At 42.6% G+C, this 57,671-nt stretch carries 59 protein-coding genes (2 of these 59 cut by a window edge); 8 read left to right on the top strand and 51 right to left on the bottom strand.

The features are described 5' to 3' along the window. The 25 genes from BN1067_RS12365 to rpsU form a co-directional block, all read right to left on the bottom strand. Positions 1–905 carry the 5' portion of a Nif3-like dinuclear metal center hexameric protein gene (locus BN1067_RS12365; RefSeq protein WP_053219149.1) on the bottom strand. 217 nt of this gene lie to the left of the window's left edge, so 905 of the gene's 1,122 nt are visible here — the first part of the coding sequence; its start codon is at positions 903–905; its stop codon lies off the left edge, out of view. Then, positions 902–1,594, bottom strand: a complete 693-nt coding sequence (locus BN1067_RS12360) for a tRNA (adenine(22)-N(1))-methyltransferase (protein WP_053219147.1) — start codon at positions 1,592–1,594, stop codon at positions 902–904. Before BN1067_RS12360 ends, BN1067_RS12365 begins: the two co-directional genes overlap by 4 nt. Before the next feature lie 177 nt (positions 1,595–1,771). Further along, complete coding sequence (gene cccA / locus BN1067_RS12355) at positions 1,772–2,161, bottom strand: cytochrome c550 (protein WP_053219146.1); 390 nt, start codon at positions 2,159–2,161, stop codon at positions 1,772–1,774. Positions 2,162–2,265: 104 nt separating this feature from the next. Continuing rightward, complete coding sequence (locus BN1067_RS12350) at positions 2,266–2,793, bottom strand: hypothetical protein (RefSeq protein WP_053219144.1); 528 nt, start codon at positions 2,791–2,793, stop codon at positions 2,266–2,268. 167 nt (positions 2,794–2,960) lie between these two features. After that, complete coding sequence (gene rpoD, locus BN1067_RS12345) at positions 2,961–4,082, bottom strand: RNA polymerase sigma factor RpoD (RefSeq protein ID WP_053219143.1); 1,122 nt, start codon at positions 4,080–4,082, stop codon at positions 2,961–2,963. A 31-nt stretch (positions 4,083–4,113) separates the two neighbouring features. After that, on the bottom strand, positions 4,114–5,937 hold the full coding sequence (gene dnaG / locus BN1067_RS12340) for a DNA primase (protein ID WP_053219141.1): 1,824 nt from the start codon (positions 5,935–5,937) through the stop codon (positions 4,114–4,116). A 654-nt stretch (positions 5,938–6,591) separates the two neighbouring features. After that, on the bottom strand, positions 6,592–7,416 hold the full coding sequence (locus BN1067_RS12335) for a pyruvate, water dikinase regulatory protein (RefSeq protein WP_053219140.1): 825 nt from the start codon (positions 7,414–7,416) through the stop codon (positions 6,592–6,594). Between the two features lie 3 nt (positions 7,417–7,419). After that, on the bottom strand, positions 7,420–8,058 hold the full coding sequence (locus BN1067_RS12330; protein WP_053219139.1) for a helix-turn-helix transcriptional regulator: 639 nt from the start codon (positions 8,056–8,058) through the stop codon (positions 7,420–7,422). Positions 8,059–8,134: 76 nt separating this feature from the next. Beyond that, positions 8,135–10,222 (bottom strand): glycine--tRNA ligase subunit beta, encoded by a 2,088-nt coding sequence (glyS, locus tag BN1067_RS12325; protein ID WP_053219138.1) that lies wholly within the window; start codon positions 10,220–10,222, stop codon positions 8,135–8,137. Next, a complete protein-coding gene (gene glyQ, locus BN1067_RS12320; protein WP_053219137.1) occupies positions 10,209–11,099 on the bottom strand; it encodes a glycine--tRNA ligase subunit alpha in 891 nt (296 codons plus the stop codon). Before glyQ ends, glyS begins: the two co-directional genes overlap by 14 nt. Positions 11,100–11,412: 313 nt before the next feature. Beyond that, positions 11,413–12,156: a DNA repair protein RecO gene (gene recO / locus BN1067_RS12315; protein ID WP_053219136.1), complete on the bottom strand. Its 744-nt coding sequence runs from the start codon at positions 12,154–12,156 to the stop codon at positions 11,413–11,415. A gap of 79 nt (positions 12,157–12,235) precedes the next feature. Further along, the gene (locus BN1067_RS12310) at positions 12,236–12,385 is read right to left on the bottom strand and encodes a YqzL family protein (RefSeq protein WP_110943476.1); all 150 of its coding nucleotides are present in this window, start codon (positions 12,383–12,385) and stop codon (positions 12,236–12,238) included. A gap of 177 nt (positions 12,386–12,562) precedes the next feature. Next, entirely contained in the window at positions 12,563–12,832 is a 270-nt protein-coding gene (locus BN1067_RS12305) for a hypothetical protein (protein ID WP_053219135.1), read from the bottom strand. Positions 12,833–13,005: 173 nt separating this feature from the next. Further along, complete coding sequence (gene era / locus BN1067_RS12300) at positions 13,006–13,911, bottom strand: GTPase Era (protein ID WP_053219134.1); 906 nt, start codon at positions 13,909–13,911, stop codon at positions 13,006–13,008. Positions 13,912–14,280: 369 nt separating this feature from the next. Next, complete coding sequence (locus BN1067_RS12295) at positions 14,281–14,658, bottom strand: diacylglycerol kinase family protein (RefSeq protein ID WP_053219133.1); 378 nt, start codon at positions 14,656–14,658, stop codon at positions 14,281–14,283. Further along, complete coding sequence (gene ybeY / locus BN1067_RS12290; RefSeq protein ID WP_053219132.1) at positions 14,633–15,100, bottom strand: rRNA maturation RNase YbeY; 468 nt, start codon at positions 15,098–15,100, stop codon at positions 14,633–14,635. The genes BN1067_RS12295 and ybeY overlap by 26 nt, the downstream gene beginning before the upstream one ends. Beyond that, positions 15,100–17,244 (bottom strand): HD family phosphohydrolase, encoded by a 2,145-nt coding sequence (locus BN1067_RS12285; protein ID WP_053219131.1) that lies wholly within the window; start codon positions 17,242–17,244, stop codon positions 15,100–15,102. The genes ybeY and BN1067_RS12285 overlap by 1 nt, the downstream gene beginning before the upstream one ends. A gap of 83 nt (positions 17,245–17,327) precedes the next feature. Next, positions 17,328–18,284, bottom strand: a complete 957-nt coding sequence (locus BN1067_RS12280; protein WP_053219130.1) for a PhoH family protein — start codon at positions 18,282–18,284, stop codon at positions 17,328–17,330. A gap of 2 nt (positions 18,285–18,286) precedes the next feature. After that, positions 18,287–19,513, bottom strand: coding sequence for a sporulation protein YqfD (gene yqfD, locus BN1067_RS12275; protein ID WP_053219129.1), 1,227 nt, complete (start codon positions 19,511–19,513; stop codon positions 18,287–18,289). 26 nt (positions 19,514–19,539) lie between these two features. Beyond that, positions 19,540–19,791 (bottom strand): sporulation protein YqfC, encoded by a 252-nt coding sequence (gene yqfC, locus BN1067_RS12270; protein WP_053219180.1) that lies wholly within the window; start codon positions 19,789–19,791, stop codon positions 19,540–19,542. 249 nt (positions 19,792–20,040) lie between these two features. Next, a complete protein-coding gene (locus tag BN1067_RS12265; RefSeq protein ID WP_053219128.1) occupies positions 20,041–20,556 on the bottom strand; it encodes a hypothetical protein in 516 nt (171 codons plus the stop codon). 31 nt (positions 20,557–20,587) lie between these two features. Beyond that, positions 20,588–21,577, bottom strand: coding sequence for a flotillin-like protein FloA (floA, locus tag BN1067_RS12260; RefSeq protein WP_053219127.1), 990 nt, complete (start codon positions 21,575–21,577; stop codon positions 20,588–20,590). After that, a complete protein-coding gene (locus BN1067_RS12255; RefSeq protein ID WP_053219178.1) occupies positions 21,577–22,884 on the bottom strand; it encodes an NfeD family protein in 1,308 nt (435 codons plus the stop codon). The genes floA and BN1067_RS12255 overlap by 1 nt, the downstream gene beginning before the upstream one ends. 495 nt (positions 22,885–23,379) lie before the next feature. Beyond that, entirely contained in the window at positions 23,380–23,826 is a 447-nt protein-coding gene (locus BN1067_RS12250; RefSeq protein WP_053219126.1) for a GatB/YqeY domain-containing protein, read from the bottom strand. Positions 23,827–23,847: 21 nt separating this feature from the next. Then, positions 23,848–24,021, bottom strand: a complete 174-nt coding sequence (gene rpsU / locus BN1067_RS12245; RefSeq protein WP_067837072.1) for a 30S ribosomal protein S21 — start codon at positions 24,019–24,021, stop codon at positions 23,848–23,850. Positions 24,022–24,361: 340 nt separating this feature from the next. On the opposite strand from rpsU, the gene BN1067_RS12240 reads away from it, so the two are divergent. After that, positions 24,362–25,291 carry a Na/Pi symporter gene (locus BN1067_RS12240; RefSeq protein WP_053219124.1) on the top strand — a complete coding sequence of 310 codons (930 nt, stop codon included), beginning with the start codon at positions 24,362–24,364 and terminating at the stop codon, positions 25,289–25,291. 175 nt (positions 25,292–25,466) lie between these two features. Here the strand turns inward: BN1067_RS12240 and deoC are convergent, their stop codons facing one another. The 13 genes from deoC to gpr form a co-directional block, all read right to left on the bottom strand. Next, positions 25,467–26,138: a deoxyribose-phosphate aldolase gene (gene deoC / locus BN1067_RS12235; protein WP_053219123.1), complete on the bottom strand. Its 672-nt coding sequence runs from the start codon at positions 26,136–26,138 to the stop codon at positions 25,467–25,469. Between the two features lie 192 nt (positions 26,139–26,330). Then, a complete protein-coding gene (gene mtaB, locus BN1067_RS12230) occupies positions 26,331–27,686 on the bottom strand; it encodes a tRNA (N(6)-L-threonylcarbamoyladenosine(37)-C(2))-methylthiotransferase MtaB (RefSeq protein WP_053219122.1) in 1,356 nt (451 codons plus the stop codon). 2 nt (positions 27,687–27,688) lie between these two features. Beyond that, complete coding sequence (locus tag BN1067_RS12225) at positions 27,689–28,444, bottom strand: 16S rRNA (uracil(1498)-N(3))-methyltransferase (RefSeq protein ID WP_053219121.1); 756 nt, start codon at positions 28,442–28,444, stop codon at positions 27,689–27,691. Further along, a complete protein-coding gene (prmA, locus tag BN1067_RS12220) occupies positions 28,445–29,401 on the bottom strand; it encodes a 50S ribosomal protein L11 methyltransferase (RefSeq protein WP_053219120.1) in 957 nt (318 codons plus the stop codon). 145 nt (positions 29,402–29,546) lie between these two features. Then, complete coding sequence (gene dnaJ / locus BN1067_RS12215; protein ID WP_053219119.1) at positions 29,547–30,671, bottom strand: molecular chaperone DnaJ; 1,125 nt, start codon at positions 30,669–30,671, stop codon at positions 29,547–29,549. A gap of 208 nt (positions 30,672–30,879) precedes the next feature. Beyond that, complete coding sequence (gene dnaK, locus BN1067_RS12210) at positions 30,880–32,709, bottom strand: molecular chaperone DnaK (protein WP_053219118.1); 1,830 nt, start codon at positions 32,707–32,709, stop codon at positions 30,880–30,882. 30 nt (positions 32,710–32,739) lie between these two features. Further along, positions 32,740–33,300: a nucleotide exchange factor GrpE gene (gene grpE / locus BN1067_RS12205; RefSeq protein ID WP_053219117.1), complete on the bottom strand. Its 561-nt coding sequence runs from the start codon at positions 33,298–33,300 to the stop codon at positions 32,740–32,742. A gap of 164 nt (positions 33,301–33,464) precedes the next feature. Beyond that, positions 33,465–34,496 (bottom strand): heat-inducible transcriptional repressor HrcA, encoded by a 1,032-nt coding sequence (hrcA, locus tag BN1067_RS12200; protein ID WP_053219116.1) that lies wholly within the window; start codon positions 34,494–34,496, stop codon positions 33,465–33,467. A 77-nt stretch (positions 34,497–34,573) separates the two neighbouring features. Beyond that, positions 34,574–35,731, bottom strand: a complete 1,158-nt coding sequence (gene hemW, locus BN1067_RS12195) for a radical SAM family heme chaperone HemW (protein ID WP_053219115.1) — start codon at positions 35,729–35,731, stop codon at positions 34,574–34,576. A 174-nt stretch (positions 35,732–35,905) separates the two neighbouring features. After that, positions 35,906–37,720 (bottom strand): translation elongation factor 4, encoded by a 1,815-nt coding sequence (gene lepA / locus BN1067_RS12190; RefSeq protein WP_053219114.1) that lies wholly within the window; start codon positions 37,718–37,720, stop codon positions 35,906–35,908. Positions 37,721–37,909: 189 nt separating this feature from the next. Further along, a complete protein-coding gene (locus tag BN1067_RS12185) occupies positions 37,910–38,239 on the bottom strand; it encodes a hypothetical protein (RefSeq protein WP_053219113.1) in 330 nt (109 codons plus the stop codon). Between the two features lie 11 nt (positions 38,240–38,250). Beyond that, on the bottom strand, positions 38,251–39,450 hold the full coding sequence (spoIIP, locus tag BN1067_RS12180; protein WP_324777893.1) for a stage II sporulation protein P: 1,200 nt from the start codon (positions 39,448–39,450) through the stop codon (positions 38,251–38,253). 99 nt (positions 39,451–39,549) lie between these two features. Beyond that, positions 39,550–40,650, bottom strand: coding sequence for a GPR endopeptidase (gpr, locus tag BN1067_RS12175; protein WP_053219112.1), 1,101 nt, complete (start codon positions 40,648–40,650; stop codon positions 39,550–39,552). A 170-nt stretch (positions 40,651–40,820) separates the two neighbouring features. Between gpr and rpsT the strand changes: the two genes are divergently transcribed. After that, complete coding sequence (gene rpsT / locus BN1067_RS12170; protein ID WP_053219111.1) at positions 40,821–41,087, top strand: 30S ribosomal protein S20; 267 nt, start codon at positions 40,821–40,823, stop codon at positions 41,085–41,087. A gap of 301 nt (positions 41,088–41,388) precedes the next feature. Here rpsT and holA read toward each other — a convergent pair whose 3' ends face one another. After that, a complete protein-coding gene (gene holA, locus BN1067_RS12165) occupies positions 41,389–42,441 on the bottom strand; it encodes a DNA polymerase III subunit delta (RefSeq protein WP_053219110.1) in 1,053 nt (350 codons plus the stop codon). A 323-nt stretch (positions 42,442–42,764) separates the two neighbouring features. Here holA and BN1067_RS12160 point away from each other — a divergent pair, with 323 nt between their 5' ends. Beyond that, positions 42,765–42,899 carry a YqzM family protein gene (locus tag BN1067_RS12160; RefSeq protein WP_026569888.1) on the top strand — a complete coding sequence of 45 codons (135 nt, stop codon included), beginning with the start codon at positions 42,765–42,767 and terminating at the stop codon, positions 42,897–42,899. A gap of 108 nt (positions 42,900–43,007) precedes the next feature. Here the strand turns inward: BN1067_RS12160 and BN1067_RS12155 are convergent, their stop codons facing one another. The 4 genes from BN1067_RS12155 to BN1067_RS12140 form a co-directional block, all read right to left on the bottom strand. Next, positions 43,008–44,717 (bottom strand): DNA internalization-related competence protein ComEC/Rec2, encoded by a 1,710-nt coding sequence (locus BN1067_RS12155; protein ID WP_267893618.1) that lies wholly within the window; start codon positions 44,715–44,717, stop codon positions 43,008–43,010. A gap of 20 nt (positions 44,718–44,737) precedes the next feature. Then, positions 44,738–46,669: a DNA internalization-related competence protein ComEC/Rec2 gene (locus BN1067_RS12150; protein WP_456119741.1), complete on the bottom strand. Its 1,932-nt coding sequence runs from the start codon at positions 46,667–46,669 to the stop codon at positions 44,738–44,740. Between the two features lie 63 nt (positions 46,670–46,732). Continuing rightward, positions 46,733–47,296 carry a ComE operon protein 2 gene (locus tag BN1067_RS12145; RefSeq protein ID WP_053219107.1) on the bottom strand — a complete coding sequence of 188 codons (564 nt, stop codon included), beginning with the start codon at positions 47,294–47,296 and terminating at the stop codon, positions 46,733–46,735. Between the two features lie 64 nt (positions 47,297–47,360). After that, a complete protein-coding gene (locus BN1067_RS12140) occupies positions 47,361–47,966 on the bottom strand; it encodes a helix-hairpin-helix domain-containing protein (protein WP_053219106.1) in 606 nt (201 codons plus the stop codon). An 88-nt stretch (positions 47,967–48,054) separates the two neighbouring features. Here BN1067_RS12140 and comER point away from each other — a divergent pair, with 88 nt between their 5' ends. Further along, positions 48,055–48,879, top strand: coding sequence for a late competence protein ComER (comER, locus tag BN1067_RS12135; protein WP_053219105.1), 825 nt, complete (start codon positions 48,055–48,057; stop codon positions 48,877–48,879). A 130-nt stretch (positions 48,880–49,009) separates the two neighbouring features. Here comER and BN1067_RS12130 read toward each other — a convergent pair whose 3' ends face one another. Genes BN1067_RS12130 through BN1067_RS12095 form a run of 8 tightly spaced genes read right to left on the bottom strand, consistent with a single transcriptional unit; the run spans position 49,010 to position 54,032 of the window. After that, entirely contained in the window at positions 49,010–49,765 is a 756-nt protein-coding gene (locus BN1067_RS12130) for a class I SAM-dependent DNA methyltransferase (RefSeq protein ID WP_053219104.1), read from the bottom strand. Next, entirely contained in the window at positions 49,765–50,112 is a 348-nt protein-coding gene (rsfS, locus tag BN1067_RS12125; RefSeq protein WP_053219103.1) for a ribosome silencing factor, read from the bottom strand. The genes BN1067_RS12130 and rsfS overlap by 1 nt, the downstream gene beginning before the upstream one ends. Continuing rightward, entirely contained in the window at positions 50,105–50,701 is a 597-nt protein-coding gene (gene yqeK / locus BN1067_RS12120; protein WP_053219102.1) for a bis(5'-nucleosyl)-tetraphosphatase (symmetrical) YqeK, read from the bottom strand. The genes rsfS and yqeK overlap by 8 nt, the downstream gene beginning before the upstream one ends. Beyond that, on the bottom strand, positions 50,688–51,257 hold the full coding sequence (locus BN1067_RS12115) for a nicotinate-nucleotide adenylyltransferase (protein ID WP_053219101.1): 570 nt from the start codon (positions 51,255–51,257) through the stop codon (positions 50,688–50,690). The genes yqeK and BN1067_RS12115 overlap by 14 nt, the downstream gene beginning before the upstream one ends. 11 nt (positions 51,258–51,268) lie before the next feature. Next, on the bottom strand, positions 51,269–51,559 hold the full coding sequence (yhbY, locus tag BN1067_RS12110; protein ID WP_053219100.1) for a ribosome assembly RNA-binding protein YhbY: 291 nt from the start codon (positions 51,557–51,559) through the stop codon (positions 51,269–51,271). 1 nt (position 51,560) lies between these two features. Then, positions 51,561–52,400: a shikimate dehydrogenase gene (gene aroE, locus BN1067_RS12105; RefSeq protein WP_053219099.1), complete on the bottom strand. Its 840-nt coding sequence runs from the start codon at positions 52,398–52,400 to the stop codon at positions 51,561–51,563. An 11-nt stretch (positions 52,401–52,411) separates the two neighbouring features. Next, entirely contained in the window at positions 52,412–53,512 is a 1,101-nt protein-coding gene (gene yqeH / locus BN1067_RS12100; protein WP_053219098.1) for a ribosome biogenesis GTPase YqeH, read from the bottom strand. Position 53,513: 1 nt separating this feature from the next. Further along, entirely contained in the window at positions 53,514–54,032 is a 519-nt protein-coding gene (locus tag BN1067_RS12095; protein WP_053219174.1) for a YqeG family HAD IIIA-type phosphatase, read from the bottom strand. 396 nt (positions 54,033–54,428) lie between these two features. Here BN1067_RS12095 and sda point away from each other — a divergent pair, with 396 nt between their 5' ends. The 4 genes from sda to BN1067_RS12075 all read left to right on the top strand — a co-directional run. Then, a complete protein-coding gene (gene sda / locus BN1067_RS12090) occupies positions 54,429–54,569 on the top strand; it encodes a sporulation histidine kinase inhibitor Sda (protein ID WP_026569877.1) in 141 nt (46 codons plus the stop codon). 280 nt (positions 54,570–54,849) lie between these two features. Then, a complete protein-coding gene (locus tag BN1067_RS12085; protein ID WP_053219097.1) occupies positions 54,850–57,180 on the top strand; it encodes a Na+/H+ antiporter subunit A in 2,331 nt (776 codons plus the stop codon). Between the two features lies 1 nt (position 57,181). Continuing rightward, complete coding sequence (locus BN1067_RS12080; protein WP_053219096.1) at positions 57,182–57,520, top strand: Na(+)/H(+) antiporter subunit C; 339 nt, start codon at positions 57,182–57,184, stop codon at positions 57,518–57,520. After that, a protein-coding gene (locus BN1067_RS12075; RefSeq protein WP_053219095.1) for a Na+/H+ antiporter subunit D crosses the window boundary here: on the top strand, positions 57,513–57,671 show its 5' portion. The gene runs 1,323 nt beyond the window's last position; 159 of the gene's 1,482 nt are visible here — the first part of the coding sequence; it begins with the start codon at positions 57,513–57,515; its stop codon lies beyond the right edge, outside the window. Before BN1067_RS12080 ends, BN1067_RS12075 begins: the two co-directional genes overlap by 8 nt.

Raw genomic sequence — 57,671 nt, 5'->3', positions numbered from 1 at the left:
TATGCCTCCTTGATAAAGTCTTCCCCGCTTCCCCCTAAAATGGCAACTCGCTTTACTTTTTCTTCCAAATCCCCTACCACTCTAAGTGCAGGTATCTGATATCGCTCTTTCACACGTTCACCCAGATCACGAAGCGTCATATTCTCTGGTAAATCGCCGATACGGCCAGCGCCGACTATCTTTCCTTGATTTTTCACTGGATAGAGATCGTATGCCGGCTCCTCATATGGATGAGCCCTTTTGATTGCTTCAATAACACCTGCCAATTTGCTTTCCGGAAGGATAGTCTCCAGTCTCTCTTCGTCTACCCGGCTAAGTTCACCTTGTGAACCAATAAATGGATCTGTTCCATCAAGTGGTTTAAAGGTACCCTCTCCTTTAACCCGGAAACTGCAATGACTGTAATTACCAATATGACCTGCTCCCAAGTTTCCGATTGCTTTCCTAACCTTATCGGTATATGCTTCAGGTACATATACCGCTAGTTTAATTAGCTGATCCTGTTTCGATGGCACAAGCACAGTTGTCTTCTCTATGTCCAGTAGGGCAGCAAGAACATCACTGACCCCTCCTTCTGTTATGTCCAAGTTAGTATGGGCCGCATAGACACTGATTTCATGTTTCATCAGCTTGGCAATAGTCCGCCCTTTCGCAGTTGTAGTATCCAACTGTTTTAAAGATTTGAACAATATGGGATGATGAGCGATAATCAAGTCGACACCTGCTTCAGCTGCTTCATCGGCTACAGACTCAAGAACGTCAAGCGTAATCATTACTTTTTTTACGGGTTTGTCCAGCGTCCCTAATTGCAATCCAACATTATCCCAATTGTAGGCAAGTTCTTTAGGTGCCCACGCTTCAAGGACTTCGATGATTTGCCTTCCTGTAAAATACTTTTCAGTCATGTTAAACCCTCCTGAATAAGTTCTATTTCATGACGGAACTTTTCCATTTTTGCCAAATCCGGAGAAGCAGCCTGTTTCATCTGTTTAATTACGCGCTCTCGTTTAGCTATTTCTGCTTTCCACTTTGTTTGAAAAACATCGGACCCTTCTTTCATTAAATAAGGACCAAGCAGCAATTCCTTTTCCGTCATTTTTGCTGTGTGCTTATCCCTAACAGCGGAAAGGACTTCATAAATATGTCCGGCCTCTTCCAGGATTGACTCCCCATTCAATCGGAAACCATTGTTCTGCAGCCAAACCCGAACCGCCCTCGCTTCCACATTAGGCTGTGCGACAATTTGTTCTACTCCTGCCAATTTTTGTTTTCCATCCTCCAATATCCCGGAAATCAAGCTTCCTCCCATACCGGCAATGACCACTTGGTTGACTTCGTTGGCAGAGAGAATAGCAAGACCATTTCCTTTGCGCACCTCTATTCTGTTTGTTAGACCTTCTGCAGTAACTGTTTTTTTGGCGCTTTGGTACGGTCCTTCATTTAATTCCCCTGCTATAGCTGCTGCCTGTTTGTCACGTTTACAAACGTAGACAGGCAGATAAGCATGGTCGGAACCAATATCCGCGAACCAAGCTCCTTTTGGCAAGAAGGAGGCTACGCATTTTAGCCGATCTGACACCAGTCTCTCATTCATTCAAATTAACTCCTTTTAAAATTGAAAATCATTATCGCAAAGAAAACTCGCCATTTGGCGAGCCCATAGGCGGTAATTCTATCACACGATGTTTTCCCCTCCGTAATAACTGTCGGGGGGTCCCCTCCTGTGTAAAAAAGAAAAGCTTTCTGCTGACAGAAAGCTTTTCTTAAAGTATTACTGATGTTCAGATAACCATTGAGCGAGCATTTCTGCTTCACTGTCACCTACCAGACCACCTGGCATCCCGCCATCTGTACCGTTGATAACAATTTCCTGGATTTCGTCTTTAGAATATCTGCTTCCAACTTCTTGAAGATTAGGACCTGCCCCTCCGGACAAATCGCCACCATGACAACTAGCACAGTTGTTTTGGAAGATGGCTTCGGGATCGTCGGCTGCTGCTTCGTCTCCACCGCCTTCTCCGGATTCTTCCTGCTGGCTTCCTTCTTCACCAGCTTGCTGAATGTCTTCATATTGGTTGATACCGACTACAGATAAAACAATCATGGTAAGTATTCCCAACACTGCGATAATTGCAAAAGGGATAACTGGGTTTCTTTTCATGTCTTTGTCCTCCTTATGTAATCCCCAATCTTGTCTCATTACACCAAACTACATATATTTTACTTGAAAATGGGACAAGAGAAAAGGGAAATGGCAAGAAATTTTTATATAAACACATAGTATAATACCATAATCGTACCAATCATTCCTGCTCCAAACAAGTATTTATCTTTCTGCTTCATGCCTATTGCCAGCCAAGTTATCAGCTGAATCGTGACTACTATTGCAACTGCCCCTTGATGTTTTGTCCACCATTCCACCAATTCAACGGTCACGAGCAATAGATTGGCGAGTAAAATCAGCTTAGATACTGGTATCTTCAATACTTGATTAGAAGAAAACAACCGATAACAAGCAAAGGAAATTGCTAGAAAAATAAATGCCAGGAATATTTGCAATCTGTCAGGTAATTCAGTAAAATTAATAACAAGAAATGTTAGCGGTAACATCAAAATATTGGAAAAGAGCAGAAACACCAGCTTCAGGTTCATGTGATATTCTGTTGTCTCCTCTCTCTCTTCCCCTTGGGAATAAAGAGCCAGCAAGAAGTCACAATATTTACCTGGCAACAGCCTGCTCTGCTTCCATTGTTGAATCTCACGAATGATGATTTCTTTTTTCTCAACAGCCATCCTATTCCCCCGTCCCCTGTATCACTATAAGGCAGATGGTTCCTGCTGTTTCAGGACTAATATCGGTAATCATTAGCTTTGTTTTCCGTATGTACCATTTGAAGCAAAATCAAAGTCATTGTACAAACGCACAATGACTAAGTTCAGCTTCAAACAACACCATCTCTCTATTCGAGGAAATCTTTTAGCCGTTTGCTTCGGCTTGGATGGCGCAACTTGCGTAATGCCTTTGCTTCGATCTGTCTAATTCGTTCTCTGGTAACACCAAACACTTTTCCAACTTCTTCAAGTGTCCTGGTTCGCCCGTCATCCAGACCGAAACGAAGCCGCAATACATTTTCTTCCCGATCGGTTAACGTATCGAGTACATCTTCCAGCTGCTCTTTCAACAGCTCATATGCTGCATGATCGGAAGGAGAAGTTGCTTCCTGATCCTCGATAAAGTCACCTAAATGCGAATCGTCCTCTTCTCCGATCGGCGTTTCAAGTGATACTGGTTCTTGTGCTATTTTCAAAATTTCCCGTACTTTGTCCGGTGTCAGTTCCATTTCTTTTGCAATTTCTTCCGGAATCGGTTCTCTGCCAAGATCCTGCAAAAGTTGACGCTGTACACGTATCAGTTTGTTAATGGTTTCGACCATATGCACCGGTATCCGGATTGTCCGGGCCTGGTCAGCTATCGCCCTGGTTATCGCCTGACGAATCCACCAAGTAGCGTAGGTACTGAATTTATACCCTTTACGGTAATCAAATTTTTCTACTGCCTTAATCAACCCCATATTACCTTCCTGGATTAAGTCAAGAAACAGCATTCCTCGTCCGACATAACGCTTCGCAATACTTACAACAAGTCGAAGGTTAGCTTCAGCCAGTCTTCTTTTGGCTTCTTCCTCCCCTTCTTCGATTCGCTTTGCCAGATTGATTTCTTCCGTTGCCGATAGTAAATCAACTCTTCCGATTTCTTTCAAATACATCCTTACCGGGTCATTGATTTTTATGCCCAGCGGCACACTGAGGTCATTTAAATCGAATTCCTCTTCTTTTGAAAGCTGCTGCATACTTGGGTCCTCTTCGGAATCCCCGATTACTTCTACACCCTGTTCATTCAGGTACTCATAAAACTCGTCCATCTGCTCTGATTCCAACTCAAAGTTGGACAGACGTTCTGCTACTTCTTCATATGCTAGCACCCCGCGCTTTTTTCCCAGCTCAAGCAACTGGTCCTTCGCTTGCTCCAGGGTCAGCTCATTTTCATTTTCTTTAGAACGTGATGGCTTGTTATCTGCCATGAGTCCCCCTCCTTCCAGACTTACTTCTATATCAATGAATTGAATTCTTCATTTGCTTTCTAATCTCAAGAATCTGCATAGCTATCTGAGCGGCCTTTACAGGATCATTTTGTTTTTCTGCCAACTTTTGCTCCGCTTTCAGCGTTTTAATGGTTGCTTCATCACTGTGTTCCACCCGGATGAGGCGGATATAATCATTAATCTCCCTATCGCTGATATCCTGGTGGATCGGCATCATTGCAATTTGGACAACTGAACTTTGGATAGACGGGTCTGGAAGTCTTTCCAAAAACTGACTGACATCCGCACCGTTTCCTTCTTCATAATAAGCATATAAATACGTAACAATTACTTGGTGCTGCTCCACATTAAATGATCCGCCGAGTTCATCTTTTACTTTTTCGGCAATCGATGGATTGTTGAGCATATAAGCAATCAATTGCTTCTCGGCATTATGATAAGCCGGCAGCAATTTCTTTTGACTGTATGTGGCTGTCGCCATACTAGTATTGCTCTTTTGCACCATCTTATCCTGCTTGTGCCCTATCTTTTGCCTTCTAGCAGCTATCTCTTGAGATAAAGTATCCATAGATAATTCAAATTCATTTGCTAATTCCTTCAAATAATGCTCTCTTTCCACAGGTCTCTCTATCAAGGCAACTTCATCGAGTACACTTTCAACATATTGTATGCGATCTCCTTCCAAATTTAGATTATAATCTTTTTTCAGGTATCGCATGAGGAAGGACATATACGTATCGCTAACGTCGACTACCTCTTTCCGAAAGCGTTCGGCACCGTTTTGTTGAATGAATTCATCCGGATCCATCCCGTTTGGCATATTGGCTACCTTAACTGTGCAACCTGCTTTTTTCAGAATTTTGGCCGCTTTATAAGATGCCTGTATGCCGGCACTATCCGCATCATAACAAATAACCACTGTGTCCACGTATCGTCGCAGCAGTTTGGCCTGTGCTTCTGTGATGGCAGTTCCCAGAGTAGCTACGCCGTTGGTGACGCCAGCTGTATATGCAGATATTACATCTGCATACCCTTCAAACAACACTGCTTCTTCCCGTTTACGGATGTTGCTCCTTGCTAAATCAAAATTGTATAGCAGTTTTCCTTTATGAAATAGCTCCGATTCCGGGCTGTTTAAATATTTCGGCTCTAGATTATTTATCGACCTGCCTCCAAATCCGACAGTCTTCCCGAGATGGTTGCGTATCGGAAAAATAACCCTGCCCCTGAATCGGTCGGAGACTTCCTGTTGATCATTCATCGCCAAGAGGCCCGCCTTGACCATGGTTTGCGGATGAAACCCTTTCTTCTCGAGAAATTGGACGATGAACTCCTTGGAATTCGGGGAGAAACCCAATTGGAAAGTATCGATCACCTCATCAGTAAATCCCCTGTCGATTAAGTACTGGTAACCAGCCTTACCTTCTTTCGTATGGCGAAGCAAATGGTGATAAAGTTTTGTCAGCCATTCATAAGCATGGAGCACACTCTGGTTTTCCGGGCTCACCTTCTCGCTTTGACCAGCTGGCTGGTAACTATCGGGCAGGGAGTGGCCGCTTTTTTCAGCTAGATGCTTCAGTGCTTCATAAAAACTGAAGCCTTCCATTTCCATCACAAACGTCACAACATTGCCGCCTTTTTGACAGCCAAAGCAATGAAAAATCTGCTTATCCTGTGTTACGGAAAAAGAAGGTGTCTTTTCCCCATGGAAAGGGCATAACCCGAAATAATTACTGCCCTGCTTTTTTAATTGAACATATTCTCCCACGATATCCACGATATCATTGGCTTTTCTAATTTCTTCTATCGTTTCTTCAGGGATTTGACCACTCATTAGAATCACCATGCTCTACGTTTATTCTATAAAGACTAAGAAAACCCTGCAAAATTCGACAATCTTTTTTAAAAATAACTTATTCCTATTTCTATAACACATAACCCTTGCTCTAAGGGATAAGAGGTCGTCACAGCCGCCTCACTTTAATGTAACCTTTGCTGGGAAGGGTCAAACCAATACCTGCTCTATTCTGACTACGAATTAGAAAAAAATATTAGAAAGAAAAGATCCAAAAAGAAAACAGCTAGTTTTCTATTCTACACGAAAACGAAGAATCCTTCCTTTTTCCTATGTTTTTATTTTTCAGAATTTAGCATTCCCGAATAAAAATCTGTCCAAATAGGCTAGGACATTATAGAAACATTTTTTCACAAAAAATAATTATAATACAGAAAAATAGAAAATGCTAATATTTTTTCTTATCGGCTACTTTCACACGAAAGAACGTCTTTGAACAACAAAGGCAATCGATGACACCACTTTATAGTCCTTTCTATCCAAGTCCTTCTTTATTAGATGGACAGGTAAGGACTTTTTTATTACGATTCCAGCCATTTTAAAAGGGAATGATATTTGTCACTGTTCAAATGCATAGGGAAACCCCTGCTTACTAGCATCGGGCAAGGGTTTCATGTATATCATGCTTGGTTATTAAGATTTTCCATTTAAAAGCAATTGCTTTCTTATATTCAGAATGACATTGGCTGTTTCTTCCACTGCTTTATTCGAAACATTGATTACATGGCACCCGATTCTTTCTACCACTTTTTCAAAATGCTCCAATTCATGTAAAATCCGTTCCCTGTTCGCGTAGCTTGCCTGGTCCCCAAGGCCCAACGCCTTTAATCGTTCTTTTCGAATATCATTTAACTTTTCCGGACTAATCTTCAAGCCTATGCAACGATTTGGATCCACCTGAAATAGTTCCTCCGGCGGATTCACCTCTGGTACTATAGGGACATTGGCAACTTTCAAGCGTTTATGGGCAAGGTACTGGGAAAGCGGCGTTTTGGAGGTCCGCGAAACCCCTATCAATACGATATCTGCCTTTGAAATCCCTCTCGGGTCCCTTCCATCATCGTAGCGCACAGCGAATTCAATTGCTTCTACCCGTTTAAAATAATCTTCATCTAATTTATGAACGAGTCCCGGCTCCAATCGTGGCTTTCTTTCATAGACTTTTTCCATGGCATCCATCAGTGGACCCATAATATCAATGCATTCCATATTTCTTGCCTTTGCTTCCTTCAGAATATATTCTCTGAATGTTGGATTAACCAATGTGAAAGCGATTATCGCCCCTTTTTCCTGGGCCTGATTGAGTGTTTCCTCAAGAAGTACGAGGTTTTCCACATATGGAACCCGGTGAAGGTGATATTCGCCACTGTTATCAAATTGGCTTAATGCAGCTTTGACCACTAGTTCTGCTGTCTCTCCTACTGAATCTGAAACAATATAAACAAAGGGTTTTGCCATCTTCTAACCTCCCTGCAGTGTGCCATTTCCAGTAAATTCGACTAACGCTTTTGTCATATTTGTTTTTGTAATCCGGCCGACAACCTGCAACCCCGCATCTGTATCTTCCACCACAGGCAGCCCGTCAATTTGTTTGCCAATCAGTTGTTTCGCTGCATCGATGAGATAATCCTCTTTTCTGCAAATCGTGACATTAGGCATCCTTGTCATGATAATATGTACCGGCAGACTGGCTAAGTCCTGGTTGCCGAGACTTGCACGCAGCAAATCCTTACGTGAAACCACCCCTGTCAAAATGGACAATTCATCCACCACAAACAAAGTACCGACATCCTCCAGAAACATTTTGCTGATTGCATCATATACCGAATCGTTTTCATTGATGACAATGGGAATGGATTGGAAATCCTTGACTCGCACTTTTTTCAATTTATCAGCAAGCAATTCAAACCCGGTTTTTCCGGTGAAGAAATAGCCCACTCTCGGACGGGCATCCAGGAAGCCGGACATGGTGAGGACGGATAAATCTGGTCGAAGCGTAGCCCTTGTCAGTTGGAGTTTCTCCGCAATATTCTCTCCTGTTATCGGACCATGCTTTTTCACAATCTCAATAATCTGCTGTTGTCGATTGGAAAGTTCCATCCTTTCACCACCTTCTCGGCATATACCATGTATTTTCTCAGTATAGACAGGCTTGCCATTTATAAACCGGAATCTGTCAGAACTGTTGTTTCCATTGTACTTTTGATAAGTCAGCGTATCGATAAACCATGGATGCTATTTTGTTTAACAAGGCAAGCCGGTTATTTTTAAGTGACTCATCTTCCGCCATGACCATCGTATGATCGAAAAATTCGTGAATTTGTCCTGCTAGTTCCCCTAGAATTTGCAACGCTAGTTCCGCCTTTTGCTGCTCCATGGCGCGCTGATAGTCCGGTAGTGACTTATTCACTTCAGCATAAAGCGCTGTTTCTGTATCATTTTCAAATAATTCCTGCCGAACTTCTCCAGCCCCTGCTTTGGCAGCCAAATTCATGACGCGTCCCAGCGCCTCCTGTACAGGTTTGAAGGTTTCATCCTGCCTTTTTTCTGCCAAGACCACCGCTTTTTCGAAGGTGAATTGATAAACTCCGATCCCTGCGTGAAGTACTGCTTCGATGACATCCTGATCGATTCCTGCCTCTTTCATAAGATAAGATGCACGGTGACCAAAAAATTCAGATACATCTTGCATTACTTCTTGCTTGCTCCGGGTAGGAATACCAGTAACTTCAAATTGTTGATAAGCTTCTTCCAACAATTGTTCCAATTCCACCTGCCATTTTTGATCTTTCAAAATCTGCAAAACCCCTATAGCCTGTCTTCTCAGTCCATACGGATCCTGGGAACCGCTAGGAATGATGCCGACTGAAATACAGCCAATGATTGTATCCAGTTTATCCGCAACACTTACAAGGGCCCCTTCTGTTGAAGTGGGAAGATTATCCCCCGCATGCCGAGGCATATAATGTTCATTGATGGCTTTAGCCGTTTGCTTGCTTTCGCCAGACAACAAAGCATATTTTTCACCCATGACCCCTTGAAGTTTCGTAAACTCATTGACCATGTTTGTCACCAAGTCAAATTTTGAAATCTCAGCCGCACGAACTGCCTGCTTTCTTACCACAGCATCCACGGCAACCAATTGACTGATTTGGTCTGTCAATTGCGTCACTCGACTCACTTTATCAGAGATGGTTCCCAGCTTCTCTTGAAATACCATTTTATCCAGCTTTTTCACATTATCTTCAATCGATTGTTTCTTGTCTTCTTCATAAAAGAACCGGGCATCCGAAAGTCTTGCTCGTAAGACCTTTTCATTACCACGGGCAACCGTGTCGATATGATTGCTATCGCCATTCCTTACAGCTACGAAGTTCGGGAGTAGATTGCCCTCTGCGTCCCGGACAGGAAAATAACGCTGATGTTCTTTCATGGATGTAATCAAAGCCTCTTCCGGAACCTCGAGGAACTCTTCATCAAAAGAACCGGAAAAAACAGTAGGATATTCGACTAAGTGTTTCACTTCATCTACTAAATCGTCATCTACAGACACCTTCCAGCCTTTCTCCTCTTGTAATTGTGCAATTTCTTCACGTATTTTCTGTTCCCGTTCGGCAGGGTCTACCATTACATACTGCTCTTTCAGTTTACTAGGGTATTCATCTGCAGTTGATAACGCAACCGATTCACCAAGAAAACGGTGTCCATCCGTTTTGTTCGAAGCGGTCACCCCTGCGATTTCTAACGACACGATTTGGCTTCCGAACAAGGCAGTAATCCAGCGAATCGGCCGTACATAACGAAGGTTCAAATCACTCCAGCGCATGCTTTTCGGAAAGTTGATTTTTAACACTACCTCTTTGAATCCCTGGAGCAAATCAATCGTCTTTCTGCCTTCGATAAACTTCCTGACAAAAATATACTCCGTCCCATTTACTTCTTTGGTGTAAATATCTTTAACTGTCTTTCCTTGTCCTCTGGAGAATCCAATCGCAGCCTTCGTCCACTCTCCATTTTCATCGATCGCGATGCTTTTTGCCGGTCCTTTGGCCTCTTCTTCTATATCCGGCTGTTTATCAGCGGCATCTTTGATCAACACAGCGAGACGTCTAGGTGTCGAATACACCACGATTCCTTGATGGGGTACTCTTAATTCATCAAGCCAGGCCGTTGTTTTTTCTTTCAATTGTGTTTGCGCATCATCTAGGAAACGGGCCGGCATTTCTTCCAGTCCTACTTCGAATAAGATATTAGTCGTTGTCATTGTTTGCCGCCTCCTTTAACATTGGGAAACCTAAGCGTTCCCGCTCTTCGACATATATTTTGGCTATTTCCCGAGCCAAGTTCCGGACTCTTGAAATATATCCAGTTCTTTCTGTTACGGAAATAACTCCCTTGGCATCTAGAAGATTAAAGGTGTGGGAGCATTTCAACACATAGTCATAAGCCGGAAATACCAGCCCTTTCTCCATCGTTTGCTTCGCTTCCTTTTCATAGGTAGAGAACAATTCAAATAACATGTCTGTATCAGACTCTTCAAATGTATACTTGGAATGTTCATATTCAGGCTGGAGGAAGATATCGGAAACAGTAACGCCATCCGTCCATTCTAAATCGAACACGTTTTCTTTGTCCTGTATATAAGAGGCAAGCCTTTCTATGCCATATGTCAGCTCCACAGCTACGGGGTTTGCTTCCAATCCGCCGATTTGCTGAAAATACGTAAATTGGGTGATTTCCATCCCATCAAGCCAAACTTCCCATCCTAGTCCGGCAGCACCCAAAGTAGGGTTTTCCCAGTTATCCTCGACAAAACGGATATCATGCTCCAATGGATCAATTCCCAGCGCACGTAAAGAATCTAAATATAGTTCCTGAATATTATCTGGAGATGGTTTCATAATTACCTGAAATTGGTGGTGCTGATAAAGCCTATTCGGATTCTGACCGTATCTGCCGTCTGCAGGCCGGCGTGACGGCTCCACATATGCCACATTCCAAGGCTCAGGGCCAAGACTACGCAGCAATGTCATCGGCGACATGGTTCCTGCCCCTTTTTCTACATCGTACGCTTGCATTAAAATGCAGTTTTGATCAGACCAGTGCTTTTGCAAAGTTAAGATCATTTGCTGAATATTCATTTTCTCATTCCTCCGATTAACTTATTGAAACACCAAGCGGGTATTCTGCTGTTTTACGACAAAAAACCGTCCCTATGCCTGTTAAAGACATAGGGACGGGATATCCGCGGTTCCACCCTACTTGCTTTTCCGGTAACAGAAAAGCCACTTTCGATAAATTGCTCCAGCATGCCTTCCCTGGTTTTTTCTACTCCAGCTCTCACTATCCTGGATTCGCTTTTAGAAAAATGGTCCAAGTACTACTTACTATCAACACAATATGTAAGTTTTTATTTAACCTTACTGAATTTTATTCTTTTTGTCAATTGAAGTGTTATTTCAACAAGTCCAGCTGGTTTAAAAACTTCTTTGACTTGATATGGTAACCACCATACCGCTCATAATATTCTTCCATCATTTTTTTCAGCAGCTGCTTGTTTTCCGGCTTAATGGATATGTTTCCGATCCGTTCCATGGCAATCGACGCAAACATCGAAAAAATCCTTGAAAGGTTTTCGGAAAGAGATATCGCATACTCATCAATATGGCGGCAGCGTGGACAAAGATAACCACCCTCTGCAGCCGAAAAAGCATACGGCCCCTTTGGATTTCCGCAATTAACACACTGTTGCAGCTCAGGAGCGAAACCAGCGCGTTGATAAATTTTCAATTCATAAATAATGGTCAGAATTTCTGTGTCCTTCCCTTCCGCTACCCAGGTTAGAGTTTGGTGCAGTTGTTGAAACAAAAAAGGATCATAATGGTTCGGTTCCACCAATTTATCAGTGAGTTCGGCAAGGTAAGTAGCATAGGCCGTTTTAATAATATCTTCCCTGATCGGACGAAAGGAAGTAAGCACCTCGCCTTGTTGAAGGGTCCCCAAATTTCTTCCGGTCTGTATTAAAAATTGTCCATGGATAAACGGCTGGGTAATAGCGGCCATCCGGCTTTTCGGTTTTTTGGCTCCTCTGGCAACAACACCGATTTTTCCGTGTGATGGCGTTAAAATAGTCACAATTTTATGTGTTTCCCCATAATCCTGCGTCCGCAGAATGATGCCCTCTGTTTTTTCAAACAAATTGATTCACCAATCCCTTTCAACGTAAAGACGCAATCAAGAAGGCGCCGCCCGTTCCAATCAGCGGCGCAACTATCGCTTATAAATTTCTATCGAGTTCTTGCATTTGCTCTTTATAATTCAAGTTAGCTGACGATTCTTCATCGTAGTAAGATTCCATTTCTTTCATCAGTAAATAGGTTTCAATGTTTCCTGTTTGACTGAATATTTTCCAGGGAAAGTCGAGCACAAGAAACCCCACCTTTCTATGAACTGTTTAGTAATGAGAAATCTTATAGGAAGTTCAAAATATCCGGTAAAAATGGCTCTGCGCATTTCTTTGTTCGTTTCGCTTTTCGGTTCCTCATGTATGTTCTTATACATTCCGGACCTCAAACCTTCACTGCCTCGAACTACTTGGCCCTTTTTATCCTCTTTTCGAACTTTTATTGATTGGAAGTTCAAAATATCCGGTAAAAATGGTTCTGCGCATTTCTTTGTTCGTTTCGCTTTTCGGTTCCTCATGTATGTTCTTATACACTCCGGACCTCAAACCTTCACTGCCTCGAACTACTTGGCCCTTTTTATCCTCTTTTCGAACTTTTATTGATTGGAAGTACAAAATATCCGGTAAAATGGTTCTGCGCATTTCTTTGTTCGTTTCGCTTTTCGGTTCCTCATGTATGTTCTTATACACTCCGGGCCTTCATTCACCTGCACAATGGATTTAACTTTGAGCTGGCACGAGGTTCATTTTTTCCGGTTTATCGTACAGTTATAGGATGACCCGCTTCCTCTGAATGCATGTGTTTTAATATTTACCATGTATGAACAGAAGAGAGATCTTTCGGCTATTGTACCTGCGCGAGTTCAGTACTCTTCGTTGTTGAATCCGAATTCTGTCAACTGGTTTGGTCGGTTGCGCCAATCTTTTTGTACTTTCACCCATAATTCTAAGTATATCTTTGTTCCGAGCAATGCTTCGATATCCTGTCTGGCACGTTTGCCGATTTCTTTAAGCATGGAACCTTGCTTCCCGATAATAATGCCCTTTTGTGATTTTCTTTCCGTCACGATTGTAGCTTGTATAAAAACACTTCCGCCTTTTTCCCTGACCTCTATATTGTCAATAACGACAGCAATGGAATGGGGAATCTCTTCTCTTGTTAGCTGCAACGCTTTTTCTCTGATCAATTCACTGATAATAAAACGCTCCGGGTGGTCGGTGACTTGATCTTCCGGATAATATTGTGGTCCTTCCGGTAAATGCGATTTTAGGACTTCAAGCAAATGAGCGACATTGTTTCCTTCCAATGCTGAAATCGGGATTATTTCTTCAAATTCATACTTGTCTTTATATTCATCGATAAGCGGTAGCAATTGATCAGGATGAACCTGATCAATTTTGTTGATAATCAAAAACACAGGATTGGAAACATTCTGCAAGCGATCCAGAATAAACTGGTCGCCTCTTCCATACCCCTCTTCTGCATTGATCATAAACATCACTGCATCCACTTCATTAAGTGTATTTTCTGCCACCTTTACCATGAAATCACCAAGCTTATGCTTGGGCTTGTGGATACCAGGCGTGTCGATGAAAATCATTTGTGCATCCTCTTCTGTCAATACCCCTTGGATTTTATTTCGGGTCGTCTGCGGTTTATCACTCATAATAGCAATCTTTTGCCCAATGACTCGGTTCATGAAGGTCGATTTTCCGACGTTCGGTCTGCCGATAATTGATATAAATCCTGACTTGTATGCTGCATCCATGTTGTATCCTCCATCGTTTATTCCTTTTTCATCCTGTGGCTTCTTTTATTTTACTATAAAAAATTACCCCTTTCATGGATTCGACAAAACCTCTCTAAAAAAGTTGTAATACAAAAGCAACATAAAAGAAAACCGAAAAATCTACATAAATTTAAACGCTTAGAACTTAGTTTATACGAACACTTTCTTAATATCATCTTTTGCGATTTTTTAAATTAATTTCCTTATTGGAAACTGCTAGGCTTAAGTGATAGTTCTTTGCATCCTCAATCAGTAAAGTGCTGACCTAAAGCTACGAAAAAATTTGCTCCCATAGTAAAAAGAAAAGCCCGGCCTATTTAACAGGGGCCGGGACTAACAGTACGGCTGTCAAAACAACTGAACAATTCTAGGCAAGAAGATAATTGCTCCTATTATAGCAGCTGCAACGGCCGCTGCAAGAACAGAGCCAGCGGCGATGTCTTTAATAACGCCAGCCTGCGGATGGAACTCTGGTGCCAAATAATCAAGCAGACGTTCAACTGCTGTATTGATCATTTCCATGGCTATAACCAAGCCGATAACGAATACAAGGATGATCCATTCCATCGTTGCGAGTTGAAAAAATACTCCCATTAACAAAACAAACGCGGCAACGACAGCCTGTAATCGCAGATTCCGCTCCTTCCAGGCATATTTCCATCCACGCAAAGCAAACGTAAAACCTACCGTCCGCTTCTTTTTATTTCCTTTCGAGTCCAAATGCATTTAAAATTTCCTCTTGTCGCTGGAACATCTTCTGTTCGTCTTCTTTTTGTATATGATCATAGCCAAGCAGGTGTAAAAATCCATGAAGGGCTAAAAAGCCAAATTCCCGTTGCAGGGAATGCCCATACTCCTCTGCCTGTTCAGCAGCCCTGTCAACAGATATAACAATGTCACCCAGAACCAGTGGAATATCTTCCCCGATTACTTTCAGTTCCCCTTCCCCTTCTTCCTGTAGAGCAAATGAAATCACATCCGTCGGTTTGTCCTGCTGCCGGTAATTACGATTGATAATCTGAATCTCTTCGTTGTCAACGAAATTCACGGAAACCTCGGATTCCTCTGTGATCCCTTCCTTTTCGGCAGCAAAAGATAGCAGGCGCTGTATCAGGTCGACAGTATCTTCTTCTACTTTATTTGTTTCATCATGAAAATCAATATGCATTAATTTGCCTCCTTCACTTCTTGGTCTGTAGGGTACTGGATCCGCGAATGGAAAATACCATTTAGCGTTTCACAGATTGCTCTGCGGATTTTCTCCAACTCCTTGAATGTTAATGGCGCGTCATTCAACTGTCCATCCATCAGCTTATGATGAATGATCGAAGTCACAATCTCTTCAATTTTTTCATTTGTCGGTTCCTTCAATGAGCGGACAGCCGCCTCTACTGAATCACAAATACAGACAATAGCTGCTTCTTTTGTTTGCGGTAAAGGACCGGGATACCGATAATCTGTCTCCTTCACCTGTTTGTTTTGCTCTTTTGCTTTATAATAAAAATACTGTAAAAGACTTGTTCCATGATGTTGTTCCGCAATATCGACGATTTCTTTAGGCAGTTTATGCTTCCTAAGCAGACGCGCCCCTGAATATGGATGGTGAAGGATGATCTCGGCGCTTTGCTTTGGCTGCAGCATGTCATGAGGATTTTTTATTCCTATTTGATTTTCAATAAAATAATGCGGCTGTTCGGTTTTCCCCAAATCATGATAATACGAACCGACCCTCGCCAGCAGACCATTGGCGCCCGCAGCCTCGCAGGCAGTTTCACTTAGATTTGCCACCATGACACTATGATGGTAAGTCCCCGGTGCTTCAATCAATATCTTCCGTAATAAAGGATGATTCGGATTAGATAAAGTCAGCAGTTTGGTATCAGACAAAATTCCCAATCCTGTTTCAAAAAACGGCAGAAGGCCAATGGTTAAAACAGAAGAAAGAAAGGCAGAAACGATTCCATAGCCGCTAAAGTTCAAAACGTCTGCCATGGCATATTTCTCAAAGGAAAGAAATAAAAATAATAGTACGGTAAGTATGTGTACTAGCGTAATTCCTATCCCTGCTTTCAAAATCGCAATTCGATCCTTCAAACTGGTTAAGAAAATGATGCCGGCTAGTTGAGAGAATAGTATATAGATTCCTGCTTCCATGTTCAGCGAACCCGGTATATCAGCATTGAAAATCAAACTTGCCAGAATGCTGTACAAAATCGACATCGCCAGCGCCAGGCGTTCATCCAGTAATATTTTCAAAAGCATGGCACCCATGGCTGCGGGAACAAGAAAGAATAACTGATTGACTGAATCCGTAAAGACACTCGCCACTTTCATCAAAGAAACCATCAGCACGCTGATTAAAATGATGGAAGCGATCTTTCTTACATCTATTCCCCTTTTTTTGGAATGAATATGCATCTCATAGGTAATCGTCCCTCCGATAAGCAAAATCAGCAAACTCAGACCGATCAGAGGATAAACATTTCGATCTTCGCTTAAAAGGCCGACCAGTTTCAATTGCTCATAAATTTCATTAGTAATTGTCTGACCTTCGGTTACAATGATTTCACCAGCCCTAATCATTACTGGTTCTACATTGTTTGATGCATGCTTTTGTGCTTCCACCGTTTTCTCCGCATCATAAAAAGAATTTTCCACTACGGCAAACTCACTTAATATGTAGAGAACTTCCTTCATTTGTTCATCCAGACTGGAATATTGAAGCTTCTCATTTACTTCATTCACGGCATTTTCGACTGTTTCGGATGTCACACCATCATTCATAACTTCATAAATGGAAGTAGTCAATAACTCTTTAGATAAGGTTCTTTTCTCTGGACTAGCATTAAGTAATTCGATCAGTTCTTCTTGTTCGAACGTTTCGCTCAATTCCGGTGAAATGATTTGCTGCAGATTCTGGGCTTTCTCTTTGACGGAAACTGCAGACGTATCTTCCTCACTGCTGCTTTCTGCACTTTGTTCTTCCTCAAGTTTATCGATTGCTTCAAACAATTCATTGACATATCCTACCCGTTCCTGGGTGATCTCCGTGGAGATTTCATACCGGTCTTCTACAGCTTTGATCGCTTCTCTTCTTTCACGCGCTGTCTCTTTTTTGTCTTCTATCGACAGAGGCGAACGGATGGTTTCTTTCGCTTCGCTGAATCGTTCGATATTATAAGTTTCTGTAGACACATTGGAGAGCGTGATAAAAAAGAAAAACATGCACAAAAGCAAAACGGCCAAACTAATTTTCCACCATTTATTCTGATAAACAGGTAATTGTTTTAACCGGTTCCAGTAATGCTTCATTCCTTCACCTCATTTTTGGAAAAGAGCGGATTATACAGAAATAAGACCCTGGAGAGCGGGTCTTAAATCCTGAAGTTAGTTACTTACTCTTCTTCATATGCATCGATAATTTTCTGTACAAGTGGATGACGGACAACGTCTGACTGTTTCAAGTACATAAAAGCAATCCCTTTAATGGACGATAACCTGGCTTCCACAGCTTTCAAGCCAGATGTTACCCCCATAGGGAGGTCGACTTGCGTAATATCGCCGGTTATAACCATTTTTGAACCAAAACCTAGTCTGGTAAGAAACATCTTCATTTGTGCTGGTGTCGTATTTTGCGCTTCGTCGAGAATGACAAAGGCATCGTCAAGCGTTCTTCCTCTCATATAGGCAAGAGGTGCGATTTCAATCGTGCCTCTTTCTATCAGCCGCAACGTGTGCTCGTTGCCAAGAACATCATGCAATGCATCATACAAGGGCCGCAAATACGGATCAACTTTTTCTTTCAAGTCTCCTGGCAGGAAGCCTAGACTTTCTCCCGCTTCCACAGCAGGTCTTGTCAAGATGATTTTTTTCACGAGTCCTTTTTTTAGAGCTGTTACGGCCATGACCACTGCTAAATACGTTTTTCCTGTCCCAGCAGGACCTATGCCAAATACAAGGTCGTTTGATTTAATTGCATTCACGTAATTTCGCTGTCCGAGCGTTTTAACGCGAATCGATTTTCCTTTGGCGTTTTTGGTGATTTCGTCTTCAAACAACGTTTCAAATTGATCTATTTTACCTTTTTTAGCGAGATCGACTGCATATACAACATCCCGTTCGGTGATCGTCAAGCCTTTCCGCACAATATGGAGTAACGCATGCAAAATGTCGCCGATCAGCTGAATGTCTTCCGGAGTTCCGGAAACACTGACCTGTTCCCCCCGCGTGACAATCGATACATTCAGGTGTTGTTCGATTTGTTTTAGATGTCTATCTTCTGTTCCAAACAAAGTAAGTGCTTCGTTTGGATTTTCCAGTTGTAAATCGATCGTTTTTAAATCTTCAGGCATAATCAATCTCCTTGAGATATTGGTTGAATTTTTGTTATATCTTCCTCAACTTTAAAATAAAGAGTTAACTTAACTTTACCACTCTCGATACGTTCGTGCAAAACTTTTTGAAAATCGATTTTGGCATCCTTTCCCAGTTCACTATGAAGCTGCTTTGAAGCCTGCTTGACAGCTTCCTCTCTGGCCGTTTGCCGGCTCCGTTTCTCGTTAAAAGGGGCTTGCTCATTCCACTGTTCCTCCACGATAGAAATCGGAAGCGTCCAATGAAGAAAATAAAGTGGTTTGCTTGTTATTTCTTTATATACATGTTCGTATTCAACCTTTTTAAATCCCCAAATCGGAATCTTCAATTTCCCTAAATGGATCTGATATTTGGTTTCACTCTCACCTGTTAGGGTTTGATAATTTGCTTTTAAAGGTACTGTCGTTTCCACCTCATACCATGTCTCGGCAATTACCTTTCCTTCTGCGGCTACCAGTTTCTCTTGCTTAGCTTGTTTTTCTTCCCCGTCTTCCTGTTCATCAGCCAGATTCCCGTTCAGATTCCCGGAAACCAATACCTGTCCAGGTTTCACCAAGTCGTTCACCTCTACCACTGGCAGCCCTTTGGCGACAAACATGTCTACGATGACACCTTTTTTTGCCGCAACAAGATTGCGCGGTCCTGGCTTCTCTGGTTCTTCGACTATCGATTTTTCCACAGCTTCCAGCTGATAGGTTGTCCCCTTTTCAGTCACTCCGACCCATAACAATTCTGGAAGGTCATCGAGCAACCGCTGTTGAATGTCACTCGGTGTTTCGATAGTAAACTTAAGTGCTCCTGAACGGATTCCATACTCGTCCAATTTTTCAATGATTTTTGCTTCTATTTCTGGTGGGACATTATCTACCTTGACGTCCCAGACAATATTCGATAAGAACATGACAAGCAGGATGCTCAGGAACAGTCCTGCCATGAACGGCTTTTTCCTTAAAACACGCTGTATCAGAAACGGAAATCCTTTACGCGATACAAAAGACAACTTATAAATCGTTTGTCTGCGAAGTCTTTTTATCGAGGAAATATCGGATAATCTTACATTGCCGATACATTGTGTTGCGTTTATTTTTTTCACATTCCAGACAGTTATTCCTTCCCGGGTACAACGGTCAAAAAACAACTCGGGATGGTGTCCGGTTACTTTAATGGTCACCGATCCGGTGAAAAAGGTATCTTGTGTGTACTTCATTACTGCCTCCTCTGCCACCCATCCTGTCACTCCTCAATAAAAGCCAGCTCCTTGATTTTTCCTTCCAGCAGGATCTCCTCCGGCAGCATCATTTTCAACACAAATTTTTCTCCAGTTATCCGGAGGTGTCCATCTTTCATACGCAAACGGAGTTCTGATTCCGAAAACAGAATGAGTCCTTTATGATTTTCTATATAAGCGTGGATTTGACCGATTGTCGTAATTCTCGGAAGTTCGAGGATAACATCGGAAGGAAGTTCAAGATGCTGTGTCAGCATATTCTCGATGCGCTGTTTCCATTTGTTCACCCAGGATGCCCCCTCTCACATCATATGTATGAACTAAAACAGAGGATAAGAACAGCAAAATAATCCAGATTTTGACCGGCCATATACATGATATGCACTGCCTTGCCATATATGAGAAAAAGCCGGACTATTTAGAAGATACTAACCAGACAGAACCTTAATTGGCAGATGTTTGCGAAGAACAAAAACCCCCTTTGCCTATAGGCAAAGGGGGAAAACTCACTTCGTATGCCGTCTTCTTTGATAAGGACGGAGAGACCTTGGCTGTCCAAGTATTTCAGCCATCACGACACTTTCAGCAATTCCTTTTTTGGATAAATTCCTTCGGATCGAAAGCTTTTGTTTAGCGGCTGTACTTTTTTTGGCGACGGACTGATTTTGGGTTTTCTTTTTCATACCTTGTGGACGTATTTCCTCACGTATTGAATCCAGCTGATAGAAAACGTCTGTTTCAGTAACCGATTTAGCTTCCGCTAGCTTTGCTTTCTTTTCCTCATAGTAGGTTTGTGGACTGGACGGAGCAGAGGCTACAGGGTTCCTTTGCTTCCTGTCCCTATTTCCTTCCACCGTTCTTCTACTAGGATTCTGTGTACTGCTAGGCTGATTCCTGGCAGGGCTCGGACGAGGCCGGGTCTGTTTGCCGCCCTTCTGTTCTTCCTCATCGTTCTTGAACATGCCGAACAGCCAACCGACAACAGCTAGAAGTGGGATGATTATCCCTAATAAATCTTCCATCGATCACCCTCCTCATGATTCCGGCGTGTCATTATTGGTCTTCTTCATTTTCTTCTTGGGAAAGCTTGCCAATCGTATCACGCATGTCTGTATCAGCGTTAATGTTTTTATAATTCATGTAATCCATTACGCCCATGTTGCCTGAACGAAGTGCCTCTGCAAGTGCAAGCGGTACATCTGCTTCTGCCTCGACAACTTTCGCCCGCATTTCCTGCACTCTCGCCAGCATTTCCTGTTCTTGAGCAACCGCCATCGCACGGCGTTCTTCCGCTTTTGCCTGAGCGATATTTTTGTCCGCTTCTGCTTGATCAGTGGAAAGGGTTGCCCCGATATTTTTACCGATATCGATATCAGCGATATCAATGGACAGAATTTCAAAAGCGGTTCCTGCATCCAGTCCTTTGGATAAGACATTGTGTGAGATGGAATCCGGATTTTCTAATACCTTCGTATGACTGTCCGAGCTACCAATCGTACTTACGATTCCTTCACCGACGCGGGCAATTACTGTATCCTCGCCCGCACCACCAACAAGTCGATCAATATTAGCTCGAACGGTAATCCGTGCTTTTGCTTTCACTTCAATTCCATCCATCGCAATACCAGCAATGAACGGCGTTTCAATTACTTTCGGATTAACACTCATTTGAACAGCTTCCAGCACGTCACGGCCAGCCAGATCAATGGCAGCCGCTCGCTCGAAAGTCAATTCTATATTAGCGCGTTGCGCAGCAATCAAAGCGTTGACAACCCGATCGACGTTTCCCCCAGCCAAATAGTGACTTTCCAGCTGGTTCGTGTTGACGCCAAGTCCGGCCTTATGGGCTTTGATCAAAGGATTGATTACCCGTGATGGCACTACCCTTCTCAGTCGCATCCCTACCAATGTAAAGATACTGACGCGGACACCTGCAGCCAATGCACTAATCCAGAGCATGACTGGGATAAAGGTGAATAATACTACGAGAGCAATAATGATGAGACCAACGATGATAATTGGCAACAAATCATAAAAAGTCATTATACTTCCTCCTGTTTGTGTTGATTGTTAATTTGTCTTACCACAATTCTTGATCCTTCAGTTTTGACAACCTTGACCGGTGTGTCTTTCTCGACAAAAGCCCCTTCGGTCACTACATCAAGCCTTTCATCCCCGAAAACAGCAGTTCCCGATGGCCGCAGCATGGTTACTGATCTGCCTTCTAAACCGATTAAGTCCAACCTGCTCACGGAGGATACATAACCTTGCTCCGTGGTAGTGGCATCCTTTAATATAATATTCTTAAAGAACCCTTTTTCCAGACCGATTGTTTTAAATAAAAGGACAGAGACAATAATAGACGATAGCACCGCAATACCAATACTCATGGCCATATGGCCCATATCTGCTGAAGACATGAACAATGCTGCAACTACAGCCCCAGTCCCCAGAATACCGAGAATACCTCCTGGTACAAAGATCTCTGCTATGATCATTATGATCCCTAAAACCAGCAATATAATCGCTTCGTAACCAGCCAGGCCAGCAACTATGTGACCATAGAAAAATAAAATGAGGGATAACAGGCCGACTGAACCTGGGATACCAAATCCCGGAGAATATAGCTCGACAATCAAACCGATGCTTGCAAGAGACAGCAGGATTGGTACCACTACTGGATTAGTCAAAAATCTGGCTATCCCTTCCGCAAGTGTAGGATTGGTTTCAATGATTTCGGCATTATCCAAGTTCAACTCAGCTAATAGTCCTGTACGATGGTTAACAATTGCTTCAGCATAACCCACCTCGACTGCTGTTGTAGGGTCCAGCGTTAAAAATTCACCTTCCGGAGCACCATACTCCGGTAAATCAATGGAAGGGTTTGCCATTGCTTCTGCATATAAAGGGTCCCGGTCCTTGGAAGATGCAGCACTCTTCATAGCTGAAATCCACGCTGACTGCGCCTTTTTGTCAGCGGCTGTTCCGTCCGAATTAATGACACCGCTCGCTCCCATCGTTGCATGAGGCTTCATGTATATATTATCAGTATTCAACGCTATGTATGAACCAGCTGATAAAGCCTCATTGGTAATAAACGCCGTTGTCGGAATATCTAAATCCTGCAGCAACTCAGCAATTTGTCCAGCTGCATCGACTCGGCCGCCTGGTGTATCTATTTCAAAAATGATATGGTCGGCACTATTTTCGGCTGCCTCCTGTGTCGTCCTCTTCAGGAAGGCTTCCAAACCACGTTCCACTTCATTTTCGACAGGTATGACATAAACGAGCTTACCTTCACCACCAGCCGCTTGAACGGGCGACACAGCAACGGTCAAGCCCGCTACCATCGCAACCCATACAATGAAAGTTATGATTAATCTTCTTTCCACCTACTATCCCCCTTTCTATCCATACTACTAATACGGGAAAATTAATGGATTAGTTTCAAAAATCTTGGGATTTTCTCCAGTTTAACATAGATTTACCCTAACCGTTACACTTCATCCATCTATTTAGAAATGCGCAGGCGCCTCGTTCACCCTCGACTAGCTTAAGACAAGACTCGTCGTGGCGTTTTTTTGCCACCAGAGGATTGGCTTAAGACCTCGAGGGGGTAGGCGCCGGAGCTGGACATAGAAATGCGCAGGCGCCTCGTTCACCCCCGACTAGCTTAAGACAAGACTCGTCGTAGTCCCTTTTAACACGCAGGGAATGGACTTAATGCCACGAGGTACATATTTGAACTTTAGGCATGGCCAACTGGTTCTATAATAAAAGAAAAAACGGTTTTCGCCTTTCGCGAAAACCGCTTTCTTCTTTTATGCGCCCACTTGTTTAAATAATTAAGACAAGTGTTTTTGAACGAGGCGATTCACTTGTGAACCATCTGCCTGCCCTTTTACTTTGGGCATGATGGCACTCATTACACTGCCCATATCCTTTTTGGAAGTTGCGCCGACTTCCTGGATCGTTTCTTGAACAATTTGCTCAAGTTCTTCTTCCGTAAGCTGTTTCGGCATATATGCTTGTAAAACTTTTATTTCATCATCAAGTTTTTCTGCAAGATCATCGCGTCCAGCTTCTTTAAATTCTTGGAGGGAATCTTTTCGCTGTTTTAACTCTCTGGATAAAACAGTTAGTTCTTCTTCTTCAGATAATTCATCTTTACCAAGTTTGATGGCTTCATTTTGCAAGGAAGCTTTTACCATGCGGATGACACTCAAGGTTTGTTTATCCTTGTTTTTCATCGCCTGTTTCATATCCTGGTTCAGATGTTCAACTAATGACATATCTCTTCTACACCCTCTTTGTTACTTACGCTTTCTAGCAGCCTCAGATTTTTTCTTGCGGCGCACACTAGGTTTTTCATAAAATTCACGCTTGCGGTATTCAGACAATGTACCACTTTTAGATACACTGCGTTTGAAGCGACGAAGAGCATCTTCAAGAGACTCGTTTTTACGAACGCGAGTTGTGTTTGACATGCTAATTTCCCTCCCTCCGAAGCATACAACAGGTTTCTGGGACATATGTATCGTTCCATATGTCTCCCGACAATTATAATATATTGCTATTTCCGGGTCAACTTATTTCACAAGCTATTACTAATAAATTCTATTTTTTCTTCCATAGCAACTATTCTTCTTTCTTTAAAAAGGCTATTTCGCTACGCTTTACGGAGAAATTATACGCATACTCCTTTGGGGCGAGGAGTGTTCGAAGCTCCCGACAGAATCACCATTGTCTTTGAAAAAGCATTAAAAAGAAACTTTTTGCCAGACATGTTTCGATTACCTGTCCATATAATGTATCGAGGTGAGTGGTTTGGCGGATTTACTTTCTTTGTCTGCGGTATTTTTAATGCTGTTTTTTCTCGGTTTTCAAGTTTTGCGGACAGGCTTGCACCACATAGCCTTCCACAAAGTAGAGCCTTTACTGGCTGGCATGACGAAAAACCATTATTTCGGAATTTTGTCGGGTCTTCTCGCAACTGCAATTTTACAGAGCAGTTCCTTGATCATGGTACTGACGATTAGTTTCGTAAGTGTTGGCTTAATGACTTTCAAGCAATCATTAGGGATTATTCTGGGGGCTAACATTGGAACTACTGCAACGGGTGAATTATTGGCTTTCAGTCAATTTATTCCTGAATGGACGCTTGTTGTGGCTGGTGCCCTCCTCCTATTCACGAATTTGAAGGTATTTTTTGGAGCAGGTACCATTCTGTTTGGCATTGGCTCTGTCTTTGTAGCACTTGATGGATTTGAATCATTAGCCCCGATGATTGTGGAACTGCCACTACTGGCAGACGCTATCAATTTCACCCATTTAAATCCTGAAGCCGGTGTGATTATCGGGATGGTTTTCAGTGGTGCTATCCAATCATCGAGTGCAATGACCGGTATTACCATGAGCTTTTTAAATCAAGGGGTAATCAGCATGGCTGCCTCTATAGCTATCGTCCTGGGCGCAAATATCGGTACTTGCCTTACAGCAGTCCTTGCAGCTTTTAGCACAGGAAAACAAGCTGTGTTGACTGCGATGGCCCATGTTTGGTTCAATCTGTTCAGCGTTCTGATCTTTCTTCCTTTCTTAACCGGATTAACCAATCTTGCCGAAACATTGTCCAGCTATCCTATTAAGCAACTTGCTCATATTGCCGTGTTATTCAATGTAGTCTCTGTACTCCTATTTTTACCTATCATCGGTCCTTTTGAAAAGTTTATCATCCGGTTTCATGGAAAAACGGGCTGATAATAGATCGTACGCTGGAATTCCCAAACATTTTTCTACTGGTTTCTCGACCATGCGGCGTGGGTCTTCGGCAGCTTAAAATGTTACTCATTTTTTATTTCCTTTGTTATAAAAAAACACACTACCTGACATCCCCTTGTTATGAAAGGTATGCGCTGGCAGTGTGCTTTTTTCATTAGTAATCTGTGTCTGCTGTTTCTCCGGCAATGATTTGTACCCCGGCACTCGCGCCAATACGAGTCGCTCCAGCTTTAATCATCGCTTCCGTTGTTTCCCGGTCCCTGACACCTCCGGAAGCCTTGACTCCCATGTCTGGTCCAACTGTTTTTCTCATTAAGGCGATATCTTCAACGGTCGCACCTCCGCCTGAAAAGCCTGTCGACGTTTTCACAAAGTCAGCCCCCGCTTGTTTGGCAAGCTGACAAGCTGAAACTTTTTCTTCTTCATTAAGCAATGAAGTTTCAATGATTACTTTCGTAAGCGCCTGGGTCCCTGCTGCTTTCACGACAGCGGCTATATCCTTTTCTACTGTATCCGTATCACCGGCTTTCAAAGCTCCCACATTAATGACCATATCTACTTCAGTAGCACCATTTTTAATAGCTTGCTCTGTTTCAAATACTTTGGTTTCTGTCGTAGTCGCTCCTAAAGGAAACCCGATAACGGTACAGACTTTTACGTCAGTATCCTTTAACTGTTGATAGCAATAAGAAACCCAATAAGGATTGACACATACCGAAGCAAAGTGGTTTTCTTTTGCTTCCTGAATGATTTGATCAATCTTTGCCTTGGGGGTATCAGGTTTTAGTTGAGTATGGTCGATCATATTTGCTATATTTTTATCCATTAGTACCCTTCCTTTCTCGTTGTACGAACCTCTTAAACCATCATAGCATTTCCGTTTCAAAAAAACCAAATTTTGTTGAACAAACACTCATCAGATGCTGTTTCACAAGTAAAAAACCCGGCATTACCGGGTTTTTACCTTTATGGAGACTTATGAAAATGCCTTCGTTCAAAGCCCTAACCATGCTGTTTTTTATGAAATTTCTGCTTTTTGATTGATTTTCGGTTCATCCATGACTCGGACAAACTGTCCTTCGTTATATGGATATCCAGCTTTAGTGATTTTAACGCGAACGATTTTTCCAATCATATCATCATTTGCTTCAAATTTAACTTTTAAGTAGTTGTCTGTATAACCGACAAAAACATTATCGTCTGCATGTTCGTCGAAACGCTCTTCGGGAATCACTTCCAGTACCTCGCCTTCATACTGGGAAGCATATTCTTTGGCCTGCTGATCGGACAATTCAATCAAACGGTGGACGCGTTCATTTTTCACCTCATCCTCAATTTGATCTTTCATCCGTGCTGCAGGTGTTCCAGTCCGACGCGAAAAAGGGAATACATGAAGCTCAGAATAACCAATTTCCCTGATAAAATCATACGTTTCCTGAAATTCTTCCTCAGTTTCTCCCGGAAACCCAACAATAACATCGGAAGTAATCGCCAGTCCTGGAAGAGCTTGCTTGATTTTATCGATTTTCTCGCGATAAAAGTCAGCGGAATACTTTCTTCTCATCCGCTCTAACACCGTATTGGAACCAGATTGCAATGGAATATGGAGGTGACGGACTATTTTCTCCGACTGATCGAGCACTTCAATCACTTCGTCCGTAATCTGGCTCGCCTCAATAGAAGATATGCGGATACGTTTCAATCCTTCTACCTTTGCTTCTAAATCACGTAGCAATTGGGCGAAGTTGTAATCTTTCATATCCTCGCCGTACCCGGCAGTATGAATTCCTGTAAGGACAATTTCTTTGTAACCGGCATCGACCAGCTGTTGCGCTTGTTTTAAAACATTTTCGGGTTCTCTGGAACGCAACAGGCCGCGCGACCATGGAATGATACAGAAGGTACAGAAATTGTTGCACCCTTCCTGGATTTTCAGCGACGCTCTCGTTCGATCCGTAAACACAGGAACATCCATTTCTTCAAAAACGCGGTTTTTCATGATATTCGAAACCCCGTTGATCGGTTGCCTGCTCTGCTTATGCTGCTCGATATATTCAAGCATCTTTTCCCGATGCTGTGTGCCCACCACGACATCTACACCTGGAATCTCCATGATTTCACCAGGAGAAGTTTGTGCATAACACCCTGTAACACAAACAACTGCCTCTGGGTTTTTTCGGATAGCACGGCGGATTACCTGCCTGCTTTTTTTATCACCCGTATTGGTAACGGTACACGTGTTGATCACATACACATCGGATTGATGATCAAAGTCGACACGCTCATACCCTTCTTCTTTAAACTTTCTCCAAATTCCTTCTGTTTCATAATGGTTCACTTTACAACCTAATGTATGAAAAGCCACTGTAGGCATCTTCAACACCTCAATTCTTCAAAATGATACGAAATACTCGCCAGCAAATACAAAGGGGCAGTCTCTGTTCTAAGTATGCGTGGTCCAAGTCTTACCGGCTGAAAACCGTGAGATTTCAAGGATTCTGCTTCTTCTATTGTAAACCCGCCTTCAGGACCAATACAAGCCAAGATATTTTGCCCGGGTTCCAGACGCGCAAGAATTGCGCCCAAGCCTTGATAATCATCTGTTTTGGCCTCTTCCTCATAGGCGAATATTTTCACTGAATAGTTCTCGCTTTGTTTTATAAGACCGTCAAAACCGACAACAGTTTCTACGTCTGGTACGATCGTGCGATGCGATTGCTCGCTTGCTTCTTTCACTATTTTTCTGTATCTAACCAGTTTTTTTTCCGCTTTTTTATTATCCCACTTTACAATCGAACGTCCAGCCTGAAAAGGGATGAAGCCTGAAGCTCCAAGCTCGGTTCCCTTTTGAAGTACGACTTCCAGCTTGTCTCCTTTAGGAAGTCCCTGAGCGATTGTGATATGTACAGGCAGCTCTTTCGACTCGTCAAGCCACTCATCGATAGAAACAGAAACATACTCATCAGATATGGCGGTAATCGTACAGACGGCAGCCCGGCCTTCTGGAGTATTACAAATAATAGCGTCGCCTGGCTGCATCCGCATTACCCGATCGATATGATGCCGATCCTCTCCAGTAATCGTGACCATATTGTCCTGCCATCCTTCTTCTGGTACAAAGTATCGCTGCACTTATAGCACCTGCTTTGCTTCCGGTTTTTTTGCTATGAAAGAAATCCAATCTTCCATTTGATTAACTTCCATTATGTCAAATCCGCTATTTTCCAACTCCTGTCTTACCATTTGCTTTTTAGCCTGAATGATACCGGAAGTAATAAAGATTCCGCCTGGCTTTAAGCAATCATACGCTTCTTTGACAAAGCGGATAATAATTTCAGCGAGAATGTTGGAAACAATCATGTCAGCTTTTTCGGTTACATTGTCCAATAAGTTATTTTGCTTGGATTCAATTTTATCTTCTACCCGATTCAGTTTAGCATTGAGCACCGTGCTTTTCACAGCAATCTCATCTAAATCATAAGCTTTGACCTGCTCCGCTCCTAATAAAACGGATGCAATGCTTAAAACACCGGAACCGGAACCGACATCAAGTATTTTGTCCCCGTCCGAGACGAATCGCTCAAGCGCTTGTACACTCAAAACAGTTGTAGGATGTGTGCCGGTTCCAAAAGCCATACCCGGATCCAGTTCGATAATAATTTCATCGCTCGATACCGGAGTGTATTCCTCCCAAGTCGGTATGATGGTCACTTTTTCCGATATTTTCACCGGTTTATAATACTTCTTCCAAGCAGTCGCCCATTCTTCTTCATGAACTTCGCTTACCGTAATTTTATTCCTGCCGACATCAATGTCATAAACAAGCAGATTATTGATCGCCTGCTTGATCTCTTCTACTGTTTCCCCAAGAAAGCTGTTCACAGGCAAGTAAGCTTTTACATAAACGCCTTCTTCAGGGTAGTCATCTGGATTGAGTTCATAAATTTCCCCATAAAAGGTATCCCTTTCTTTTACCAAATCCCTGGGATCCTCAATGACTACTCCACTTGCACCTGCTTCATGAAGAATATTGGAAATCGGTTCTATTGCCTCATTTGTAGTATGAATTGTAATTTCTGACCACTTCACTGGAATCACCCGCTTCTTCAGAAATAAAGCCTGACATTCAAGCCTTGATTTTCAAATATTATGTAAGGTCATGCTGGTTACTAGCTAAAAATCAGGCAGGAAGTTACATAACATGTACCTTCCCGCCAGATTGCATTGCTAATCGTCATTCCCCTTTAAAGGCGCGTTTTACACGCTGGAAGAACGTTCCATGTTGTTCATCCGTTGGCTGATTTCCACTGATGTCATTAAACTCACGCAAGATTTCCTGCTGACGGTCTGTAAGGTTGGTCGGAGTCACCACGCGGATGTTCACATGCTGGTCTCCTTGTCCATAACCACGGACATTCGGTGCACCTTTCCCTTTCAGGCGGAAAGTCTTTCCAGTTTGGGTTCCAGCAGGAATCTTCAGCTTGACTTTACCGTGTACGGTTGGAACCTCGACCTCGTCTCCTAATGCTGCTTGAGCAAAAGTAATCGGCATTTCACAGAAAATGTGGTCGCCTTCACGCTGGTAAAATTCATGCGAACGTATTTGAACGACGACATACAAGTCTCCAGGAGGTCCGCCATTGACTCCTGCCTCACCTTGTCCCGATACGCGTATTTGTTGTCCTTCATCAATTCCAGCAGGAATAGTGATGTGGATTTTTTTCCGTTTTTTCACTTTCCCTGTTCCGCCACAAGTGCTGCATTTATCAGGGATGATTTTCCCAGTTCCTTGACAATAATGACAGACGCGTTTATTGACGACTCGGCCGAACGGAGTGTTTTGTTCCATATTTAATTGACCTGAACCATTACAATGTGAACATGTTTTCGGTTCAGTTCCTGGTTTTGCACCAGATCCATGGCATGTATCACATGTTTCTTCCCGCGGAATTTCAATATCTGTTTCTTTTCCGAAAATGGCTTCCTCAAAATCCAGCGTCATGGTGTACTGTAAATCCGCACCTTGCCTAGGTGCATTCGGATCACGTCTTCTGCCGCCACCGCCAAAGAACATATCGAAAATATCGCCAAATCCGCCGAAATCTTCGGCACCGCCGAATCCGCCGAATCCCTGGTTCTGTGGTCCTGCGTGTCCAAACTGGTCATATTGCGCTCTCTTTTGTTCGTCACCCAGTACTTCATATGCTTCTTTTGCTTCTTTAAATTTATCGGCTGCATCAGACTCTTTGTTTACGTCCGGATGATATTTTCGCGCCAATTTCCGGTATGCTTTTTTTATTTCATCCTTTGAAGCGTCTTTGGAGACGCCAAGTATTTCATAATAATCTCGTTTACTCACTTGAAGATCACTCTCCCGAATCTCTATAGCATAAAGTTTATCATAACATTATTTTCTGTTACCGAGCAAATTCTTGCATGTGTAGATAAAAGGGGCAATTAACTAATAGAAGCTTGATGAATAGGTGCTATTAATCCGTATAAGTGTAAAAAGCCAAAGCCAAGGGGATCCTGACTTTGACTTTTTTACACGTCCTTATATCAATTGCTTATTTTTTCTCCTCATCGTCGTCTACTTCTTCATAATCGGCGTCCACTACATCTTCGCCTTCCTGGCCGCCTTCACCTTGTTGAGCTTGGGCTTCGGCTTGTGCTTGTTCGTATAGCTTCACCGATAGGGCTTGCACTTGCTCTTGCAAGGCATCTTTTTTCGTTCTGATTTGTTCTAAGTCGCCCTCTTCAAGCGCCTTTTGTAATTCTTCTTTAGCGGATTCCGCTTTTTGTTTTTCATCTTCGGAAACCTTGTCACCAAGATCTTTGATTGTCTTATCTGTTGTAAAGACCAACTGGTCTGCTTCGTTGCGAAGCTCTACCTCTTCGCGACGCTTCTTGTCTGCTTCTGCATTCGCTTCAGCATCTTTGACCATTTGCTCCACTTCTTCATCAGAAAGACCGGAAGAAGATTTGATGGTAATAGATTGTTCTTTGTTGGTACCTAGATCTTTTGCACGTACGTTTACAATACCATTAGCGTCAATATCGAAGGAAACTTCGATTTGCGGCACACCTCGTGGCGCTGGTGGGATATCGGTCAATTGGAAACGGCCTAATGTTTTGTTATCAGCGGCCATTTCACGCTCCCCTTGAAGTACGTGAATATCCACTGCTGTTTGATTATCCGCTGCAGTCGAAAATACTTGAGAATGGCTGGTTGGAATAGTAGTATTCCGTTCAATCAATTTGGTCGTTACGCCGCCCATTGTTTCAATACCCAAAGAAAGTGGAGTAACGTCAAGCAATACTACATCCTTGACATCGCCTTGAAGCACGCCGCCCTGGATAGCAGCACCTAGCGCTACTACTTCATCAGGGTTAACACCTTTAGATGGCTCGCTTCCGATTTCTTTTTTGATGGCCTCTTGCACAGCAGGGATACGAGTTGATCCACCCACTAGAAGCACTTTGTCGATTTCTCCTGCGCTCATTCCTGCATCCTTTAACGCCTGGCGGGTTGGTCCCATCGTACGCTCCACAAGTCCGGCAGACAATTCATCGAATTTTGCACGCGTCAGGTTCATTTCCAAATGGAGAGGACCTGCATCGCCAGCTGTGATGAACGGAAGGGAAATTTGTGTTTGCGCAACCCCTGATAGATCTTTTTTCGCTTTTTCGGCAGCATCTTTCAGACGTTGTAACGCCATATTATCTTGAGAAAGGTCGATACCATTTTCTTTTTTAAATTCTGCGACCATGTGGTCGATGATTACCTGGTCAAAATCGTCACCACCAAGGCGGTTATCCCCGGCAGTCGATACAACTTCGAATGTGCCTTCGCCAATATCCAAAATCGATACGTCGAAAGTACCGCCACCTAAGTCATAAACAAGAATAGTCTGGTCTTGGTCATCTTTATCAATACCATAAGCCAAAGCAGCTGCAGTTGGCTCGTTGATGATCCGCTCTACTTCAAGACCGGCGATTTTACCCGCATCTTTTGTTGCTTGGCGTTCCGCGTCATTGAAATAAGCAGGAACAGTAATGACCGCTTTATCGACAGTTTCTCCTAGATAGTCTTCAGCATAAGATTTGATATACTGTAGAATAATCGCAGACATTTCCTGCGGTGTGTACTCTTTTCCTTCAATTTCCACTTTGTAGTCTGTACCCATATGGCGTTTGATTGATTGAATCGTGTTTTTATTCGTTATCGCCTGACGTTTGGCGACTTCTCCAACTTGTCTTTCACCATTCTTGAATGCAACAACAGAAGGAGTTGTACGGTTACCTTCAGGGTTCGGGATTACCTTGGATTCTCCACCTTCCATTACTGCTACACAAGAGTTTGTTGTTCCTAAGTCAATTCCAATAATTTTTCCCATGTCTAATTTCCTCCTTTACAGCGTATGTAGTCATTGATTGACTTTTACCATGGCCGGCCTGATAACCCGGTCTTTCAGTAAATAGCCTTTTTGCAATTCTTGTACTACTACATTGGATTCGTATTGATCATCTTCCACCTGCATAACTGCCTGGTGAACAGTCGGATCGAACACTTCACCCTCTGTTTTAATCTCTTCAACGCCCTCTTTTTCCAAGGCATCTTTAAGCTGGCGATAAACCATCTTAATCCCATCCACAAATCCTGCAGCCGTTTCGTCGTCAGGCACTGTATCCAGCGCTCTTTCAAAGTTATCGACAACAGGGAGCAATTCGGTTACAAGTGTTTGGGATTTATACTTTAGGTCCGCCTCTTTCTCTTTTTGCGTCCGTTTACGGAAATTATCATACTCAGCTTGTATTCTCAACAATCGTTGATAAACCTCATCTTTTTCCTTCTTTAACGCTTCAATTTCCTGAGCGGCCTGCTGGTCGGTTTCTTGTTCACCTGCATCTTCCTGGTCTTCTACCAGTTCTTGTTCAGGTTCTTCCACTACTTCTTGTTCCTGTTTTTCCTGATCTTTTTCTTCCACGATTGTCACCTCCTAAGCAACCTCTCCCATCATAACCATTGTAGAATATATCATGAAAATGGGATGGGTTAAATGAATTCGTTTGAATTTGCGGCAAACAATTTTGTCTGCACACAAAGAAGGGATGGGAAAACTGCTTCCCATCATATCAGCTATACCCGTGATTAATCTGTTTCATACAGGGAGTGGAAAGTATTGGTCAAGCGTTTGGAAAGTACATTCAGCAAACTGATCACCCTGGAATATTCCATTCTTGTCGGACCTAACAAAGCCAAAGTTCCCATTTGCTTGTCGCCGATCGAATAAGTAGCGGTAATCAAACTGCAATCCTGCATGGCATCCAGTTTATTCTCCTGCCCGATGGATACCTTGATTCCATCTTTTTCGGTGCGGAGAAGGCTCGCAACCAACTCTTCCTGTTCCATCATCGAATACAGAGACCTTATTTTTTCCACATCTTTAAATTCCGGCTGCATCAGTATGTTGGTTTTTCCGCCCACATAAAGCTTCACCGGATGATCGTCAAACAGAGCTCCATTTAAATAATGATAGGCTGTCTGATAATCACGCGTATGTGCCCGCAGTAACGCCGATACTTCTGCTTTCAATTTTTCTTGCAGCTTGATAATCGGCACACCTGCCAGTTTGTCATTCAGTATATTGACCAGTTTTTCCAAGTCGGCCGCGTTGATCTCGTGTGATACATTGAAAGACCGATGTTCCACATGACCTGTATTGGTAACCAGGATCGCGACAGCTGTATTGGCCGTCAAACTGATAATTTGCAGCTGTTTCAGCTTTGTTTCGAAAACTTCAGGCCCAAGAATGATAGACGTATAGTTTGTCAAATCTGAAAGAATACCGGCCGACTTTTGCACAACCCGTTCAAATTCCAGCATTTCCTCTTCAAAGGTATGCGTTATAATTTCCAATTCGGAATTGGAAAGAGAAAAGGGCGAAAGAAGGTGGTCGACATAAAACCTGTACCCTTTTTCAGACGGCACTCTGCCTGAAGAAGAATGCGTCTTCTCAATAAACCCCATTTCCTCCAAATCGGCCATTTCGTTCCGAATCGTGGCGGAACTGAAGGTCACTTCGTCCTTCTTTGCAATTGCCCTGGAACCTATGGGTTGTGCAGTAGTGATGAATTCATCAATAATAACTTGTAATACGAGCAACTGTCTATTTGATAACATCGATGATCACCCCTGTTAGCACTCTTTAGTAGCGAGTGCTAAATCTACTATTAAATTATCAAATCGATTGTTCCTTGTCAATAAGTAAGCTCCAGTGTTTCATCACTCAGAAGAAACTCTTGAAATACTTCGTTTCCAAACAACAAACCTTCCGATGTCAGCCTTAGGAACCCCGATTTCTCGGTAATCCATCCTTTGTTTTTCAATTGTTTGATTGCATCCCCGTATAACTGATCTATATTCCGGCCGTATTTCTCTTGGAAAATCTGCTTAGAAACTCCTTGACGCTTGCGGAGTCCGAGGAACATTTCTTCCTCAAGCTGCTCTTTCAGACCAATCGGTTCTGTGTGAAGCACCGGTTTACCATCTGTTAGCGCCTGCTTTACATATGCCGGTAATGGGCGAAGATTGACTGTTCGTTTACCAGGTAAATAACCATGAGCGCCAGCGCCCATTCCATAATAATGCTCATTATTCCAGTACGTAAGATTGTGTCGGCTTTCAAAACCAGGTTTGGCAAAGTTGCTTATTTCATACTGTTTAATCCCATGGTTCTCCATTTGCTTTGTTAAAAGCTCGTACATATCTGCTTCTGCTTCTTCCGGCGGCTTATGCAGCTTCCCCTTCTTATATCGTTGATAAAAGACGGTCTTTGGCTCGATTTGCAAAGAATAAGCAGAGTAATGAGGAAGCTGAAAGGATAATGCTTCCTGAAGTGTCCGTTCAAAATGTTCCAGTGTCTGATTGGGCAGGCTGTAAATTAAATCGATGCTGATGTTTTGGAAACCATGTTTTTTCAAGGCGTTCACATTCTGGTAGACATCTTTCACACGGTGGACCCTTCCGATAAATTCCAGCATGTCATCATCAAATACTTGGACCCCCATGGAAATTCGCCGTACCCCATAATGCTTTAGAAGTTTGATTTTTTCATCATCCAGATCCCCGGGGTTTGCTTCGAAGGAATATTCCTCGCAAGACCCGACTTCAAAATACTTATCGATCATTTTGAGCAGCTTTTCCAGCTGGCTGCTGTTTAATGCTGTAGGTGTTCCGCCGCCTACAAAAATTGTTTTCATCGGCTGTTTGGGGTCGTTAATGTAGGTGGACATTTCCTTCTCCAAAGCGTCGAGATATTCATCTACAAGTGGTTCGTTATAGAAAAACTTCGTAAAATCACAGTAATGGCAAATTTGTTGGCAAAAAGGGATATGGATATAAACGGATTGGACCATTTGTGTCGCTCCTTCTCTACTTTTGTAGCTAATCTTGTTGATTATCAGTGAAGGAGCTGTTCCAGGAAAGAACAGCTCCTTCTATATATTCCGTTATGGGCATGTCTTTATATCAATGAATCGAATAACTGAAAGTTCCCCGTCATCTTCATTAAGCATGGTTCGTTACACGGGTCATTCCTCATCCATTTTGAGCACGGACATGAAGGCTTCTTGCGGTACTTCTACAGAGCCTACCATCTTCATCCGCTTTTTCCCTTCTTTTTGCTTTTCCAGGAGCTTACGCTTTCGGGAAATATCCCCTCCATAACATTTTGAAAGCACGTTTTTCCGCATTGCTTTAATGGTAGAACGAGCAACCACCTTGTTACCGATAGCCGCCTGAACAGGCACCTCGAATTGTTGTCTCGGGATCAAATTTTTCAACTTATCGACAATCTGTTTCCCGCGTTCATAAGCAAAATCCCTATGAACGATGAACGAAAGTGCGTCGATCGTGTCTCCATTAAGCAGAATATCCATCTTCACCAGATTGGATTGCTTGTAGCCGATCAACTCGTAATCAAACGAGGCATACCCTTTCGTCTGGGATTTCAATTGATCAAAGAAGTCGTACACGATTTCTGACAGTGGTATGTCATAGATCACATTCACTCTGACATCATCTAAATACTGCATGTCAATGAAATCGCCGCGTTTCTTTTGACAAAGTTCCATAACAGCTCCCACGTAATCGTTGGGCACCATGACAGTTGCTTTCACGTATGGTTCCCGCACTTCCTGAACACTTTGCGGATCAGGCATAACCGAAGGATTATCTACTTCGATCTCTTCTCCATCTGTCAAAGCGACTTGATAGATAACACTTGGAGCAGTGGTAATCAATTCAATATTGAACTCTCTCTCGATCCGTTCCTGGATGATTTCCATGTGCAGCATGCCCAGAAATCCACAACGGAAACCGAATCCTAATGCCTGGGAAGTTTCCGCCTCATATTGCAAAGATGAATCATTCAATTCGAGGCGCTCCAGCGCTTCGCGTAAATCATTGTAATTATTTGCATCCACAGGATACATGCCGCAAAAAACCATCGGGTTCAATCGTTTGTATCCAGGCAGCGCTTCGGAAGCAGGATTTTCACTCAGTGTAATGGTGTCACCGACCTGGCTGTCGCCGACGTTTTTAATCGATGCAGTTAAATACCCTACATCTCCTACCGTTAATTCATCCTGAGGGAACGGTTTCGGATTGAATACTCCCAGTTCGTTCACTTCAAATTCTTTTCCGGTTGCCATCATTTTAATCTTGTCGCCTACTTTGACAGATCCTTCTTTCACACAAATATAGGCGATAACTCCACGGTATGGATCATACAAGGAGTCGAAGATCAAAGCCTTTAATGGCTCTTCAGCATTTCCCGGCGGAGCAGGGATTCGCTCTACGATTTGCTCGAGTATCTCGTCGATTCCGATTCCCGATTTACCGCTGGCAAGGATAGCATCATCTGCGGGAATGCCAATTACATCTTCAATTTCTTTTTTTACTCTTTCCGGGTCGGCGCTCGGTAAATCGATTTTATTGATCACCGGAATAATTTCCAAATCGTTGTCAAGAGCCAGGTACACATTAGCCAGCGTTTGGGCCTCTATTCCCTGTGCAGCATCCACCACCAGAATGGCCCCTTCACAGGCAGCCAAGCTTCGCGACACTTCATATGTAAAGTCGACGTGACCAGGTGTATCGATTAGATGGAATAAATATTCCTCTCCATTATTCCGTTGATATTTTAACTGAACGGCATTTAATTTTATGGTGATTCCCCGTTCCCGTTCCAAGTCCATGGCATCGAGAAACTGCTCTTTCATTTCACGGGAAGTAAGTGCTTTAGTCTTTTCTAAAATTCTGTCGGCAAGCGTCGATTTTCCATGATCAATATGGGCGATAATGGAAAAATTACGTACCCTATTTTGATTTCTTGCATTAACCAATGATGATCACTCCTATTTGTCGAGCAACAATAACTAGCATTGATTATAGCAGTAGGAAGCGATACATTCAACGAAAACAAAGATGTTAGGGGCAAATAAGTGACAACAGACCGTTTGCGACAGATTTTCTTGCGTTTCACTACCTGCTATCCTTTTTGAAAAAACGTCACCTACAGCTCCAATCACATTTTAAAAAAATACTTGGACAAGCTGATAAATGGCAGCGATCATCTGATTGTAGAACCAGCTCAAGAAACTCCCGAGGGAAGCCGCCAGCTTTTGCGTCAAATGAGTCTCCTTGACCGGCTCATAGTCTTTGCTGGCAGCCAGAATAGAATCCTCTTCCGGTTCTTGAACGGTTACTAAAGGAACTTTTTCTTTTTCGGAGACTAAACGGATGTTTTGTCCATTACCTGACCCTTCTCCCACTGGTTCTTCAGAAACTTGGTTGATTCCCGTCAGCATCCCAAACAGAAACAACAGCACCATAACGAATAAAGTGAAAAAAACCTTTGCCATCGGCGCACCTCCTAAGGATTTGCCTGAACTTTTTCTGCATCCCAATAATAATCGCTGAAGACTTCTGCCAAAGCCGCTGCAGAACGGTACAGTTCATCCATATTATTGTCGACACCGCCAAATTCGATTGTCAGGGCATTGTCCGAAACATCCTGATTGTAAACGCCATTCCTTCCCGGTCCGCCGTATTTCTCAACACCTCTGCTTAACCCGGGATATTTTTCTTCCATCAAATTATGAAGCTCATTGGCGAGCTGAAGATTCTTTTCGTAATTCACATTTTCTCTTCCTAACACAAACATGACTTTCGCATAATTTTTTCCGTCTATCTTTTTCGTTGTCACGTCTCTTCCCATAGCGTCCCGGTGAAGATCGAACACAAAATCCAGATCTTTGTTGTCTGCCAGTGCAGCCTCTACCACCGGCTTCGATGCACGATAGGAATCCGCAGTATAATCCCAGCCCTTTTTCTGCAGTTCACCTGTATTATCCGTATGGTCTACTTGGGTGCCGACACCATGCTCCTCCAGACGATTTTTCAATTCATCACTCACTTTAGTAATATTGACTTCAGCATGGAACGCTTCATTCGGATTATCGACATCTGGTAAATGCGGCAGGAACGACTCCCGATTATGGGTGTTATAAATGAACACCACTTTCCTATCCCCTGTTGTCGGCTGACTGGTTTGTTCTTCCTTTTCTTTCTCATCGGCTTCTTCCGACACTTTTTCCTCCGGAAGAGAAGCTTCCCTTTCCTCCAGGACTACATCCAAGGGTGCAGAAGATTCAACTGTTAGGTTCGTGTAATTCGTTCCTTCTCCGGCAACCAGGATGACCCGATCAAATTGCTGAAATCCAGGCAGTTCATTGCCGAGCAGACTCCGTGGATCTTCCGGTTTTAAACTGGTGGTAAACCGAAAAGCCAAATCAGATGTATCTAATGGCTGATAGTCGTCTGGGAATGCACTTTCGAACACTCTGTTCTCCATTCCTACTAGGTAAAGGAATGAGGAACCTTTAATTTGTCTTGTCCATTCCGTGATGGTGCCCGAGGACAGCCTGTAGGCAGGTTGAATCGTTGTTAGCACTCCTATAAAAAGGAACAAAGCCGCTATACTTATAATGAGCATACTGCCGTTTCGATACCACGGCTTTGTTCTGTTCACAAATTCATGTATGGTTGTCGTTTTCCGGATCGGCTTCTTCATGGTTCCATCCTTCCTGTCTTTTCTATCATCTTTAATAGAATCTATGAAGAGACAGGATAAAGTAGAACATCTAATTTTCCGTAGCTTGTCTAAAAGAAATCAGCGGGTATAGGAGCCAAAGTTTTTCACATTTATATTTTCATGGAGGGCGGCATTCAGACCGGATGCAATGAGATGTGCCATGTCCTCCATATAACCGTCGACTTCTTTCGGTGTCACCATTAAATTATGTCCCAATGGTGTTAGTACTTCTTTAATAAGTGAGCGTTTTTCCTCCTCGGAAAGACCTCCCACCATTCCTAATACCGCTTTTCTTTGCTCTTCCCCAGGGAGGTCCTCTTCTGTTAACTCTCGCTTTCCAAAAGACAACCCAGCAGGGGTCAAGGCTTTTGAGGGCTTGTCTTTTTCCCTGAATTCCCTCCCGAAGTGCTTGAGCAGGTAATCAATTGTATCACTTGTTATCGTGACGGCATCGACGACAGTAGGGACGCCTACTGCTATCACCGGTATTCCTAGAGCGTCTTTACTGATTTCTTTCCGTTTGTTTCCTACTCCGGAGCCTGGGTGTATACCTGAATCCGATATTTGAATCGTAGCATTTACGCGTTCTACCGATCTGGAAGCCAAGGCATCAACAGCTATGACAAAGTCCGGTTTCACTTGATTGATCAATCCGAAGATAATATCACTCGTTTCAATCCCTGTTACGCCCATAACCCCTGGAGTCATGGCCGAAACGGGACGATAGCCTTCCTCTACATACTCCGGATGCAAGTTAAACAAATGACTGGTGACCATGATTTTTTCTACCGTCATCGGACCGAGAGCATCCGGGGTAATATTCCAATTCCCAAGCCCCACTACCAGGCAGGTTGCATCCTGAGGAATTTTACTCTGTTTAATCAATTCTCCCATTTCTTTTGCCAAAACTTTGGCCGTCTGTTCCTGGCTTTTCGAATCCTGTTTTTTTACTGACTCGGAATGAATCGTGACATAGTTTCCCGCCTTTTTGCCGAGTGCTTGTGCCCCTGTTTCATCTATTTGAACATAGGTGATCGTATCCTCACCTTCCTGCCTTTCTTTGGTGGTTACGCCCTTTATCGTGCTTTCATCTGTATTCTCTTTTTCAACATACATATCTTTTGCTTCGACAGCTAAATCGGTTCGGACCTGATACATGTTTTGATCGTCGTTGTTCATGATGTTACGGCCTCCCTTTTTTTACGATTAGGGTTGCCGGTTTTACTGTTAATCATACGAAATATCGTTTATACTGAAAGATAGCTATTGAAAAGCGGCTGACGCTTTGGTAAAATGGCTCTTGTTCTAAATGAACTTAATAGAGATGTTTTCTATGGAGGTGAAACTAAATGGCTAATATCAAATCTGCAATTAAACGTGTCCGTACAAACAACGATCACCACTTGCGCAACCAATCCTTCAAAACAGATATGCGTACACAGATTAAGCGTGTAGAAAACTTTGTTAATAGCAATGATGTCGAAAATGCGAAAGCAGCCCTTAAGACTGCTACTCATAAAATTGACAAAGCTGTTCAAAAAGGGATCGTACACAAAAACAAAGGCAATCGCCAAAAAGCTCGTCTCGCAAAAAGCGTTAACGAACTCGGAGCATAATGGAATGCTGATTTATGACCAACACAAACGATCCTGACGCAGGATCGTTTTTATTTTCCATTAATCAGCAGGATAACGACATAATAAATTGCTTGGAAGAGGAGCTTCAATCAATAAAGTACCTCCTTCCTAATAAAAAAACATCAGCGTAACATGACGCTGATGTTTTTTAGGTTCTCTGGCAAATGTGTGATTTTGGATTTTTTTACTCTGCACACTGCGATACTTGGTATAGAGCGTTTTTTCACATAACAAAGAACAAAAAAGCTGTCCATACACTGATGAACCGCCCTTTTGCCAATTACTTACTCGCTCTTACTGTTTTGTTTTGCCGGTGATGAATGATTTGGTAGAGCAGCAGCTCGAAGGAAAGAGATTTATCCATTTTTCCCTGTTTGATCTGGGTATCTGTTTCCGTGAAAATATGGATAATCTCCTGTAATTCTTCCAAAGTGAAGCTTTTTTCCCGCTTCTGCGACATCTTCACCACATAAGGATGGACCTTCAACTGCTGGGCCATCTGCTTTTGCGAATACCCTTTTCTCTGTAATACCTTCACATGCATCACCGTTCGGAATTGAGATGCAAGTAAAGCGACAAGGGCAATCGGATCTTCGTTCGCTTTTTCGAGATCTTTGTATATATGAACAGCCTTGCTTAAGTCCTTTTCAATGACGGCATCTACCAGTTTGAGTCCGGAAGTTGTAGCATTATGCGCAATTAACTTCTCTGTAATTTCTCTCGTTATTCTGCCTTCTTCTCCCGCATAAAGCGCCAGCTTATCTATTTCTTGTTTCAACATAAGTAAATTGGCGCCGACTTCTTGTCCAATAATATCAAAAGCATCCTCTTCAATCGCCACCCCTGCATTCTTAGCCAGCGTCTGAATCCATTTGGGAAGATCCCAATCTCTGATCGGCTGGCATTCAATGAATGCACTTTGCTGCTTTAGCGTTTTCGTTACTTTTTTACGCTCATCTATTTTTTCGAAAGGAGCAATAATCACCAGGATGGTATATTCTGCCGGAGCTGCTAAATAAGTTTGAAGAACATCCAGGTTATGCTCGACGGCGACCTTTTCTGGTTTCGCCTTTAAAAATACGGCATTGTTGGCAATGATCACTTTCCTTTCACTAAGAAACGGGTAGGTTTCTGCGTCTTCAATCACTTCCTGAATCGAAGTTTCGGTTAAATCATATGTAGTGATTCCCGTTTCCCTGTCTTCTTCTGTCAAGGCCTTCATCAAAAGCTGCTGACGTATGTCCTGTATTAAATAGGACTCCGTTCCATATAATAAATATACTGGAGAAAAATGCTTGCTTTTTATCTCTTTCAATACTTCAAAATAGTTCATCCTGTTCACTCCATCCTCGTAAAACCATCGTAAAACGAAAAAGCCTTTGTTGCAAGCAGATATCATGACAGGAAGGAGAAAACAGACAAGCTGTCTTCTCCTTAAGGAAAAAGCAATCTATATCAACGCCGGCATAACAGCCCCGGGAAACTGCTCTGCCTGCGGCATTTTGCTCTTGGGTATAGATTAGCCATTTAATCTTTATATATGGGTGTTAAGTCTTGCTAACAAAGGTAAGTACATTTAAACGAGTTAAATTACAATCAAAAGTGGATTTTTTAGCTGGAATGTCTTATACTAAAACTGTTATAGGAGGGGTTAATGTGAACGAATTCGAAAGAGATGTCCAATCCAAAAATAATGATGTAATTGATTCTGGTAAAGGGTTCATTTTCTCATTCCTGTTCTTTTTCATCATCTTCTTTATTGGAGTCTTTGCAAAAGTGATCGGATCCTGATTAAGTATGGTACGTAAGGAAAGAGACTGTTTGATGCAGTCTCTTTTTTCATTGCTTGCATTACTGTGTGTTGTTAAACATCACAATGCGTCTTGTTACATGATTATGTTATGGAAAAAAGGAATAAAACGTTCCATGATCCTTGTAAAATGAGTACCATATCGATCCACGTTTATCCGTCCGCATTACCTTGACCCCCGACTGACCGAGCTTTTTCACTACTTCCTGATGGGGGTGATCATAACGATTCCCTCGTCCCGCCGATATCCATCCCACTTCAGGCGTCGTTTGCTCTAAAAAGGCTGCAGAAGTCGATGTTTTACTGCCATGATGAGCCACTTTTAACACGTCGATGTCCAGCATAGGATATGCCTGCAACATCGCCTTTTCTGTCTTCTCTCCTATATCTCCTGTAAACAGCCATCGTTTTCCTCCGAGTTCCGATAATAATACAAGCGAATTTTCATTAGAGTCCCGTTTGTCTTGAGAAGGAGACAATACATGAAATGTTTGTCCGCCAACTGTAACCGATTGCCCGGCATCTAACCGAAACGTCTTGATTTCCCTCTTAACTAAAGCATTTTTGTTCCGACTATTTACAGTATAATATGGATTAACAAAAAACTTTTCCACTTGAAAATCTTTCAATAAATAAGCAGTACTGCCATCGTGGTCTAAATCATCATGCGTGACAAATAAAGCGTCCAGCGTAGTTATCCCTCTATAATGCAAATAAGGCTTGATTACTTGTTCATATATTTTATCTGTAGGAGAATGAAAATCAGCGGCTGCACTTCCAGCAGCATCGATTACGACAACTCCTTTACGGTACGGCAGCTCGACAACAAAACAATCCCCTTGTCCGACATCAAGCATCGTGACCTTTCCGTTAGGATTCGTATATGGAACAATAGATATTCCAACAAGCAAAACAACGATCATCAGGCCGGAGATCAGTGCCCTTATTCGCTTTTCGTCAGCCAAATTTGCCATTAATACAATCAGCAGAAAAAAGTAAGGGTAATACATAACCATTGGAAAATCCCCGGTAAACCAAGAATAATCGAAGCCTAGATCAAGATGTTCCAGAAACAGCAAGAATCGATTGTGGACCCGGACAAACAATGTATCGAGCATAGTGGCGAGCGGAGGAAAAAGGAGAACGGAGAATTCCAAAGTAAGCAGGCAAGGCATCACAAATCCAGTAAAATAAGGGACGATTAAAAGATTGACCAGGACGGAAAGCGGTTGAAAAAAATAAAAATTGTCTAGCTGAACCGGGAGAATGGTCAGCTGAGCAATGAGGCTGACAGCCATGCTTGTGTATAGCCAAGAATAAGGTTTGGCCAGAATTTGTTTGGAAAGTAGTAAACCAAAAGTGACGAGGTAGGAAAATTGAAAGCCTATTTGCAAGATGAGACGGGGATCCCCAATCATCAAACCGATAAAAACGAGGCTAAGACAATCAGTAAGGGAGAGGTTAAGTTTGAGCCTATTACCGATTAGGAGGAAAATAGCTAATAAAGCGGCACGCCATACGGAAGGGGCTCCACCAGCCAAAACCGCATAAAGAGGCAGGAACACCATTATACAAGATTGGATTGACTCTCTCGTGAGCCATCCCGTTTTCACAGCAAGAAAATAAAAAAGGGCGATTATCAGGCCAACATGTAAACCAGATATCGCAAGCAAGTGGGAAATCCCCCACTTTCGGAACCTATCCAATTGCTCATCCGGAAGCTGCGTATCTTCCCCTATCAAGAGTGCATTTAACCAGGCAGCCGAAAAAGAACTGATTTGAGAATTGTTTGTTTTGATTAAATAAGAACGGGCTTTGTCTACGTAATGGNCGATAATAATACAAGCGAATTTTCATTAGAGTCCCGTTTGTCTTGAGAAGGAGACAATACATGAAATGTTTGTCCGCCAACTGTAACCGATTGCCCGGCATCTAACCGAAACGTCTTGATTTCCCTCTTAACTAAAGCATTTTTGTTCCGACTATTTACAGTATAATATGGATTAACAAAAAACTTTTCCACTTGAAAATCTTTCAATAAATAAGCAGTACTGCCATCGTGGTCTAAATCATCATGCGTGACAAATAAAGCGTCCAGCGTAGTTATCCCTCTATAATGCAAATAAGGCTTGATTACTTGTTCATATATTTTATCTGTAGGAGAATGAAAATCAGCGGCTGCACTTCCAGCAGCATCGATTACGACAACTCCTTTACGGTACGGCAGCTCGACAACAAAACAATCCCCTTGTCCGACATCAAGCATCGTGACCTTTCCGTTAGGATTCGTATATGGAACAATAGATATTCCAACAAGCAAAACAACGATCATCAGGCCGGAGATCAGTGCCCTTATTCGCTTTTCGTCAGCCAAATTTGCCATTAATACAATCAGCAGAAAAAAGTAAGGGTAATACATAACCATTGGAAAATCCCCGGTAAACCAAGAATAATCGAAGCCTAGATCAAGATGTTCCAGAAACAGCAAGAATCGATTGTGGACCCGGACAAACAATGTATCGAGCATAGTGGCGAGCGGAGGAAAAAGGAGAACGGAGAATTCCAAAGTAAGCAGGCAAGGCATCACAAATCCAGTAAAATAAGGGACGATTAAAAGATTGACCAGGACGGAAAGCGGTTGAAAAAAATAAAAATTGTCTAGCTGAACCGGGAGAATGGTCAGCTGAGCAATGAGGCTGACAGCCATGCTTGTGTATAGCCAAGAATAAGGTTTGGCCAGAATTTGTTTGGAAAGTAGTAAACCAAAAGTGACGAGGTAGGAAAATTGAAAGCCTATTTGCAAGATGAGACGGGGATCCCCAATCATCAAACCGATAAAAACGAGGCTAAGACAATCAGTAAGGGAGAGGTTAAGTTTGAGCCTATTACCGATTAGGAGGAAAATAGCTAATAAAGCGGCACGCCATACGGAAGGGGCTCCACCAGCCAAAACCGCATAAAGAGGCAGGAACACCATTATACAAGATTGGATTGACTCTCTCGTGAGCCATCCCGTTTTCACAGCAAGAAAATAAAAAAGGGCGATTATCAGGCCAACATGTAAACCAGATATCGCAAGCAAGTGGGAAATCCCCCACTTTCGGAACCTATCCAATTGCTCATCCGGAAGCTGCGTATCTTCCCCTATCAAGAGTGCATTTAACCAGGCAGCCGAAAAAGAACTGATTTGAGAATTGTTTGTTTTGATTAAATAAGAACGGGCTTTGTCTACGTAATGGAGGAAGGAAAAACCTTGACAGTAGAAATCGTCTGGTGAATGGACAATCATTTGGTAGGAAATGGACCGGGATTTCAAATAGCGGCTATAATCAAATTCACCCGGATTGGTAGCTTGTGGCGGGGTCTCCTGCTGCCCTTTTATACGGCAATGTGCCCCCCTTCGTAATTGCTTGAAAGCAGTATCGGAAGACTGTTTTCGATCTTCTTTAAAATAAGTAACAAGACTTCTTAGACCAGTATTACTGTCTTCTATAGTGAACGTGATTTTTTCCGAAGTGTATAGAACGGAGCCAGCGATTTTTCCTTGCAGGAATTCTTGAGCAGACTTGGGTGGAGGAGTTGTCTCCTGGACAAAAGCAAAAAATCCGGTAAACAAGATAAGGGAAAATATAATGATAGCAGCCTGCCAAGCGGTCAATCGTTTTATCAGAAAAAGCAGTACAAGCCAGAATAGATAAAGGAACGACAATAACCAAAGTTGATAGAAAGCGGATAAGGAACTTGCCAGCATAGCAAAGGCAATCAAATGCCAATTTCCCTTCACCGCTTCCCCATCCAAACCTTGTTAACCATACTACACACGGAACAACTGCTCGGCTTCCTGCTTAAAAGCTGTCAGTTCCCGTTCATCTTTTCCAGATTCCTCCAGCTCGTCCAACAATTGATCGACATACTGCTTTTTTTCTTGCACACGAATATCGACAGCCACTTGTTCCAGCTTCACCTTTTCTGTTTGCACCCCGGCATCTTGGAAAAGCTCTAATGCATACGGATGATTTTTATAATCCTCTGCATAATAAACTTTGCGGATTCCGCTCTGGATAATCGATTTGCTGCACTGAAGACAAGGAAAATGAGTAACGTAAAGCTCCGCACCATCTGTAGCTACTCCAAATTTCGCACACTGTAAAAGAGCATTTATTTCGGCATGAACCGTTCGGACGCAATGGCCATCTATTACATAACAGCCTTCATCAATACAGTGGACACCGCCTGAAACACTGCCATTGTATCCCCCGGCTATAATTCGTTTATCTCGGACAATAGTGGCCCCCACCATCAAACGTTGACAAGTACTGCGTAATGCGAGCAGATGACTCTGTGCCATAAAATATTGATTCCAGGATATTCTTTCCAACTTTATAACCACCTTAACCACAGTTTCATTTAGTTTAACCCCAGCAATATTTCCCGTCAACACTTTATGGAACTTGAATGGACGGCGCTATTTTTTCCAACGTTTTTTCTCCAATGCCTGTCACATCGAGCAGATCCTCTATTTGACGGTAACTTCCGTTTTCTTCCCGATGCTGAACAATCGCTTCCGCCTTGGATGGCCCGATTCCCGGGAGCTGTGTCAATTCCGACGCATTAGCATTGTTAATCGAAATTTGATTTGCATTATTCCCGGCTACAGACATCGAATCGGTCTGTTGTTCTCCTTTGGCAGGAACCATAATTACCTGTTCGTCCTGAACTCTCTGGGCTAAGTTAACCGCTTTGGACTCCGCTTCTTCCAGAAAACCACCAGCCAATTCAATGGCATCCCTTACCCTCTTGTCAGCAGATAACTGGTATACTCCAGGATTTTTCACTTGGCCTTTAATATCCACATAAACCTCTGTTTCCTGGCTCTGATCCGGTTGCTCTTCCCCATTTCCTTCAGCAGACACAAGCACTTCCTCAGTAGTAGACAGTGAATGGCCCTCCTCCGCTGTCAATGGATCGCTTAGCAAATAAATAGCAGCCAGGACGAGCCCGCAGATAATGAGTAGAATGATTTGGGAATGTTTCTTGACTTTTTCCAATTTATTTTCCCTCCTTCTTAACAAAAGCTCATAGGACAGTCAGTTCGCTCATACAATAGATTGGTAAACTAGGCAGGGAGTTGATGAAATGAAATGGGGAGTTATTGGCACGGGAAACATGGGGCAAATCCTTGTCGATGCATGGATGTCCTCTGGTGTTATCGATCAGGATCAACTTTATATAACCAACCGAACGATCAGCAAAGCCTATGCTATACAGTCCGTTTATCCCGGCATTCATGTCATAGAAGACAAAAAAGACCTGACTACTTTTGCAGACATACTTTTTATTTGCGCAAGGCCGGTGGAAATCTATCCAATTCTCGCTGAAATACACAGTGAATTGACAAGTGACCAGTGTCTTATTTCCATTACCAGTCCTTACTCCGTGAAACGATTGGAACAGCTGGTGCCTTGCCAAGTAGTCCGGATGATCCCTAGTATTACTAACCGGGCTCTCTCAGGTACTACTTTGTTCAGTTTTGGGGAATCGGTTCATAAAGAAATGAAAGGATACCTGCTCCAAAGCAGCAAGCTATTTTCCAATCCGCAGGTAATTGATGAGAAAGTAACAAGAATAGCCTCTGATATCGTTTCTTGTGGACCTGCCTTTTTCAGTTACTTGGCTCAGGAATTCATCGAAGCCGCCTGCCGCGAAACCAGCATCAACAGGTCAGAGGCAACAAGTTTGATGGAAAATATGTTGATTGGATATGGCAAACTATTGGAGGAAGGTCATTACGATTTGCCAACACTGGTAAAAAAGGTATGTGTCAAAGGCGGAGTAACAGGAGAAGGAATTAAGGCACTTGAAGGAGAAACCGGTCGTCTATTTAGTGATTTGATTAGGAGGACGCACGCAAAATACCAAGAGGACATCGAAAAGATAAGTTATCAAATGCTGGAGGGTTAATCATACATTCGACAGTTCCTGCCAAAATCCTTTTTCTCAAAGGATTTTTCCCTAAGTTTTTTTGACATAGGGAATTTGCAAAAAAAGCTTGCAGAAAAACTTCATGTTTCCCTACAAGCTGGGGAGGTAATTACACCTCCTCCTCTTTTATGCATACAAAGAAAATTCTTTCCGCCTGTCGGTCATACAGGGAATCAGCCGAAAAATCTCCAAAAACGCCACGAACATGAAACCCTGTTGCTCTAAGCAGTTTCGTATACTGTTCTACTGGAAAAGTCCGTTGGTGGTGTTGTTCATCGAAGCGTTGATACCGATTATCTTCCTGTTGAATGAAAAAAGTCAAATCATGGAAAACCTCACCCTGATGATCCCCTGGCTGGCAAAGCCATACATAGGATATATCATCGTAAATTTCCGCGAATGTCTCCCCCTTCATATCGTTCTCGATATGCTCTACCGAGTGGATATCAAATAGGAACAACCCTTGAGGAACAAGCAACTGATTCACATTGGCAAATACTTTGTAAAGAGACTGTTCATCTGTTATATAATTGATGACATCACAAAAACTCACCGCTGCATCAAATTGCGGAAAACCGCTAAGCTCCGTCAAGTCCGCGTGGTACCATTGTATCTTTTCATCTATATCTTCGGCAGCATGTCGTGCATAAGCCAACATCTCTTCTGAATTATCTATGCCAGTCATTTGATAGCCAGCATGTGAGAGACGCCTGGTAATCTGGCCGGTACCGCAGCCTAAATCTGCGATGGTGTGTACGGATTTGGAATAAGTGGAAAACATTGTTTTGGCAAAGGTCGTCCATTCTTCATATGGGGCATCTTCCATCAGCAAATCATATACAAATGCAAGCTGTGCATATGACATTAATTTATTCCTGTTTCGACTAAAGGAGCATCTCCCCACAAACGCTCCAGATTATAATAGCTTCTCTCTTCTTTATGGAAAATATGACAAACGACATCTTCTAAATCCACTAATATCCACCTTGCCTGATCGAATCCTTCGAGTCGTTTTACCGTCAATTCTCTTTCTTCCGCGGCTTCCTTTATAGCTCTTGCAATGGCCTGGACTTGACGTTCATTGCTGCCTTCGCAAATTAGAAAGTAGTCGGCAATAAGCGAAACATCCTTCATATCCAATACGACGATATCCTGTCCTTTTTTATCCTCGCACGCTTTAGCCGCTAACTGGGCCAATTGTTTACTATCCATTAATTGATTCCCTCCATTTATTATCCTCCAACAACTTGGTTAAATCATTATATGCATGAAAAGTATCCGGATAAATCCGTTGATTTTTACTCATTAAATAATGAATCGTATTTTTTGAAACCATCCAGCAAGCATAATCCAAATTTTCTTCGGCAGCCTTGCGTACGTCATCTACTCCAGGGAAATGGCGCCCCGGTTCGATGTAATCGGCAAGAAAGACCAGTTTTTCCAGCTTGTTCATTCCGGTTTTTCCGGTTGTATGCCAGCGGATCGGAGTTAAGACTTCCTTATCCTGTATGCCCACTTCCCTTTGAACGAGCAGAGCACCTACCGGACCATGCCATAACTCATGATGGTATTCCAATAAATCCTTTGGTAATGTTGGTTCGTGAATAATCCAGCTGCGTAATTCCTCTCGATTGCGGTATTTAGCGTAATCGTGAAAAATCGCCGCTAATTCCACCGTTTTTAATTTACCCCCATACTTATTTGCCAATTCCAAAGCCGTGTCTGTTACCCTGACAGTATGCTCAAATCGCGCTTTTGTCAGATGGGGTTCCACAATGCCTAATGCTTCACTCCGTTCCATATAAAGAATGCTCCTTTATCTTATTCATCACCTTATCTGGCACTAAATATTTTGCAGGTTGCTTTTCGGCCAACCTTTCCCTGATCATGGTAGAAGATACATCTATCCCTGGAATTTCTACCTCTTCGACAGGGTACGGTGTTTCCAGCTGATAGTCAGTACGCTTGACTCCAACAAAATGAACCATTTGGGCCAGTTCATCGATCCTGTGCCACTTTGGCAGATATTCCACCATATCTGCACCTATGATGAAATAAAAAAACGTGTCGGGCTCACGCTCCTGCAGTAACTGCACCGTGTCCACCGTGTAGGACTTCCCTTCCCGCTCCAATTCAATCGGCTCAACGCGGAAATGGGGATTATCCTCGATGGCAGCTTCGACCATCTCCAGACGATCGACTGCTTTTGTACCAGAATGCTGTTTATGAGGCGGTAAATTGGATGGGACAAACCATACTTGGTCTAACTGCAATGCCTGATAGACTTCTTCAGCTATCAGCAAATGTCCTAAATGAGGAGGATCAAATGTCCCCCCTAATAAACCAATTTTCTTCATAACTAGCTCCTTTAAGGCAATATCAATTGTTTATTCTCTTCGGATTCCTTATAAAGGACAATAATGTTTCCGATTATTTGCACGATTTCAGCTTTTGCGCCATTTGCCAAATCCTCAGCAACGTCCCCTTTATCTTCCATGCAGTTTTGCAGGATGCTCACTTTGATTAGTTCCCTTTTTTCCAAAGCTTCTCCTACCTGCTTGATCATGTTCTCATTAACTCCAGTCTTCCCCACCTGAAAGATAGGACTGAGATGGTGTGCCTCAGCTCTTAAATAACGTTTTTGCTTTCCTGTCAACATATTAATTTCCTCGCAATCTTTGTTCTAATTGTTCGACCAATCCGTCCATGCTCGGATGGGTTCCTGTCCAAATTTCAAAAGCATACTGGGCTTGATAAAGCAGCATCGTATGTCCCTGATGGGATCTGGCACCCATACGTTCAGCCTGCCGCAACAGTTTGGTGTTTAATGGCTTATAAACGATGTCACTAACCACTGTATGTGGCTTTAAATTATTTAATGAAATAACTTGATCATCTTGTTTGGGAGACATCCCAACAGAAGTAGTATGCACGACTAAGTCATAATTGCCCAGTGCATCTTCTGCTTCGGAATTGGAAAGGATTTCCGTTTGTGTATGTAAATCCTTTAAATCAAGCAGTCCTTCAGCTTTAGACTTTGTTCTGTTCGCAATACTAATATATCGGATCCCGTGCTTTGCAAGTGCCCGGTAAATACCGCGTGCAGCCCCACCAGCTCCAAGGATAAGAATTTTTTTATCCTCGCCAAGTACGTCTGGACAGGCTTCTTCCAGAGATCTTATATAACCGATTCCATCTGTATTGTATCCTTTGAGCGTGCCGTTATCGTTGACCACCGTATTTACTGCTCCGATTTTAAGTGCTTCCTGATCTACTTCCTCCAAAAAAGGCATGACGGCTTGCTTATACGGCACCGTCACATTGAAGCCCGAAATACCTGCTTCTGTTAATTGGTCCAAACGTTTTTCAAGTTGTTCCGGTTCCGTTTCGTACAACTGGTACTCCCCCTGGATATCAGCGTTCTCCATAAACTGGTGATGGATAAATGGCGATAAAGAATGCTGAACCGGGTAACCAATCAAACCTAGTTGATATCCCATTCGTTCTCCCCCTAAATCAATGAAGGACGAACGGAGATAGTTACTCCTTTAGGACTGTAAACCGTCACGGTCACATCGCCTTCAGGGATGGTGATCCAGCCTAGTCCAGGGAACACAATATCCGTTTTTCCTTCTGTTATTTTCATTGTTTTTTTCTCCAGCGGCGGTAGCATGTCAGTCGACTGTTCGCCTGGCGGTGACAGCATCTCTCCGATGTGGCGCCAGTAGAGGTTTTCGGCATTCTCCAATTTGGTACGATGAATATTCAGTTGATTGGCAAAGTAACAGACAAAGGACTTCCTTCCCCCCTTGTGGAAATCAAATCGCGCAAGCCCGCCGAAAAAGAGGGTCTGCTGTTCATTTAACTGGAACACACGCGGTTTTATTTCTTTCGTAGGCGTGATTACTTTCAAGTCTTCATCTGATAAATAATGAGCCATCTGCTTTCTATTTATGACTCCAGGTGTATCGAACAACGAAGTATGGTCATCCAACGGTATATCGATAAATCCCAGTGTAGTTCCTGGAAAGTAGGACGTTGTAATAGCGTCACTGATTCCACTGGTTCGATTGATCAATTTATTTATCAGCGTCGATTTCCCTACATTCGTACTGCCGACAATATAAACATCCCTGCCATCCCGGTACTCATCGATAGCACCTTCTAATTCTTCAAAGCCGATTCCTTTTTCGGCAGATACAAGCATGACATCCTTTACGGGTAGGCCTTCTTCCTTTGCCGATCGTTGCAGCCATTGCTTCAGTTTGTTTTTATTGGTAGACTTCGGCAGCAAATCCACTTTATTACCAACAAGCAGGATCGGGTTATTCCCGGTAAGCCTCTGCAGACTGCTGATAAAGCTACCGTTGAAATCAAAAATATCGACCACTTGAACAATCAGTGCGTTGGTATTCCTGATTTCACTTATCATTTTCAGGAAATCGTCATCCGTAAGTGATACATCTTGCACTTCATTGTAATGCTTTAAACGGAAGCAGCGTTTGCATATAACAATTTCCTTATCTAAAGCCGATTTCGGGGCATATCCCGGCTTCTCTTCCTCTTCTGTTTGAATATAAGCTCCGCACCCTTGGCAGATTATTTTTTCCATCTTATTCTTCCTCCCAAGTGATCATCCCTTTTTTTCTCATCCAGCCCAATATCCGCCGTTCTATTTTCCGGTTGATCTTAGTCAGCTTTCCATCCGTTTCCACGATCGGCACAACAAGGATGGTATAAAATCCAGCACTGTTTCCACCTAGTACATCGGTCATAATCTGATCTCCGATTACGACAATTTCATCCCTTTCCAATCCCATCTGCTTGGTGGCTTTCTTGAAAGCTTGTCCCAGCGGTTTTCTCGCACCATAAACAAACGGAGCATTTAACGGTTCTGAAAATAATTTTACTCTTTCTTCTTTATTATTGGAAATAATAGTAATTTTGATTTCGTGATCTGTCATCAATTTGAACCATGCGGTGACTTCCGGGGTAGCCATAGCTACATCCCAAGCCACCAACGTATTGTCAAGATCTGTTATAATCCCTTTTATCCCTCTGGCCTTCAAATCTTCCGGACGGATTTCCAACACGCTTTTTACTTGTTCATTTGGTAAGAATCTCTTTAGAATCAACTGCTAGTCACCTCATTTTATGTATAACCGTTCTCTACACTCCTTACTCATGATATACATTTTATCTTTCGGTTTCAAAAGATATTTTTAAATTGGTTTATTTCTTTCCATATTGGCATATATGTACGTATTCAGCAAAAATACAAACTTTCTTTCGACAAATTCCACCACCATTTTTGCTGTGGATAACTTTATTAACAACTCACTTCCCATCAAATCAAATATTTCACTTGGTATTAACAATTTATTAACAAGTTATATACAACTAACTGTTAATAACTTGCAACTTGTCCAACCCCTGCATTCATGATAAAGTATTAATAACTTCAAGCCAGACATTCATTCCTTGATAATGTATTGATGGGAAACTTCCAATACAGGAGGAGCAGCCTTATGGAACATTTATCGGACGAATTGTTAATTGAATCCTATCACAAAGCGAATGAACTGAATTTAAGCAATGAATTCATTCATTTAATAGAAGCGGAAATTCAAAGAAGATCCCTAACACATGAGATTAAATACTCCAGCTAAGCAGTTCCGTTTTCTAATTATATTAAATGGATGTTACTGAGAAATTGTCAAACTCTTGTCATGTTTTTTCATGGCAAGAGTTTTTTATTTTCGCTAAAATGAGATTATGGATGTTTTCGCTTATCAGTACCATTGCTGCAATTGCATTTAGTTGAATATTACTGTTGATTCTGCTTAAAATGTTAGTTAAGTATGCGCTTTGTAGCGTATGTACACAGCTTTATTTTTCATCTGATACATTTCCCTGTGAATAAGATCACTAAAGGAGGACCACTATTTCATGCTATTCGCAGTTTTATTACCATTAATCTTGACAATTTTCATTCCTCTATTGAGTAAATACAAAGATAAAATCCATACTGGAATCTTTGTATTTTTCATACCTCTTGGAATATTCATTTTTTTTGCCCGTTTTTTGGGAGAAGGTTTTTCCCCGGAGATGGAACACTACTCATGGATCCCTTCGATGGGAATCTCACTTGACTTTTACTTGGATGGGTTAAGTTTATTGTTTGTACTGTTAATCAGCGGCATTGGTGCCCTGGTGACTTTGTACTCTATCTTTTACTTACATAAGTCCGAGAAGCTGGCACACTTTTATGTGTACCTGTTAATGTTCATGACAGCGATGTTAGGGGTTGTATTATCTGATAATGTATATGTTCTGTACACGTTTTGGGAGCTGACATCCATTTCTTCCTTCTTATTAATCGGGTATTGGAACCATCGTGAAGGATCGAGATATGGAGCCATGAAATCCATGATGATCACAGTGTTCGGCGGATTGAGCATGCTTGGTGCCTTTATGCTTTTACATATTACAACCGGCACGACTAGTGTACAGCAAATGATCAGCAATGTAGATGTTATTCTATCAAGCGAATATCTTCCATTAATACTTGTATTGCTTCTACTAGGTGCTTTTACCAAATCGGCTCAATTTCCCTTTCATATTTGGCTGCCTGATGCCATGGAGGCACCGACACCTGTCAGTGCGTATCTCCACTCCGCTACAATGGTAAAAGCGGGAATTTATCTTGTAGCCCGGTTTTCACCAATCTTCCACAATTATGAATGGTTCTTTATTATAGTGAGTGGAATCGGTATTTTAACGCTGTGCTGGGCTTCCTACATGGCCGTAAGACAGACAGACTTAAAAGGAATCCTTGCTTTTTCAACAGTCAGTCAGCTTGGTATGATCATGGCCATGCTCGGCTTTGGAACGGAAGCCGCTGTTTTCGCAGCTGTTTTTCATATTTTGAACCATGCAACTTTCAAGGGAAGCTTATTTATGATAGCTGGAATCATCGACCACGAATCAGGCACACGGGATATCCGCAAACTCGGGGGATTGATGACGCTGATGCCGATTTCAGCTACCCTGGCAATGTTTGCTGCACTTTCGATGGCCGGTGTTCCATTGCCTTTTTTAAATGGGTTCTATAGTAAAGAATTATTTTTTGAAAATACGCTCCATATTGGCGATACGACGCTATTAATTGCTACTGTAATGAAACAGGCGATTCCGTATCTCGCAGTATTCGGAAGCATTTTTACCTTTGTTTACTCTATGTATTTCTTATTCGGGACATTTACCGGAAAACAGAAATTGGATCAGCTGCCAATGAAACCGCACGAGGCACCCATTGGAATGCTGGTATCCCCTATCATTCTTGTGTTCGGCGTAATCTTTATCGGGCTGTTTCCTCATTTATTCAATGAGACCCTTCTCGCGCATGCTGCCAAAGCGATTAGCGGAGAGGAAGTCCATGAGCACATCGCTTACTGGCATGGTCTGACACCTGCGTTCTACATGTCTTTAATTGTGGTGGCAGTAGGGACCTTAATGTATCTATTCCGGAAAAAGTGGTGGAATATTTATAAACTTATCCCAGGAAATCTGAGTTTTAACCGGGTATATAATGCCACAATGGAAGGATTAGATGTATATACGGCAAAACTGACCAAAGGATATATGAATGGTTCGCTGCGCAGATATACAGCACTTATTATTTCTACTGTTCTCATTGTAACAGCACTTGTAATGGCCGGAACCAATGGTTTCACCTTTCATACCGACGACCTGGCTCCGATTACGTTGCCTGAAATCCTCGTGGGAATAATGGTAATTGCAGGTGCACTCGGTACCATTCTCGCCAAGGACAATGTAGCTGCCATTATCATTCTCGGTGTATCGGGGTATGGCCAGGCATTGCTGTTTGTCTTTTACCGTGCGCCTGATCTTGCCTTGACCCAGTTGGTAATCGAAACCATAACGGTCGCTTTGCTGCTGCTTTGCTTCCATCATTTGCCGCAGTTAAGCCGGAGGAAGGAAGGAGCAGGATTCCGCCTTACAAATGCGGTGATCGCTATCGGCTTTGGTGCCTTGATGGCCTTAGTTGGTATCTCTGCGCATAGTAGCAAATGGTTCGATACCATTTCAGACTACTTTCTGGAAACCTCGCATGATCTCGGTGGTGGAGACAACGTAGTAAACGTGATTCTCGTTGACATGCGCGGACTGGATACACTGTTTGAAATCACCGTGTTGGGCATTGCCGCGTTCAGTATCTACAGCTTGATAAAGCTTCGCAGCAAGGAGGGAAAATAAATTGGAAATCATCATGTCGATTGTTGCCGGAATTTTATTTGCGGCAGGAATTTATAATTTACTGCAAAAGCAGCTGCTTCGAATCGTAATCGGCACAGTTATTCTTTCCAACGGAGCCCACTTGTTCATTTTAACCATGGGGAAATTGAAACGAGGCGCTCCTCCCGTTTTGGAAACGGGTATTAGTGAATATACTGACCCGCTTCCACAGGCGCTGATTCTTACTTCTATCGTAATCAGTTTCGGTTTGACTAGTCTGCTGCTGGTGTTATCTTACCGGGCAGCGCAAGAAAACAATACAGATAATATGGAAAAATTGAGGGGTAACCATGATGAGTAACTTAGCAGTACTTCCAATCATCATCCCGCTTGTTTCCGGGATTTTGTTAGCATTCTTTCATAAAAAAACATCGTTTGTACGCCATGCAGCTAAACTGCTGTCGGTGATCAGTACAGGCGTTGCTGCATACGTTTTTTTCTATGTATTTCAA

It is taken from the genome of Virgibacillus senegalensis, assembly GCF_000821245.2.
GTDB classification, from domain to species: Bacteria; Bacillota; Bacilli; order Bacillales; family Amphibacillaceae; genus Sediminibacillus; species Sediminibacillus senegalensis.
The sequence above is the reverse complement of the archived record's forward strand: the minus strand, read 5'-3'. Positions and strand labels throughout refer to the sequence as shown.

Bases quoted from the DNA above. Each gene is read 5' to 3' on its own strand.
- BN1067_RS12360 (WP_053219147.1), bottom strand. From the start codon at position 1,594: ATGAATGAGAGACTGGTGTCAGATCGGCTAAAATGCGTAGCCTCCTTC.
- cccA (WP_053219146.1), bottom strand. From the start codon at position 2,161: ATGAAAAGAAACCCAGTTATCCCTTTTGCAATTATCGCAGTGTTGGGA.
- BN1067_RS12350 (WP_053219144.1), bottom strand. From the start codon at position 2,793: ATGGCTGTTGAGAAAAAAGAAATCATCATTCGTGAGATTCAACAATGG.
- rpoD (WP_053219143.1), bottom strand. From the start codon at position 4,082: ATGGCAGATAACAAGCCATCACGTTCTAAAGAAAATGAAAATGAGCTG.
- dnaG (WP_053219141.1), bottom strand. From the start codon at position 5,937: ATGAGTGGTCAAATCCCTGAAGAAACGATAGAAGAAATTAGAAAAGCC.
- BN1067_RS12335 (WP_053219140.1), bottom strand. From the start codon at position 7,416: ATGGCAAAACCCTTTGTTTATATTGTTTCAGATTCAGTAGGAGAGACA.
- BN1067_RS12330 (WP_053219139.1), bottom strand. From the start codon at position 8,058: ATGGAACTTTCCAATCGACAACAGCAGATTATTGAGATTGTGAAAAAG.
- glyS (WP_053219138.1), bottom strand. From the start codon at position 10,222: ATGACAACGACTAATATCTTATTCGAAGTAGGACTGGAAGAAATGCCG.
- glyQ (WP_053219137.1), bottom strand. From the start codon at position 11,099: ATGAATATTCAGCAAATGATCTTAACTTTGCAAAAGCACTGGTCTGAT.
- era (WP_053219134.1), bottom strand. From the start codon at position 13,911: ATGGATGCAGCATACAAGTCAGGATTTATATCAATTATCGGCAGACCG.
- BN1067_RS12295 (WP_053219133.1), bottom strand. From the start codon at position 14,658: ATGCATTTGGACTCGAAAGGAAATAAAAAGAAGCGGACGGTAGGTTTT.
- ybeY (WP_053219132.1), bottom strand. From the start codon at position 15,100: ATGCATATTGATTTTCATGATGAAACAAATAAAGTAGAAGAAGATACT.
- BN1067_RS12285 (WP_053219131.1), bottom strand. From the start codon at position 17,244: ATGAAGCATTACTGGAACCGGTTAAAACAATTACCTGTTTATCAGAAT.
- BN1067_RS12280 (WP_053219130.1), bottom strand. From the start codon at position 18,284: ATGCCTGAAGATTTAAAAACGATCGATTTACAACTGGAAAATCCAAAC.
- yqfD (WP_053219129.1), bottom strand. From the start codon at position 19,513: ATGAAGTACACACAAGATACCTTTTTCACCGGATCGGTGACCATTAAA.
- yqfC (WP_053219180.1), bottom strand. From the start codon at position 19,791: ATGCTGACACAGCATCTTGAACTTCCTTCCGATGTTATCCTCGAACTT.
- BN1067_RS12265 (WP_053219128.1), bottom strand. From the start codon at position 20,556: ATGGAAGATTTATTAGGGATAATCATCCCACTTCTAGCTGTTGTCGGT.
- floA (WP_053219127.1), bottom strand. From the start codon at position 21,577: ATGACTTTTTATGATTTGTTGCCAATTATCATCGTTGGTCTCATCATT.
- BN1067_RS12255 (WP_053219178.1), bottom strand. From the start codon at position 22,884: ATGGTAGCGGGCTTGACCGTTGCTGTGTCGCCCGTTCAAGCGGCTGGT.
- BN1067_RS12250 (WP_053219126.1), bottom strand. From the start codon at position 23,826: ATGTCATTAGTTGAACATCTGAACCAGGATATGAAACAGGCGATGAAA.
- rpsU (WP_067837072.1), bottom strand. From the start codon at position 24,021: ATGTCAAACACAACTCGCGTTCGTAAAAACGAGTCTCTTGAAGATGCT.
- deoC (WP_053219123.1), bottom strand. From the start codon at position 26,138: ATGGATAAAAATATAGCAAATATGATCGACCATACTCAACTAAAACCT.
- mtaB (WP_053219122.1), bottom strand. From the start codon at position 27,686: ATGCCTACAGTGGCTTTTCATACATTAGGTTGTAAAGTGAACCATTAT.
- dnaK (WP_053219118.1), bottom strand. From the start codon at position 32,709: ATGGGAAAAATTATTGGAATTGACTTAGGAACAACAAACTCTTGTGTA.
- hrcA (WP_053219116.1), bottom strand. From the start codon at position 34,496: ATGTTATCAAATAGACAGTTGCTCGTATTACAAGTTATTATTGATGAA.
- hemW (WP_053219115.1), bottom strand. From the start codon at position 35,731: ATGGTCCAATCCGTTTATATCCATATCCCTTTTTGCCAACAAATTTGC.
- BN1067_RS12185 (WP_053219113.1), bottom strand. From the start codon at position 38,239: ATGGCAAAGGTTTTTTTCACTTTATTCGTTATGGTGCTGTTGTTTCTG.
- spoIIP (WP_324777893.1), bottom strand. From the start codon at position 39,450: ATGAAGAAGCCGATCCGGAAAACGACAACCATACATGAATTTGTGAAC.
- gpr (WP_053219112.1), bottom strand. From the start codon at position 40,650: ATGAACAACGACGATCAAAACATGTATCAGGTCCGAACCGATTTAGCT.
- rpsT (WP_053219111.1), top strand. From the start codon at position 40,821: ATGGCTAATATCAAATCTGCAATTAAACGTGTCCGTACAAACAACGAT.
- holA (WP_053219110.1), bottom strand. From the start codon at position 42,441: ATGAACTATTTTGAAGTATTGAAAGAGATAAAAAGCAAGCATTTTTCT.
- comER (WP_053219105.1), top strand. From the start codon at position 48,055: ATGAAATGGGGAGTTATTGGCACGGGAAACATGGGGCAAATCCTTGTC.
- BN1067_RS12130 (WP_053219104.1), bottom strand. From the start codon at position 49,765: ATGTCATATGCACAGCTTGCATTTGTATATGATTTGCTGATGGAAGAT.
- rsfS (WP_053219103.1), bottom strand. From the start codon at position 50,112: ATGGATAGTAAACAATTGGCCCAGTTAGCGGCTAAAGCGTGCGAGGAT.
- yqeK (WP_053219102.1), bottom strand. From the start codon at position 50,701: ATGGAACGGAGTGAAGCATTAGGCATTGTGGAACCCCATCTGACAAAA.
- BN1067_RS12115 (WP_053219101.1), bottom strand. From the start codon at position 51,257: ATGAAGAAAATTGGTTTATTAGGGGGGACATTTGATCCTCCTCATTTA.
- yhbY (WP_053219100.1), bottom strand. From the start codon at position 51,559: ATGTTGACAGGAAAGCAAAAACGTTATTTAAGAGCTGAGGCACACCAT.
- aroE (WP_053219099.1), bottom strand. From the start codon at position 52,400: ATGGGATATCAACTAGGTTTGATTGGTTACCCGGTTCAGCATTCTTTA.
- yqeH (WP_053219098.1), bottom strand. From the start codon at position 53,512: ATGGAAAAAATAATCTGCCAAGGGTGCGGAGCTTATATTCAAACAGAA.
- sda (WP_026569877.1), top strand. From the start codon at position 54,429: ATGGAACATTTATCGGACGAATTGTTAATTGAATCCTATCACAAAGCG.
- BN1067_RS12085 (WP_053219097.1), top strand. From the start codon at position 54,850: ATGCTATTCGCAGTTTTATTACCATTAATCTTGACAATTTTCATTCCT.